Below are 57,671 nucleotides of genomic sequence, written 5' to 3'. Positions count from 1 at the left end.
GCAATAGGGCAATCGCGAGGCAGTTAATCGCTGCAAGTACGCGTGTTTCGCCTTTGACCGCACACGCGTGAACGCCTGTCCGTCACTACTGAGCACAATTTACTTTAATATCCCGATACAAATCCAAAAGGAAGCTCAAAGCCTGCGATCTTCGGCCGAAATGTGATCTCCGTCACTGAGGGCGAAGTCTCTTTGATGGTAAATCATTGATCATTTAACTGTCGGCTAACGGGACAGATGTAAAAGAGCATAGACCCGCTCGTGGGTATTTCCCCGCGCGCGTTCAGGAGAGACGGTATGGATGAACGAGGGGTCCTGGGGGGAGGTAAGGCCGAAGTGGACGGGGCCCTGATCGTGTTGAAGTATGAGCTGAGAAGAGTGCTGATGCGGCTTCTTTTTCCCACGTTGTTCGCGGGCCTGCTCTGGTTTATCGTCGTCTTTATCTGGGCGCCCGGCAGCATGCCGCGGTTTGTGACCGTCCTCTCCCGGGTTTTCGGGACCCTGTTCTTCCTTGTCATCCTCTGGTACGCTGTGGATATGATCTTTATGAAGCATTTCGGCCTTTATCATGATAGGGCGGTGAAGACTTATCGTCTTCTCGGGTGCCGGGAAGTCCTCCTCTCGGAGGCGAGGATGGAGATAAACCTTTCATCCATGGCGAAGACCATCACAGTCACTCCCCACGGAAATTGGGTGACACGGCTGGCGGGAAGTCTCTTTTTCGATTGCAGCCTCGGTCAGGACGAATCGCTCCGGCAGTTTACTGCTGAGTGCAGCCAATTAGGCATGGAATTCCAGAGGTGCCTTGGAGGATTCAGGGTCGTCCCGGCGGACTTCACGCGAAGAGAAACAGAATAGCGCCGACCCGATCTCTTTCGGTAACGATATTATTATATTTTTGGGATCTTTTCTGGATTTAAAGTTCGATTTGTGATATGAAAAATCCCAAGGTCCCCCATTGGACATTGCAGAAACACTCAGTCTGTATCGCGAGACAATTGTCGATAGGTGGGTTCGCCGGGTCCACAAAGAGATAAGCCCTTTCTACTCGGCGAGACCCCTCGAGGAGCTTTTCGCCACGGTCTCCGAAACTGCCGATGCCTATTTCAGCGCGCTGGTAAACCATGACTTTACTACGATCGACGGCGTGGTTCGAAAGATCGGAAGGATGCGGGCGGACCAGTCCTTCCCCTTGTCGGACGTGCAGAAGGCTTTTGACGTCTATAGGTCGGTAGTAACTCCTATCCTTTTGAAGGAGCTCGACTATCCCGTGACGATTCAAGTTTTAGAGAATCTCAATCTCTGCCTCAGCCGGACGGTATGCAGCTTCAGTGATTTTTATCAGGCCCTGCCCGAGAACCGTAAACGGGAAACAGGCAATAACGGGAATATTGGGTCCTCTTCCGTCAGTTACCGGAATGGAGAGATGGAGAAAGATCCTGAGGTGAGAGACGGGCAATCGGAGGAGCGCTACCGTATTGCGATCGAACGTTCCAATGACGGGGTCTCGCTCGTGAGAGACGGCCGCCATATCTATGTAAACCAGAAATTTATGGACATTTTCGGATATTCGCGGCCCGAAGATATCATAGGAAAATCGATAGAAAGAACCCTTCATCCCGACGACCGGGGGATGGTGGTAAAATTCCACGGGGACAGGCAGAGAGGCTCCTATGCGCCGTCACGCTACGAGTTTAAGGGCATCCGTCAGGACGGAGCTGCTATTTACCTGGAGGCATCGGTGTCGGAGACGGCGTACCTCGGGGAGCCTACCACTCTCGCCTATTTGAGGGATATTACAGACAGGAAGAAATCGGAGCTTCAATTGGACCAGGAGCGGGAAACCTTTTTCTCCGTCCTCCAGAACGCACCCTATGGAATATTCCTCCATGGAAGCAAAGGGGCCACGCTTTTCGTAAACCCTCAGGCGACGGCGATTACCGGATATACGATGGCCGACATCCCCACGGGCACGGACTGGTTTACTTTGGCATACCCCGATGAAGCATACAGGAACGAGATCCTCGAGAAGTGGCACAGAAGCGTGAAGGAGAACACCTTCGACGGCACCTTCAATGCATGCTGCAAAGACGGTGAGACAAGGGAGCTCGAATTCAGGAGCTTTAGGCTTCCCGACGGCAAGACGGTCAGTATGTTCCAGGACAATACCCTGCGCAGGCAAGCGGAAGAAGACAGGGCGAGACTTGAAGCCGAGCTCCGCCAATCCCAGAAGATGGAGGCGGTGGGCCAGCTCGCCGGCGGCATTGCCCATGATTTCAATAACATCCTCACCGTACTGATCGGATTCAGCAATCTCCTGCAGATGAAGATGAAAGAGGATGACCCCCTGAGGCGGTATGTAGATCAGATACGGGTAACCTCGGAGAGGGCGGTGAACCTCACCCAAAGCCTTCTCGTTTTCAGCAGAAAACAAACAATCGAGCTTAAACCACAAAAGATAAATACCCTGATATCGGGTGTTCAGGACCTGCTCCTCAGGCTGCTTCGGGAGGATGTGGAGCTTGTGGTCCGACTTCCCGAAAAATCCGTATCCGTCCTCGCCGATACCACCCAGATCGAGCAGGTGCTCCTCAACCTCACCACCAATGCCCAGGACGCGATGCCGGAGGGAGGAAAACTGAGGATTGAGGTGAAAGAGACTGAAGTGAACCGGAAAACCGCGAATGCCCTCGGCCTCAGGAAACCGGGTAGGTATGGGGTGATATCGCTGACGGATACCGGCATCGGCATGGACGGAAAGACGAAAGAGAAGATCTTCGAGCCCTTTTTTACCACCAAAGCAGCGGGCAGGGGAACGGGCCTCGGTCTCTCGATCGTATACGGAATTGTGAAGCAGCATAACGGATATATCACAGTTTCGAGTAAACCCGCAAAAGGATCGACTTTTTATATTTACCTTCCCGTGGTCGAGACCCAGGCCGAGGAGGGGCAACAGGGATTGCGCCAAATTGCGGCGGGAAACGAAACCGTGCTTGTGGCGGAGGACGACAGGGAGGTCCGATACCTGACCAGAGAAATCCTCAAGCAGGCAGGCTATGGGGTCATAGAGGCGGTGGATGGGGAAGATGCAGTCAGGAAATTCGCGGAGAACCGGGAGGCCATAGCGCTTATCATTCTCGACGTGGTTATGCCTAAAAAGAACGGCAAACAGGTATATGAGGAGATTGCGGAGATCAGGCCGGATATCAAAGCCCTTTTTGTGAGTGGGTATACGGGCGACGTGGTCCTCGAGAAAGGGGTCCCCGGAAGGACCGCCGATTTCATTTCAAAACCCGTGGCGCCCGACGAGCTTTTGCTCCGGGTGCGGAACGTCCTCGACCGTGTTCCTTACGGGGCGGAGACAGTGTAAAGGCTTCCCCCTCTTCAAGGGGGCCATGCCGGGAGCCTTGCAAGGGTACGGCGTGCCCTACGATCGACGAGGCGGGCCCTTTCGGCCTTGACCTCTTCTCCACAAATGATAAAAATAAAAGTGATGAGTGTAAAATGAGCCCGGTCCACACAACGCCTAAAGGAGGCACATTATGAATTTGAGCGAGTATTTTGAGAACGCGACGGGAAGGGGCGTTCTCGCCACCTCGGGGCCTGAGGGCAGGGTGGATGTGGCGGTCTATTCCCGACCCCATTTTATCGATGAGGAGACGGTTGCTTATATCATGACCGACCGGCTCACCCACGAAAATCTCCAGTCGAACCCTTACGGAGCCTACATCTTTATTGAATCGGGAGCGAAATTCGAGGGCAAACGGCTTTATCTCAAGAAACTAAAGGAGGAGACCGATCCGGAAATTATAGACAAGATGAGATGGAGGAAGACCTATGTGATTCCCGAAGAACAAAAGGGAGAGAAGAGGTTCGTCGTCTTCTTCAAGATCGAGAAGGTGCTCAACCTTATCGGTGCGGGCCAATAGCGTGCACGACCACCCTCACCCCCATAACCGTCCTGATATGGCGAAATTTCTTACGAACCTCCACGTGGAGATGCCGCTCACGCGAAAGATATGGCTCCTCGTGAGAAACAACATGAAGAAGATCCTCTTCCTGAGGAGTTGCTGCGGCCACCATGGCGAGCCCGGATGCTGACAGAGCGACGAAGGACCTGCCGGTCGGCGGGACTGAATTCGGGATCATAAGAAGGCATAAAGGAAGAGACAGTAAAGAAGGTAAAACACTATGTGGAGGAGGAGTTGCTCGAGCCATGAAAATTTGCCCGATCTCCTTCCGAGAATGCCTTCCCCTGCAAGGGGAAGGGCAATGAAGAGCATGGAGAGCCAGAGAAGGGCAACATAGACGCTTATCCAGCCAAACCGTATGGCTTCCCCGCCGGGCACGCCGAAAAAGGCGGTTGCAATGAAATAGAGGGCCCCGAAGATCCCGCTCGTCAGCAGATGAACGACGAGGCCCGCACAAAAGAGAAATCCAAAGCCGGACTTGAGCTTGAGACTTTTTACGAGAAAAGAGCCGTCCACGAGAATGAGGCTTGATTTGAATATTCTCAGGGTAAAGAGGATATGGGAGAGAAACCCCATGATAACCCCCGCGAGGGCGCCTGAGGTAAAGCCGGCGGCGACTGGATGCATGACTCCTCCTTTCAATCACCCGGGTGCAAGATAATGGGCGGCATGGAGACGACAAAATGGGCTTTCGCCACGACGATCGCGTTGAAGGGCGTGGTCAGATCGTCCTCGGACAGGAGCCCCAGGCGAAGGGACAAAGGAAACTCCATATGAGAAATTCTTGCAAAGAACGGCTCGGCCTCGGGGTGTTTCACTTCGATGCGGGCAAGGCCGGAAGGAATGATGAAGAAACCTGTTTGGGGACCCATGAGTGACCGGGCGGCTTCATGGGAGCTCACAAACGGGCCTTTCACCACCGGTTCCGCCCCTGCCTCCAAATTCACGCGGAAATCCCTTTCCCAGCGGCCTTCCGCATTGTAGCGGGTGAGTCCGTTTCCGTCATATCCGGCAACGATGGCCAGGGAGACAAAATGCCAGGGAATGCCGAGAATATTCGTTGCCATGGAGACGAAGCGGGAAGTGATGCCGCTTTTCAGGAAGAGGACTGCGGGCGTTCCTGTGAGGGGGTCGATCACATAGGTGCGAATATTCACCTGATCGTAGGCGAAACGGGCAATGGGGAGGAAGGAGATGCCCACATTCCTGCAATGAAAAATGACGAAGGAGAGGACCGTCCTGCCCTCGCCGGTGAAGGCGAAGGCGATTTGGCGAGGGACATAGGGCCTGAGCCGTTCCTCCGGCACCAGATAGGAGAGGTAAAGGAGGTCGTGCAACTCCATCTTTACGTTGAAGGGAGGGATAATATTCATAGTCACTCGATTATAATACATATCGGGCTTTCCGGCAGGATCCTTCATAAGAGAGTAAGAGGATGAAGATATTTATGGCGGGAGGGACGGGTTTCATCGGGAGCCGTCTTATCCCCGCCTTCATACGTGGGGGCCATGAAATCACCCTCCTGGTCCGGCCGGGGGAAGAGAAGGGCTTCGCGCTTTCCGGTGTCCGTATCGTGGAGGGGGACCCGGCTGAATTGGGCCGATGGCAGGAAGACCTCGCAACGCACGAGGCGGTGGTCAATCTTGCCGGGGCCTCGATCTTTCAGAGGTGGACAAAAAAAGCGAGGAGAGAGATAAGGCAGAGCAGGATCAGCTCTACCCGGAATATCGCGGAGGCCGTGAAAGGCTCTTCCGGTCGCACCGCTCACCTCTTCAATGCCTCAGGAGTTGGATATTACGGGTTTAGCGGAGATGCGTCAGTGGATGAAAAGAGTCCGAAGGGAAATACCTTTCTCGCGGACCTTGCGAAACAGTGGGAGACCGAGGCCATGAGGGCTACGGAAGGGGGCGCACGGGTCGTTCTCTGCCGCCTCGGAATCGTGCTCGGCAGGAATGGCGGCGCGTTCACGAGGATCCATCCCCTCGTAAAACTCCATCTCGGCTCTCCCTGGGGCAAGGGCACGCAATGGTTCTCCTGGATCCATGAAGAAGACTGCGTCCGAATTCTCTTGTTTCTCTTCGAGCGTACGGATCTGAAGGGCCCCGTGAATTTCACGTCGCCCTTTCCTGTCACCAACCGGGAATTGATGGGTTTCATGAATGAAGTGGTCGGAAAAAAGCCTTATGTGCCGTCCATACCGGGCCCGCTCATCAGGTTGTCTTTCGGAGAATTTTCGACGGTCTTTCTGAAAGGCCAGAGAGCCGTTCCGGGGGTGCTTCAAAAGGAAGGTTTTTCCTTCCGTTTTCCCGCATTGAAAGAGGCGCTCGCGGATCTGGTCAATACTCAAAAGCAGAGTCCCGTTCACGGTCGGAAGCGGCGCTTTTCCTCGAGGAACACCTTCTCTTTATAAAGGCGGTGGATGAGGTCCCGGTCGAACGCATGCTCTTCGTTGAGCATGGCGTCCTTCTCGTCGGGACTCAAATAGGACATGGAGGGCATGAAGAAGTGCCGGTCCTCTCTTTCTATGTGGTTGGGATAAAAATCGATAAAAAATCTGAGCTCTTCCAGGATAACCGCCACTTCGTCCCTGGCTCCCTTGATATACCGGTCCTTCGAGGCAGTGAGCCTCACCACGTTCTCCCGGCCCTTCCTGTGATCTTCCAGAAGCTCCTCCATTATCAGCCTGTCGAAGGAAGAGAGCTCTTTCTTGTCGAGCGTCCGGAAGAGAATGTCCTCTTCCTTGCCGTGGTGGCAGCGGTCCGCGTAAGTGCGAATGAAATCGACCGCCTCGTCGATGAATGCGGGATCGGGCTCTCCGCCTCCGGAAATCCTCTCCGTCTCCTTCGATATGAGGGCGATCATCCTCTCGATAAGCCTGTGCTCTATCATTAAAGGGGCTATGGGCAGCATGATCGATCACCTCGCGGAAATGATGTGAGCGGAGGAGGTATTTCCCTCCTCCGCCATTTCAATAACCCGTAAAACCCTTAGCTCTTACTTAACCGAGGATGGCTCTTATATCCTCGTCCGGTGTGGTAATCGGTTTGATGTCATAATTTTTCACCAGCACGTCAAGCACCGCGGGGGTCAGAAACGCGGGCAGGGACGGGCCCAGACGCATGTTCTTGATTCCGAGATAAAGCAGGGTAAGGAGAATGGCAACCGCCTTCTGCTCGTACCATGAGAGGACGAGGGAGAGGGGGAGCTCGTTTACACCCACCCCGAACGCATTGGCCAGGGCAACGGCAACCTGGATCGCCGAATAGGCATCGTTACACTGCCCCACGTCGAGCAGGCGGGGGATGCCGCCGATGTCGCCCAGTTTCTTATCGAAGAAGCGGAACTTGCCGCAGGCGAGGGTGAGCACAATCGTATCGGAGGGGAGCTTCTCCACAAATTCGGTATAGTAGTTCCTCCCCGGTTTCGCACCGTCGCAGCCGGCAACGAGGAAGAAGTGGCGGATCTGTTTGTTCTTCACCGCTTCCACGACCTTACCCGCCACGCCCAGAATGGCGTCTCTCGCAAAACCCGTCATGACCGAGCCCCGGTCGAGGTCTTCGGTGTAACCGGGCATGGCAAGGGCCTTCTCGATCACGGGTCCGAAATTGTGGTCTTTCACGTGGGCGACGCCCGGAAAACCAACGGTGCCGGTAGTAAAGATATTTTCCTTGTATACATCCTGGGGTCGCTGAATACAGTTGGTAGTCATGAGAATGGGTCCCGGAAAGAGGGGGAATTCCTTGTGCTGGTTCTGCCAGGCCGTACCGAAATGACCGTAGAAATGGGGATATTTCTTCAGTTCGGGGTAGCCGTGGGTCGGAAGCATCTCGCCATGGGTATAGACGTAAATACCTTTCCCTTCGGTCTGCTTGAGCAGCTCTTCGAGGTCCTTAAGGTCGTGGCCCGAAACGGCGATGGCCTTTCCCTTCTTCCAGCCGAGGGGCACTTCCGTAGGCGCGGGATGACCGTAGGTCCCGGTATTGCCCGCATCGAGGAGCTCCATGGCCCTCAGGTTTATCTCCCCGCACTTGAGCACGAGGGCGAGCCATTCACCGAGATCGAGGCGGTTCAAGAGAAGCTCCACGAGTGCTTCGTGCACAAAGGCGTACACCTTTTCGTCTTCCTGACCCAGGATCTGGGCATGGAATGCATAGGCGGAAACGCCTTTCAGACCGAAGAGCGCCGTATGCTGGAGGGAGAGGATATCGGGATTGATCCCCGTATTCGATTTGAGTCCCACGGGCCATGACTGCCTCTGAAGGCCTTCCACCGTTGCCTCGGGAATGAGGAGGGCGCCGGGAAAGTCCGTATTGCCTCCTTTCGCCTTCACCTCGTCCTTGAGGGCGTCCCTCATCTTCACGCACTGATGGATTAAATCGACAAACCTTTGAGGATCGAAATCCACATTGGTGAGGGTGGAGAAAAGGGCCTCAACGGTAAATACGTTTACCCTCCGGTCGTTTACCCCCACCTTCCTTCCTTCCTTTGCGAAAAAGGCCAGCTCCTTAAGTGCGTAGGCGAGAAGGTCCTGCATGTCCGACACTTCCGGCTGTTTGCCGCATACCCCTATCTTGGTGCATCCTTCGCCTTTTGCCGTTTGCTCACATTGATAACAAAACATAGTCTCCTCCTTGGGATAGGTTGTGGTCTTTCAATCAGTTGCTATGAAGATAATATAACCATGGTACGTACGTGTTTCTTTGACTTAGATCAAAAAAAGCGGAATAAAAACATGTTCCGTCCCGCCAATCCGTCACCCATGGGCTTCCAAAGGGCCTTTCCTCTCGGTTGACACCTTGAAAGGCTGTTCCTATATATAATTCATGGGCCCCGCATAAGCACGGAATTCATGAATCGGAGCCGCGAAACCGGCCATGGGAGACTTTCGGTGTGGCATACGTGATCCTCATCCTTCTGACCTTTATTACGGGTATGACCTTGGGATGCGCGAAAGTGGGCCCCGATTTCGTGCGGCCCGAGGTTCAGCTGTCAACGGGCTGGATCGAGTCGGGCGATACGCGCGTGACGACCGGCGACCAAGGCTTCCTCATGTGGTGGCGCGGGTTTAACGACCCCGTCCTTGAGCGGCTGATTGAAGCCGCATACCGGCAGAACCCTTCTCTCGCGATTGCGGGGGTCAGGGTGCTGGAGGCGCGCGCCCGGTTGGGTATCGCGGTGGGGGGCCTTTATCCTCAGAGCCAAACGATCTCAGGCTATGTCCAGCATAACCGGGTAAGTGAGAATTCCATAGCCGGGGGGATCGTGAATACCCTGAGGTACGATCAGGCGGAGAGCACTCTCGCGGTGAGCTGGGAGCTCGATTTCTGGGGGAGGCTCAGGAGGTACATAGAATCGGCCGACGCGGCGTGGATCGCGACCGTCGCCGATTATGACAATGCCCTGGTGAGCCTTACTGCCGACGTGGCGAATAGCTACATCCTTATCCGCACCCTGGAAAAAAGAATTCTCATCGCACGGCAGAATGTGGAAGCCCAGGCTGAAATTCTAAAAATTGCGGAGGCCCGCTTCAGGCTGGGCACCGCCTCCGCGAGAGACGTGGAGCAGGCGAGGGCATTTCTCACCGACACGAAGGCGACCGTACCTCCTCTCGAAAGCCTGCTCAGGCAGACCAAGAATGGCCTGAGCGTGCTCCTGGGGATTCCTCCGAACCCCCTTAGGGAGATGCTTTCCGGTGAGTCCGGGATTCCCGCGCCTCCTGCCAGGGTGGCGGTGGGCATACCTGCCGACCTCCTTCGCCGCCGCCCCGACATAAGAAGCGCGGAGTTTCAGGCGAGATCGCAATCTGCATTAATCGGCGCAGCAAAGGGGGACCTCTATCCCTCCTTTTCCCTGACCGGCTTCTTCGGGTTTCTTTCAACGGATGTCGGAGATTCGCAGCTAAGGAATATATTCAGGTTGGGAAGCCGGGAATACACGGCAGGTCCCGCCTTCTCCTGGAACGTACTCAATTACGGCAGGATCAGCAACCAGGTGCGGGTACAGGATGCGAGACTCCAACAGCTTCTGATCTCGTATCAGGCAGCGGTCCTTAAAGCCCAGCAGGAAGTCGAGGACGGACTGGCAGTCTTTCTCCGGTCTCAGGACAGGGCCGTCCTTTTATCCGAGAGCGTCCAGGCAGGAAAACGGTCCTTTCAGCTTGCAAAGGCACAGTACGTCGCCGGTACCGTCGATTTTACCGTGGTGCTGGTGGCGGAGCAGAACCTTCTCACGGAGCAGGATAACCTTGCCGTCACCGTAGGCAACATCGCCACCGGCCTGGTGTCTGTCTATCGGGCACTGGGGGGAGGCTGGGAGATAAGGGAAGAGCGGGACCTTGTCCCGGACGAAATAAAGAGGGCTATGGCGCAGCGTACGAACTGGGGTAATCTCCTCGACCCCCCGGCCCATATTCCCGGGACGGGGGAAGAGAAGCGGCGCCTCATCCGCGCACCTGACTGGTAAAAAGACAACCGGCTGGAAAAGAGAGAGAGCGGATATATGACCATGACATACCCAAAGTCCCCCTGGTCCCACGCAAGATTGACCCTCATCTGGATTATTGCATCTATTCTTTTCATACCTTCCCTCCCCGGGTGTCGGAAGAAGGCGCCACCGCCGCCTCCCCCGCCCAGCGTGAGCGTGGCCCTCCCCGAAAAGAGGCGGGTCACCGATTATCTGGAGCTTACGGGCACCACCCAGGCGGTGATGACCGTACAACTTCAGGCGCGGGTGGCCGGATATCTGGAGAAGGTATTCTTCCAGGACGGGCAACCGGTGAAGAAGAATCAGCTCCTCTTCCTTATCCAGCAGAATACGTACCGGGCGAACCTGGAACAGGCAGAGGCCGCGATCCTCCAGTACAGGGCCCAGCTTGAATACGGGGAGAGCCAGTTTCTCCGCTATTCCGCATTGTTTTTGGAAAAAGGCGCTTCCCAGCAGGACGTGGACAACTGGCGTTACCAACGGGACCTGGCCAGGGCAAATCTTATCGCAGCCGAGGCAAAACGGGACCTGGCGAGGCTCGATCTCGCATACACGGAGGTGAGGGCCCCCTTTGACGGGCGCGTCGACAGGAGGCTCAAAGACCCGGGCAACCTTGTAGGCGCCGGAGAAAATACCGTGCTTGCCGCCCTTAATCAGACAGACCCCATGTATGCCTACTTTACCATTAGCGATGGGAACCTTGCGAAGCTTATGAGGGAGGCCCGCTGGTCTCCGGGGCAGACCCGCTCAAGAACGTGGCCCGTATACCTGGGCCTTCCGGAGGAGACGGGCTATCCCCACGAGGGGAGGCTTGACTTTGCGTCGATCAGCCTTACGCCTACGAGCGGGACCTTATTGCTGCGGGCCGTTTTCGGAAACAAGAGCGCGCAAATACTACCCGGTCTCTATGGCCGTCTCAAAATACCGGTCAGGGAGATCGACGCCTTGCTCGTGCCCGAAGAAGCAATGGGGAATGACCAGCAGGGCGCCTTTGTGCTTGTGGTGGGGGCCCGGAACGTGGTGAATCGCGTGGCAGTCAAAAGAGGTCCTGCCGTGGGCACAATGCGGGTGGTGGAACAGGGCCTCTCCGGGAAAGAATGGGTGGTGGTGAGAGGCACTCAAAAGGCGATCCCCGGAAGGCATGTGACCCCCGAGCAGACGGATTCCGGGCAAAAGGCTTCTTCATGATCTCCACTTTCTTTATCGAGCGTCCGATTCTTGCGAATGTCCTCGCCGCGGTGACGGTGATCGTGGGTCTGGTGAGCTATTATTACCTGGCCGTGGAACAGTATCCCCCCATCGTGCCTCCCACCATCCAGGTAATCTCCCGATATCCCGGGGCTGCTGCCTCGGTGGTGGCCGATACGATAGGCGTACCCATAGAACAGGCGGTAAACGGCGTCGAGCGATCCATTTACATGTCTTCCACCAGCGGGAGCGACGGCTCTTATGCCCTGACCATTACATTCGACGTGGGCACCGATCTCGATAAATCCCTTGCCCTGGTTCAGAACCAGGTGAACGGGGCCCTGGCGCAGCTTCCCGGCGACGCTACTACCCAGGGGGTCACGGTGAGGAAAGTTTCGACCAATATTCTCCTTGTGGTAAGCCTCTATTCAGATGATAACCGTTTTGACGAAGCCTTTCTCTCGAATTACGGGATCATCAATATGCAATATCCCCTCGCCCGGCTACCCGGAGTGGGCCAGGCGCGGGTCTTCGGCGCGGGTCCCTACAGTATGCGCGTATGGCTTGACCCGAACAGGCTTAAAGAGTTCGGCCTTACCACCACTGACGTGCTGGCAGTGATCAGGGATCAGAACGTGCAGGTCGTGACGGGACAGCTCGGCGCGCCTCCCGTACCCCAGGGTCAGGCCCACCAGTTCACGATCAACAGCTTGGGACGCCTTTCCGATGTGACTCAATTCGAGAATATCGTGCTGAAAAGCGACGCCGATCAGGCGGCTCGCGTAGTGAGGCTCAAGGACGTATCCCGTATTGACCTCAGCCAGCAGTCTTTCTCGAATTTTGCGAACATAGGGCCGCTGCGCTCCGCCCAGGTAGTCGTATTTGCCCTGCCCGATGCGAATTCCATTGCAGTGGCCGACCAGGTATACAAGGCGGTGGCGGAAATGAGCAAGGAATTCCCGGAGGGCCTCAAGTACACGATCCGCTACGACACCACCACATTCGTGCGGGAGTCCATCTCCAAGGTTTATGAAACCCTGTTCATCGCAGCCGTTCTCGTGCTCCTGGTCATCATGGTCTTTCTCCAGAGCTTCCGCGCCCTCCTCGTTCCCGCCACCACGGTTCCCGTCACGATCATTGGGGCCTTCGGGGCCATGGTCGCCCTCGGTTTCACCATCAACCTCATGACCCTTTTTGCCCTGGTCCTCTCCATAGGCATCGTGGTCGACGATGCCATCGTAATCGTCGAGAACAGCGCCTATTATATCGACAAAGGATTGACGCCCAAGGAGGCTGCGATAAAGGCGATGAGCGAACTGACGGGGCCGGTCATGGGCATCACCGCGGCCCTTACCGCGGTCTTCCTGCCCGCGGCATTTCTGCCCGGCATTACGGGTCTCATCTTCCGCCAATTTGCCCTGGTGATCGCCGCCACTTCGATAATCAGCGCAATGAATGCCCTCACCTTGAAACCGACCCAGTGCGCCCTGTGGCTCAAACCCCGGACGAAGGAGCCGAACAGGTTTTACCGGGGGTTTAACAGGATCTATGACAAAGCGAAGCAACCGTATATGAGTCTCGTCCGGTGGATGGTAATGAGGAGCAATATCATGGTCATCGTCTTCTTCATTATCATTGCGATCGCAGGATGGCAGTTCGTCTCGCGGCCCACGGGTTTTTTACCGTCCGAAGACCAGGGGTACGCCATCCTCTTCGCCCGCCTCCCTGACGGCGCGTCTCAGCCGAGATCCCGTGAGGTCGCGGAAAAGATAGGCAAAGTACTTGGGAATACGCCCGGCATAAAAAGCTGGGTTACAATTGGAGGGTACTCTTTTCTGGATGCGGCCAATGTCTCAACCATCAACAGCACCTTCATTATTTATGACGACTGGTCCAAGCGGGGCCGGGCGCTCAGTCAGGAGAAGCTGATCGCGGGCCTTAACCGTGACCTCTCGAAAATTCAGGAGGCGGACGTGTTTGTGGTCGTCCCTCCTCCGATCCGCGGGCTCGGACAATCGGGAGGTTTCCAGATGATGCTGGAGGACAGAAAAAACCTGGGACTCGAAGAGCTGCAGAAGGCGGTGGACGCCGTGGTCCAAAGGGCGAACTCCGAGGCGAGCCTGCAGGGTATCGCCTCCACCTTCAATACCAGGAGTCCTCAACTTTTTCTCGACATAGACCGCGTAAAGACACGGTCCCTTCAGGTCCCCCTGACCAATGTCTTTGAAACCCTGCGGGGCTACCTCGGCTCATCTTTTGCCAACCTTTTCAATAAATTTAATCAGGTATACCAGGTCTATATTCAGGCGAGCGACGTGCATCGCATCAGGTCCGAGGACATCAAGGGTCTCTACACGAGAAACAGCCAGGGCGATATGGTCCCTCTCGGAAGCCTCCTCGATGTAAAGTTTACCACAGGACCCGAGCTCATCACCCGATATAACCTCTATCCCGCGGCTCCCATATTCGGAAATGCGGCGCCCGGCGTCAGCTCCGGCGAGGCCCTCGGCCTCATGGAGCGCAGGCTCTCCGAGACCGTGGCCCGGGGCATCGGATTCGATTGGACCGCCACCAGTTACCAGGAGAAGAGGGTGGGAAACCAGGCGTACTTCATCTATGCCTTGTCGGTCACTCTCGTGTTTATGGTGCTTGCCGCACTCTACGAAAGCTGGACTTCGCCCGCTGCGGTGATCCTCGTCGTGCCCATGGCCCTCGTGGGCGTCCTGATAGCGCTCATGGTCCGTGGGTTTGACAACAATCTCTATACCCAGATCGGGCTCGTGCTCATGATCGCCCTTGCCAGCAAGAATGCTATTCTGATCGTGGAATTTGCACGGGACCTGCATAAAGAGGGCATGTCGGCAGCGGAAGCCGCCATAGAAGCGACGAGCCGGAGGTTCCGTCCTATTGTGATGACCTCCATTGCATTTATCCTGGGGGTTGTGCCTCTCCTGTTCGCAAGCGGTGCAGGAGCCGCGGGGCAGCAGGCGATAGGCACTGTAGTCTTTGGGGGTATGATTGCATCTACGGTATTGGCGATCCCCTTTGTCCCGGTATTTTACGTGGCGACACAAAGGTTGAGCGAAAGGGTGGGCAGAAAGAAAAAAGAGGCCTAGGTCTTCTCTTCCTCTTCGGGGAAGCCGGCAAGCTCCCTCATGACGGCCCTCGCGGTCGTCCTCTTCTTTACCCTCCACGCGATCGCGCCGGCGGTGTAGAGAGGCTCCTCGGTATCCGTATTGTATCCGCCGGATGAAAGAAGGCCGTTGCAGATGCAGAAGGAGAGCTCATTGTCCTCTTTTGCGGTACATTGGTTGTAGACGCCCTGTGCGTCCTTGAAAAGCACGTATCCCTTATCGCATTTCGGTTTTCTGCTTCGTGCGAGGGAGGATACGAACATGGGTGAAGCCTTGAGGACCCTGAAGGGCAGTCCGCATGGCGACCCGGGCTGGTTTGCCACCAGGATATCCCCCTCTTCCGAATCGATGACCGCCTGTTTATACTCGTCGGTCGCGCTCGACTCCTCGGTGGTGAGAAATTTGGTCCCCATCTGTACCCCGTCCGCGCCCAGACGGAGGAATCTCACGATGTCTGCATGGGTGAATATGCCTCCTGCCACGATCACGGGAAAATCACCATGTTTTAAGGCAATTTCCTTTACAGGGGGCAGCAGGTTCTCGAGCTTGTTCGATTCCAGGTCTATCTGCTCGAATTTGAAACCCAGGTGGCCGCCCGCAAGAGGTCCTTCCAGGACCACTGCATCAGGCCTGTACGACGCCTTTTCCCATTTCCGGATAATCAACTCCAGGGCCCTGGGCGAGGAGACGATGGGAATAAGGGCGGTGCCGTTCGGCTCTTTGATGGCGGGCAGGTTCATGGGCAATCCACCGCCCGATATGATTACATCCGCCTTGGCATCGATCGCCGCGATTACGGTGTCTTTATAGTCTCTTCCGAGGGCTACCATGATATTGATGCCCGTCACGCCTCCTTCGGCCTGGGCAAGGGACATCTCTTCCATGACGGCGTCATAAACGGATAGTTTCTTACCGGTTCTTTTTGAGACGATCCGGTCGAGGGCTGCACTGGAGACGATGCCCACTCCGCCTTCACGTGCTACGGCTGACGCGAGAGGGTGCAGGGATACACCGACCCCCATCCCTCCTTGAATGATAGGTAAGTTAATACGTTTCCCCTTTATTATAAGGGGCGGCAACAGGTTCTTGGATTCGGACAGCGGGAACACTCCTTAAATTGACTCTTCTATAAAACGACCAGTGATGGGTAGTTCTCTGATCAGGTTTACGAGAATAGCGTTAATATTAATCACCATATTATCCTCTATAACGTGAAGCATTACAAGAGAAAACTTTTTACCCCGCGACTGGGGCCGATCGACGCCGTTTTCGTTCTCGCCGAAGGGGACCGCATGGTATACAGTTGCTCAAGGGGTAAAGTTGGAAAGCTGATAAGGTATTTCTTTCGTCTCGAGAGACTCTTTCTTCTCGAAGTAGACCGCGTGGTCGGCAATCTCCCTTAAGGCAGTCACTATTTCTTTGTTTGAAGATTTTGCCAGTGGCGTGGCGCCCTTCAGCAGTTGTTTCGCCCGTCTCGCAGACAGGTGGACCAGCTCGAACCTGTTCTCCACCGTTTCCATGCAATCTTCAACCGTTATCCTCGCCATTACATCCTCCTCATTGCATCCACGATGGCCACGAAATCTTCGTAAGCCTTCTCCAGGGTATCATTAACAATAGTATATTGGAAGAATCGCTTTTGTGCAAGCTCTTCTTCGACCCTCTTCATCCTGAGTTCCAGTTCCTTCTCTCCCCGCAGGGATAAACGCTTGACCAGCTCTTCTTTTGACGGGGGCTCCACAAAGACGAGGCATGCTTCAGGACATTTCTCTTTGATCCGGAGAGCGCCTTTTACGTCTATATCGAGAATCATGTCGAGCCCCTGCCGGAGCGTATCGCCCACCTCTTTTGCCGGGGTGCCGTAGGAATGGCTATGCACCTGCTCCCATTCAAGAAAAGACTCTTCTTCAACCATCTTCCGGAAAAGGGCCTGATCGATAAAGTAGTAATCTTTTCCGTCCTCCTCGCGGGGCCTCTTCTGCCTCGTCGTATAGGAGATGGAGAAGTGGGAACGTGCGTCTTCTTTCAGGAAACGTTCTATAATCGAGCTCTTTCCCGCCCCGGACGGCCCGGACACGACAAAAAGCCGTCCTTTTTTCCCTTTATTCGACATTCTGAGCCTGCTCCCTCAGTTTCTCTATCTCAACTTTTATCTGGATAACCCGTTCGTTCACATAGAGGTCGTTCGACTTGCTCCCGATGGTGTTGGCCTCTCTCACCATCTCCTGAATAATGAAATCGAGCTTTCTTCCTATCGATTCATCGGACGCGACCGTATCCTGGAAATTACCTATGTGGCCCCTGAGCCTCACGAGTTCCTCGGCGATATCGAGACGCTCCATGTAGATCGCAAGCTCCTGCAATATCCTCCCCTCGTCGACAGGGATTCCTTTTGTCGCCTCCGTCACCCTCTCGCGCAGCTTTTCTCCATGGGCCTCGATAACCGAAGGCCATCGCTCCTCGATCTCTTTGAGATAGCCGGATATCGACTCCAGCCGACCGAAGAGGTCGCTCAGTATAAGGGCCCCTTCCCGGGCCTTCTCTTCATTCAGTTTCGTAAGAAGGGAGTGGAACGCGGGAAGGAGGATCTCTTCCGGTATCCCGTTACTCTCCTCAAAGGTGATGATCTCCCGCTGGTTGAACAAGGTTTCCAGGGTGAGATCCCCTTTGATCCCGTATTCTTCCTTCAGGCTCCGTGCCATCTCCACATACTGCTTTACCGTACCCTCGTTCACTTTAAATGGGGCCGGTTGTCCCGACGAGCGCTCCCACCTGACCACGAGGTCAAGTTTACCCCGTTTCACGCTTTGTTTTGCCATCTCTCTCAGCTTCTGTTCGTAGCCGGAATCGGCCCGCGAGAGCTTTATGCTGACTTCAAGGTAGCGACTGTTTAAGGACCTCGCTTCACCGTAAAGCTTCCCTTCGGCGCTTTCTACCTCCACTTTGGCAAATCCTGTCATACTCTTCATGGTTTCAGCATCCCCTTATAGATCTCTCTCCATTGGTTCATGATAAATATGGTCTCTTTTTCGCGGTAATCGGGATAGGTCCATTCGAGGGGCCGGTATGTCCCGTTCTGGAACATGAGGGTCAGGTCGGCGTAGATGCCCTTACTGAGGTAAACCCTGTGGGAATACCCTTTTGTGGTGGCGAGTATAATGTGCTCAAGGGCGATATAGCCGGGATCGATGTTGACGGTTCTCTTTCCCTGTACCTTGAGCTGCCTCTCTATCTCGTTGGTCTGGAGCTTTATCTCCGGCAGGAGGTCTCTGTGGAGCAAGGGCTCGAAAAGGAGGAAGACCCTCATGATATTTCCTCCCATCTCCTTATCGTAGTAGGTGCTGTGGATAAACGGGATAAGCCCCGTGGTCTGCTCTATCTTCCCGATGTAGCTCACCAGTTCCCCCTCCGCTTTATGAAGGGATATCTCGGTGGCGAACATCAGGCTCGCGAAGTACTTCACTGATTTGGGGATGTGCGGATTTCCCATAATATGAAATATTCCTTGTTTTTTTTCTTCCTGTCCCGGGGGACCTCTATCGAATCTTTTGCCTCTACCCCGATCGAGAGACCGAAGGCCTTTATCTCCTCCATCACTCGGGAGATCTTCTCCTGGTCCTTCACAATCCCGCCTTTGCCTACTTCAAACCGACCCACCTCGAACTGAGGCTTAAAAAGAGACATAATACATCCCCCGGGCTTGATCAAGGAGACCACGGGCGGCAGTATCTTCCTCAGGGAGATGAAGGATACGTCTATAGTCACCACGTCCACCAGCTCGCCTATGTCTTCAAGCGTGAGGGTCCGGGCGTTCAGGTTTTCCCGGAGGACGACCCTCTCGTCCTTTCTCAGCTTCTCGTGGAGTTGATGGGTGCCTACGTCGATGGCGTGGACTTTCCGCACTCCATGGGCGAGAAGACAGTCTACAAAGCCCCCCGTGGACGAACCCACATCCAGGGCCGTAAACCCCGTGACGTCGATGCCGAATCTATCGAGCGCCGCTTCGAGCTTGATCCCCCCGTAGCTCACGTATGGGATGGGGTCTCCCCTTACCTCGATGGGGGCGTCGCCGGCTACTTTCATGTCGGGTTTTGTCACCCGCTCGCTTCCGATATATACCTCACCCGCCATGATCAGGACCCTTGCCTTCTCTCTGGAGGGGGCAAGGCCCAGTCTGGCCAGGATGGTATCTATGCGCTCTTTAGCCAATCCTTCACTGCCTTTACGATCCCTTCCCGATCGAGTCCTATTTTGCGCCTCAGACTCGACTGGGACCCGTGGGGCAGGAATGCGTCCGGCAGGCCGATATTTCTGACAGGCACCAGGATGCCCTGTTCAGCCAGCATTTCCGAGACCCCGCTTCCGAAGCCTCCCATGAGGGTATTTTCTTCGACGGTCAGGATTCGTGCGGAATTGGCTGCCACACGGGAAAGCATCTCGCAGTCCATGGGCTTTACGAACCGCCCGTTTATCACAGCGCAATGAATGCCGGCCTCCGCGAGATCGGCGGCGGCCAGAAGGGCAGGGTGGACAGGGCTCCCGCAGGCGATAATCGCCACGTCGGTGCCGGTCCTCAAAAGCTCCCATGAGCCCAGCGGAATTTCCTCGAATTCGGGGGCCATGGCAACCCCCAGCGCTTCACCCCGGGGATACCTGACGGCAACGGGTTTTCCATAGCAGTACGCGGAATAGAGCATCTGCCTCAGCTCATTTTCGTCCTTAGGGGTCATGAGGATGAGGTTCGGGATGGAGCGGAAATAGGTGAGATCGAAGGCGCCGTGATGGGTAGGTCCGTCCTGTCCCACGATGCCGCCTCGATCGACGGCGAAGACCACCGGGAGGTCCTGGAGACAGACGTCAAGGATGATCTGATCGTAGGCCCTTTGGAGGAACGTAGAATAAATGGCGATGAAAGGCCTCAATCCCCCGAGGGCGAGGGCGCCGGCGAAGGTGACGCCATGCTGCTCCGCAATACCGATATCATAAAACCGTTCGGGAAAAAGCTGGGAAAACCGGTCGAGTCCTGTGCCCAGGCCCATGGCCGCGGTGATCGCCACAATCCTCTCATCTTTTTCGGCAAGCTCGATCATTGTCTGACCGAATATGTCGGTATAAGTCTTTACCCCTTTGGAGGTGGAGGCGCCTGTTTCGAGCTCGAAGGTGGAGATGCCGTGAAACCTCTCGGGATCGTCCTCCGCATGGACATAACCCTTCCCCTTTTTCGTGATCACGTGGAGGAGCACAGGACCCCTCAGGCGCTTCACGTTCTGGAGGTTATCGAGGAGATGGCCGAGATTGTGACCGTCTACAGGCCCCACATACTGGAAACCGAGGGCTTCGAAGAGCATGCCCGGCGTAACCAGGGCCTTTATGGTCTCTTCCACGTGGCGCGCCACCTTGTACACGGTATCGCCTACCGGTTGGGGCAGCTTCCTGAGCCTTGACTTGACCTCTTCGCGCAAGTTGCTCATGAACTCCCCTGTCATGATCTTATTGAGATATGACGAAAGGGCGCCGATGTTTTTGGAGATGGACATCTCATTGTCATTGAGAATGACGATAATATCGCTTCTTAAGTGGCCGGCGTGGTTGAGTGCCTCGAAAGACATGCCTCCCGTAAGCGAGCCGTCGCCGATAACCGCAACTATCTTATGGTTCTTGCCCGTTTTATTGCGCGCTTCGGCGAGGCCCACCGCCACAGAGATGGAATTGCTCGCATGACCGGTGTCAAAGACGTCGTAGACGCTTTCTTTGCGTGAGGGAAAGCCGCTTATGCCGCCATTCTGACGCAAGGTGGCGAACCGGCCTTTTCTGCCGGTTACCAGTTTATGGGTATAGCTCTGATGGCCCACATCCCAAATAATCTTATCCTGCGGTGAGTCGAAGACGCAATGGAGGGCGAGGGTCAACTCCACCACGCCCAGGTTGGAGGAAAGGTGCCCTCCCGTGTGAGAGACCGTGTCGATGATGCACCGGCGCACTTCTTCGGCGAGCTGGGAGAGCTCACCCGCGTCCAGCTTCTTTAAGTCTCCGGGGCCCTCTATTCTCTCGAGAAACATTAAGAGACCCGACTGCCGATAAACTGAGCCAATTCGGCGAGGATGGCGGAATTATCGCCTAAAAACTGGACGGATTTTACCGCTTCTTCGGTGAGCTGTTCCAGCTTGATCTTGGACGCAACCACGCCGTAATGTCTTACGTAGGTCTGTTTATTCGTATCCTTCTTCAGGCGCTTGCCCACTATTTCCTCGTCTCCCTCCACATCGAGAAGATCGTCCATGATCTGAAAAGCGAGACCGAGCGCCTCTCCGTAGCGGGTGAATTTTGCAAGGGCCCGCGTCTTTGCTCCTCCCATAATCGCTCCTACCCGTACTGAAGCCCTGATAAGGGCCGTGGTCTTTCGGGAGTGGATGTAATGAAGGATATTCTTGGTGCCTTCCTTCCCGTCATAGAGGACATCCATCACCTGACCGGCGACCATGCCCTCGGCCCCTGCCGCGGAGGCTACTTCAAAGATGACATCCCGCACGATCCTGGGGTTTATACGCTCTCCATGCCGGTTATCCGCCATTAACCTGAAGGCTTCGGTAAGGAGCCCGTCGCCCGCCAGAAGGGCGATCGCCTCGCCGTACACTTTGTGGCACGTAGGTTTTCCCCTTCTCAGGTCATCGTTGTCGAGGCTCGGGAGGTCGTCGTGGATCAGGGAATATGTATGGATCATCTCGATGGCACAGGCAAAAGGCAGCAGATCGTCCGAGCTTTTCCCCTGGGCCTCGCATGCAGCTATTGCCAGAATCGGCCTTATTCTCTTCCCATGAGAAAAAAGCATATATCCCATGGAATCTCTAAGAACGGAAGGAGGCGTCTTCAGTGAAGAGAACAGGTCTTTAAGACTGTTCTCGACGATTATCTGTTTCTCTCGCAAATAGCTTGCCAGATCGGTCACGTATCTTCCCTGTCGAAGGCCCCTTTATCTATCGAGCCGTCCTCTTTTTTGATCAGCACCTCGACCTTTTTCTCTATCTCATCAAGTCTTTTGGAGAGTTCTTTGGTGAGGGAGAGTCCTTCCTTGAACAGGCCGAGGGCCTCGTCAAGAGGGATATTGCCGTTGTCAAGGCTTTTCACTATGTTTTCGAGCTTCTTGAGCCCATCTTCAAATTTCATGGACATTTTTATTATAGAATTTAAAATCTTACATGGCAAGTATTTCGTGATTGCCGGCCGTGGAAGGGTGCTCTTTTACTTCCCGCCTCCGGGAATTCGTTGACGGGACCCGGCTATTCGGGATATAAATTCTTTGGGTATCGGTCCTTCGAAAATGGGGGAGGAACCGACTGATAAGATTCCCTGACCCGCAATTAAAGGAATTTTTCAAGGAGAGAGCATATATGAAAAAGCCGATAATGAGCGTTATTCTGGCATCCTTTGTTTTTGCCTTATGTGCGGTATCGCCCGGCCACGGGGCGGAGAAGGAGTTCTCCGGATTTCTGAATGACTACAGTCAGCTTGGTCCCGGTCCCAAAGAAGGGGCCAAATATCGTTACGTCAAACCCGGTGTCGATTTTACAAAGTATAAGAAGGTTATGCTCGACGGCGTGGTCTTCTTTTTTGCCGAAGATTCCAAATATAAAGGAATCGACCCCACAGAGCTTAAGGACCTTTCCGACCAGTTCAATCAGGCCGCGGCGAAGGCCCTGGGCGACGCCTATCCCTTAGTGGCCGAGGCCGGTCCCGATGTGCTCCGGTTAAGAGTGGCGATTACCAAACTCGAATCTTCGAGCCCCGGAAGAAGCGTAATCTCTTCGGTAATTCCCGTGGGCATTGCCATCAGCGTGGTGAAGAAAGCCGCCACAGGCTCATGGACGGGCGCCGGTAAAACGGGCATGGAAATGGAGGCGCTCGATTCCCTGTCAAATGAGCGGATCGCCGCCGCGGTCGATGAGAGGCCCGGAGGTAAAACGTCAAGTTTCACCAAATGGGGCTCCGCCAAAGAGGCCTTCGAGTTTTGGGCACAACGCCTAAGGACGGTTCTCGATAAGGTCAATGGGATAGAACCGAAGGAATAATATCGGGAATGGAGGAAGAAAGAGAAATGAAGAAATTATGGAGCGCTGTACTGGCGTCTGCTTTGTTGGTGATGTGGCTCGGCCTCGCGCCGGCCGTTGCCGAGGGTCCGAAGAAGAAAGAGAACGGGAAACCGGGCGCGGTGCTCGCGGAAGTAATGAGCGTGACGGCATCGGTCGAAGCAATAGACCAGGCGAAGCGCACCCTGACATTGAAGCTCCCTGACGGGACGAAAAAAACCGTAAAGGTAGGCAAGGAAGTAATAAATTTCGATCGCATAAAGGCGGGCGACCAGCTGAAGACCACATATTACGAGTCGGTTGCCGTGTTCGTCAGGAAATCTGATGAACCGCCCGTGGAGACGGAGGTTGGGACCGTGAGAGTGGCTCCGAAAGGCGCCAAGCCCGGAATAATGGTCGCCGACATCTCCGAGATCACCGCGAAGGTGGAGGCGATCGATTATAAGAACCGGATGGTGACCCTCAAGGGGCCTGAAGGGCAATCGGGAACCTTTACGGTCGACAGGAGGGTGAAGAGGTTTATGGCGATAAAGCCCGGGGACGAGCTGGTGGTAAGGATCACGGACGCCCTGGCAGTGGCCGTCGAAACGCCGTAACGGGACCGGCGCTTTCAGCCGGGAGGAGTGGAGACCGGTAACTCTTTCGACGTGAGGCCTTCCATAAGGGCACGGGGCACAGGCACGGCCTTGCGTGACCTGTAATCGAAGGTCACCATGCCCGTTTCAGCAAGGGCGATCAGGGTCTGCTCCTTTGAGACGCGATAAAAGAGGCGAAAGGCGGTCCGGGTAAATTCATCCGCGTGTATGGCAATGATGAGACGATCGAGCATAAAGGCCTCCGCCCTGTAATTTACCACAAGGTCGGACATGATGAGCCCGGAGCGTGTGTCGCCGAGGTCGAGTTCGGTCAATCCCAGCCGGGAAAGCATATGGACCCGCGCGGCGCCCAAAAGCGATATGAGAGAATCGTGGCCCAGGTGACCGCCATAATTGATGTCCCGCGGCTCAAGCGTAAGGGGATGTTGAAATTCATATGCCTTCTGTTCGACCAATCTTATTCGGGTCATGACGGTCACCTCCGGAGTTTCTGGCGTGGCTTCCCATTTTCTCTATCACTTCGGCGGGAGCTGTGTCAAACATAGGCATGGTTTTATTTTATTTGACCGGCCGCACCGGGGATGATACTTTTCCCTACGGGCGCGGGTCGCGGCATCCCTGATATTTATCCCATAATATTCCTTCTCCCTGCGTGAAGCGGGAAAGGCAAAAAGTTGACGGCTATTGATGGAACCTTTTTTCGAAGATAATTTTTTTCCTCTCCCGGAGGAGATACCCCGCGAATTTGCCGGAGTGCTTCCCCTTTCCCTCGATCATTACCTGAGCGGAGGAGTGCTCCATAAATGGGACGGGCCGTTTCGGGAGGTCCGTTCCCCCGTATGCGTCCGTACCTCGTCCGGCCTCTCGGGCATGCCGGTCGGCAGGTATCCCCTCATGACGGGAAAAGAGTCTCTCCATATACTTCGCTCGGCGCGGGAAGCCTTCGACCATGGAAGGGGAGAGTGGCCGTCAATGGCCCTTACCCGGAGAATAGAAAAGGTGGAAGGCTTCATCTCAAAGATGATGCCCTCGAAGGACCTTATAAGCCGTATTCTCATGTGGGAGATAGGTAAGACCTATAAAGATTCGCAGCTCGAATTCGACCGTACCGTCGATTATGCGAAAGGTGTGATAGAGGCATTCAGGAAGGTCTGCACCTCGACCCGGGAACCCATAACCGGGCACGGCATAGTAGGACGGATAGAACGGATGCCCCTTGGCGTGGTGCTCTGCATGGGACCCTTCAATTACCCTCTTTTTGAGACCTTCACCGGCCTTATCCCTGCGTTGATCTCCGGTAATACCGTAATTTTCAAGACTCCAAGGTTCGGGACACTCCTTTATCAGCCCCTTCTCGAGATCTTTCGCGACTCTTTTCCTGCCGGGGTGGTGAATGAGATTTCTGGCGAGGGAAAAGAAGTGATTCCCCCCCTTCTTTCCTCCGGAATGATCGACGGTCTCGCTTTTATCGGCACGAGCACCGTAGCCGCGTACCTGAGGGGTCTCCATCCGAGGACCCAGAGGCTTCGATGCGTGCTGGGACTGGAGGCCAAGAACCCCGCCATCATTCTTCCCGACGCGGACCTGGATTTGACGGTCAAGGAGTGCATTACCGGCGCCCTTTCCTTTAACGGCCAACGGTGCGCGGCCCTGAAACTCTTCTTTGTACCGAAACACAGGGCGGAACTCTTTCTCGCAAAATTCTCGGCAGCCCTTGCCGCAGTGCGGTCCGGTATGCCCTGGCAAGAAAATATCCTCGTGACGCCCCTCGTGGAACCCGGAAAGCCGGCCTATCTCGCCGGTCTCATGGGAGACGCCATCTCTCGCGGAGCGGAAATCATGAACTCCGGCGGCGGTAGTTCTTCGGGTACCTTTTTCTCGCCCGCCCTTCTTTACCCGGTGAGTCCCTCCATGAGGCTCTATCATGAAGAGCAATTCGGCCCTCTTATTCCGGTGGTGCCTTATAATGACCTGGAAGAGGTGTTGAGGTATGGGGCTCAATCAAATTACGGACAGCAAGCATCCCTTTTCGGCGCCGATCCGGAGGTACTTTCGCGCCTCGCCGGCCATCTTATGCACCACGTCTCCAGAGTCAATATTAATTGTCAGTGCCAGAGGAGCCCGGATGTGATGCCCTTTACCGGAAGAAAGGACTCCGGGGAGGGAAGTCTCTCCATTGAGGACGCGCCTTTTGCCTTTACTCTTCCCTCCATTATCGCCGCCAGAGATACCCTCGCCCATAGGAAGATCATCGGAGATTTCGGAGAGGGGGCAGAGGGGTAAAGGTCTCTTTGGGAAAACTCCCGGCAGATGACCCTCGGATTGTATCCACTTAGGCCATTTGTGTGGAAAGGGGTACCTCGAAAGTTGTGGATACAGAACAGCCTTGCCTTCCCTCCCCTTAACCTTACTGTTTTGATATTGAACCATTTGAAAGAGAAGGAATTTTCCACTTACGCGACAGACTTGTAATGGGCAGGGAAATTAATGTACTTGATTAAATACAAACCGATAGATGGTGGATGTGAAATATTTCATATGGCAACAAGTTCGGCAAATTTAACCCTTTCGACAAGAACGTGATTTTTTAGTTGATTTCTATATTTGCCTGTATTATATTCTATACAATGATATGTCAACGGTTAACAGGTGGTTTCGTATTCTTATCATTTATCTCCTCCCGGTGATCCCGGGTTGAGAGGCCGGCAGTAGTCGTCGGCGCCGGAGTCCCCGGTGGGAAAAATTCCGGGCGAAGACCGATAGCCGTAGCGCTATGAACTAACATAAACCTGTTGCGTGTCGCTCCCATGTCGTTCTTTTGAAGGGGCGGACATGTAAGAGAGATCAAAAGGAGGAACATATGATTCACGGGGCATCAGCAGAATTTTTTAACGCAGCGGATTACTTCATTGACAGAAATATACGCCAGGGGCGGGGACACAAGGTTGCCGTATATACCGAAAAACGTAATTATACTTACAATGACATTCAGAAGATGGTCAACAAGACCGCGAACGCCTTACGCGAGCTGGGTGTGCGCGTAGACGACCGGGTCGTCCTTCTCATGCTGGACGTTCCCCAGTTCTACGCCATATTCTGGGGCGCCATCAAGATAGGCGCGGTGCCCATTCCCGTGAATACCATGCTTACCCCCGAAGATTACGAGTATTACCTGAATGACAGCCGCGCAAGGGTGCTGGTCGTCTCCGATCAGCTCGTCCCCACGGTAGTAAAAATTCAGGGTGATTTAAGATATCTCCGCGACCTCATCATCATCTCCGAGACCGAGGGCGCGAGAATTCCTTTCAAGCAGAAGTTCAGACATGCACCGGAGACAATAAAAACCGAGTTCACCACGAAAGACGATGTCGGGTTCTGGCTTTACAGCTCAGGCTCAACGGGTGCGCCTAAGGGTGCGATCCATTCCCAGTATGACATGGTGGCAGCGGCTGAAGCGTTTGGTCAGGGCGTGTTGGGACTTACCGAGGACGACATTCTATTTTCCGCAGCAAGACTTTTCTTTGCATACGGGCTCGGGAACGCATGTTACTTCCCTCTGTCCGTTGGCGCATCGGTAGTACTCAACCCAGGGGCGCCCAATCCGGAGAGTATATTTCACTATCTGGAGCGTTTCCGACCTACTGTCTTCTTCGGTATACCCACGCTTTACGGCCAATTGCTCGAGTTTCTCGAGAAGCGCGACAAAGATGCGGGGATCAAGACTCCCGACCCCAACGCAAATCATGAGTTCTCGTCAGTCCGTATTTGCACGTCCGCAGGCGAAGCGCTGCCGCCCGACATCTATCTTCGCTGGAAACAGCGGTTCGGCATCGAAATACTCGATGGCATAGGCTCGACCGAAATGCTCCACATTTTTATCTCCAACCGTTCGGGCGAAGTAAAACCGGGCTCAACCGGAAAACCTGTTCCCGGTTACGAATGCAGACTTGTCGATGACGAAGGGCGCGACGTGCCCACGGGCGAGATCGGGACGCTGCTCGTCAAGGGTGCAAGTGCGGCACAGCAGTACTGGAGAAAGAGGGAGAAGACCCGTCTTACCATGCAGGGCGAATGGATCAACACGGGCGATAAGTATTATATGGACGAAGAAGGATATTACTGGTGCGCGGGAAGAGGCGACGATATGCTGAAAGTCGGCGGCATCTGGGTCTCACCGGTCGAAGTGGAGAATTGCATCATCGAACACCCGTCCGTACTCGAAGCCGCGGTAGTGGGACACATGGACCCGAAAGGCCTCGTAAAGCCGAAGGCATTCGTAGTGCTGAAGGAGAGTGTCGCACCGAGCAACGAGCTCGAAAAAGAAGTGAAGCAGTGGGTGCTCGACCGCATGGCAAAATACAAGTACCCGAGATGGGTAGAATTCGTAAAAGAGCTTCCGAAAAGCACCACCGGAAAGATCCAGAGATATAAACTACGCTAAGATTGGCGATATAGAATTGCGGGGCTTGTGAGGGCCCTACAAGGGGCGCCCCTGGAAAGGGGCGCCCCTTGTGCATTCACGAGCTTTTACCTCACCCGGCGAGTTTGTGAAAAAAGGCGCTTAAGTCATTGCCCGCGTCTCCGATAAAAAGAGCGATCCACAAAAGATCTTAGACTAAATATGATAGACATGGGAGGCTTATTGTGAAAAGATCTGTTCTTGGAATGCTCACGGCAATAGTGGTAATGGCTCTGTTCTGTCTGTTTTCGTACGTCCAGGCAGCTCCTCAGGACGATGCGAAGGCCCTGGCGGAGAAAGCGGCAGCCTACGTGAAAGCGAACGGGAAGGAGAAGGCCATGGCGGAGTTCAATAACCCAAAAGGCCAGTTCAGTAAGGGGGACCTTTACATTTTTGCGAATGATTTTAACGGAGTATGTCAGGCAAACGGCGGAAATCCGAAGCTCACAGGTCAAAATCACCTTGGGCTCAAAGATGCGACCGATAAATACTTTATGAAAGAAATGGTAGAGACTGCAAAGACCAAGGGCAGCGGATGGATCAACTATAGCTGGACGAATCCGGCGACCAAGAAGGTACAGGCGAAGGTCGCCTGGGTCCAAAGGGTAGAAGGCGCCGACTGCTTCGTGGGATGCGGCGTATATAAATAATATCTTTATTATCTGCGTTCTTATTAAGCGAGGGGGCTCGCGGACATGGAGATCTTTGTGGATCGTCCCCTCGCTTAAGAAAATAACCGACCTTCCGATATACCCAGTAGTTCGACATCCCTGTTATCCCATCATGCAAATAGATATCGATCATGCAAGGGAGAGACGCTTTTACGTGAAGAAGAATAGAGACATAAAAAATCGACACAACAGCCGGAGTGGGTGCGGGCGGGTCAAAATAATGAGCAACGCCCATCTGAAGGCCGGTTGCGCATCGGATGAACAGGTCGATTATAATCATTTTCATAAAGCCGATTTAAGTAAAATTTATTCATGCCGATATACTGTTAGCTTCACATATTCCTAATGCTCGCGCAACAAAGGAGGCTTTACAATGAAAAAGGCAGTATGGAGCATGGTAGTAGTCTTGGCGGTTGTTTTCGGAGCGGCATATGTGGTTCAGGCAGCGCCCTTAGATGACGCGAAAACACTCGCGGAGAAGTCGGCGGCGTACGTAAAGGCAAACGGTAAAGAAAAAGGCATTGCAGAGATAGCTAACCCCAAGGGGCAGTTCGTGAAGGGCGACCTTTACGTGACCCTCCAGGATTTCAACGGCATCGCACTCGCCAATCCGATGAACCCGAAGCTGCACGGCCAGAACCATCTGGAATTGAAAGACGCCACGGGCAAGACGTTCATCAAGGAAAATATCGAAGTTGCCAAAACAAAAGGCAGCGGCTGGGTAACCTACTCGTGGACGAACCCTGCAACCAAGAAGATCCAGGCCAAAAAGGCGTGGGTTCAGAGGGTTGAGGGAACGGATATGTACACGATGTCGGGAGTATTTCAGTAAGTCGTGAATCGAACGTGCTGCCGGCAAGGCGGATGCCTCCGGCGGCACGTGAGAAAACCATATATCAAAGGGGGATTTTAAAGATGAAAGCATGGCTCAGCAACCTGAAAATGACGAAGAAACTTCTGGTTTCTCCATTCACGGCAATTCTCTTTCTCCTTATATTCGGCTTGGTCTCTTATGCCGGCTTCTTCAGGCAGAAGGCTGCCCTTGAAGACATCTTTAATACCCGGTTCAAGGTATATCAATCCACTGCGGGCGTAATCATAGGCCTTAAAGAGGTACATGGGAACATCTATAAGCTCCTCTCATGGATAGGCTCGAATTACGAGAAGTCCCGCATCGATTCCTTCGCGGAAGAGCAGTTTGCGACCCTCAAGAAGGTCGGGGCGGAGGTAAGCGAAAAGACTAAGGCCGCCAATCTGACGAAGGCCGAAAAAGATCTCTTTCAGAAGACATTCGATCAATTAGGAAAATATCAGGAAGCGCTACGCCAGATCGCGGGACTCGATGCGGCCACGGCATCCATGCTTATGACCCAGGCTGATGATATTTTTCAAACGATCAGTAAAAACCTCGATGAGCTCCTGGTCCTCGAGAATAAGTTGAGTAAAACTCAATACGAGTCATCGACCGTAACCTTCCGTCTCGTGCTCATTGTTTCCGCGATCGTGCTGCTTGCGGCAGTGATCCTGCCCTTTGGGCTTACCATGCTCATGCGGGCAATCATCCTCGCCCCCATTACGAAGACCGTTGAAGCAATAGAGAGCGTAGCCCAGGGCGACCTCACCAAGCGCATCGATGTATCGTCCGAGGATGAGATAGGAGAGATGGCAAAACACTTCAACTCCTTTGTCGAAAAACTCCACGATACCATCAGGCAGGTGGCGAAGAGCAGCGACGAAGTCTCCTCCGCGGCCAACACCCTTGATGCCGCGACCGAGCATATGGCCACGGGCGTGGAAGAAGCGGCCATGCAGGTAAATTCGGTGGCTACTGCCAGCGAGGAGATGTCGAAAACCTCGTCCGAGATCGCGCAGAATTGTATGACCGCCGCAAAAAGCTCCGAGAGGGCGAATGAATCGGCAGGCACGGGCGAAACCATCATACAGGAAACCATAAAGGTCATGAACCGCATAAGCGAGAGAGTTAAAGAGTCGTCCGACGTGATCAAGAGCCTCGGCACCCGTTCCGATCAGATCGGACAGATAGTCGGCCTCATTAACGACGTGGCCGACCAGACCAACCTTCTGGCCCTGAATGCGGCAATCGAAGCCGCAAGAGCGGGCGAGCACGGCAGAGGTTTTGCAGTGGTTGCAGATGAGGTCCGTAAGCTTGCCGAAAGAACGAGCGAAGCCACGAAAGAGATCGGCGATACCATAAGGGCGATGCAGACAGAGACGAAGAAGGCCGTAACTTCCATGGAAGACGGGGTGAACGAGGTGGGTCACGGTACCCTGGAAGCAGGCAAATCAGGGGAAGCCCTGCAGGAGATCCTGCGCCAGATCAACAAGGTGACCTCGGAGATAAACCAGATCGCCGTAGCCTCCGAGCAGGAGACGGCAACGACAAACGAGATCGCCGTGAGTATCCAGCAGATCTCGATGGTGATGCAGGAGACGGCCCAGAGAATTCAGGACAACGCCGGCGCCTCAGCCCAGCTCGCCAACCTCTCAAGAGACCTCCAGCACATGGTAGGCCAGTTCAAGATATAAAAGAGATCCATATAAAGGGTTACCAAACGGACCACGGCCGAAACGGCCGTGGTCTTTCCTTATATTCCAAACTCCTTCCCCCCCTCAGTGGGCAATCCCTTTTATCTCTCCATATCCTGGCTCCTTCCGTCGCCCTCACTCCCGTAGCTGACGGTTGCCCCCTTTTTCCTTGCTTTATTGCCCCTAAGCCTGTTAATTTTAAAGAGTTGGTGGAATAGATGAAGCCCCTGTTCATAAATGTGCCGTACAGGAGGGTTGAGGAAAACCTGGCCAGGATTCTCAGTCTCGGCACCGGCATAGAAATCTATATCGATAATCACCTCGTTGAAGAGGCAGGTGACCGGGAAGTTCGGGAACTGGGAAACCGGCTTGCGGGCCACGGCATTGCCGTGACCGTTCATGCACCTTACATGGATCTGAGTCCCGGCGGCTTTGACAGGAGCGTGCGGAGAATCACGAAAGAAAAACTGAAGAAGGCGGCGGGCCTGGCCGGGCTACTCCACGCGAAAGGCCTGGTCTGCCACCCGGGCTATGACAAATGGCGGTTCGGGGGGAATGAGGAACTCTGGCTGGAAGGGAGCGTCGATACGTGGACAGAAGTAATCGCCGAGGCGAAAGGGGGACCAATCGTCATGGTGGAGAATATCTTCGAAGAGGAGCCTTCCACGCTGATTGCCCTTTTCGACCGTTTCAGGGAAGAGGACCTCTTCTTCTGTTTCGACTCCGGCCATTTCAATCTCTTCTCCACGGTTCCCGTGGATAAATGGCTTACTCCCATAAGAAGCCTGGTGAGGGAGATGCACCTTCATGACAACCACGGCAGGTCCGACGAACATCTTCCCGTGGGGGAGGGTACCTTTCCTTTCCGCGAGCTGAAGACCTTTCTGTCCGCACAAGAGTCGATGATTTTCACCGCCGAGGTGCACGGGGAGAGCCGCGCAAATGAAAGTATAAAAAAATTAAAGGAGTTTCTATCATAAATGGCCCACAGAATCGAAGTAGCTTATAAGGAAAAGATCAAAGATGCGCCAGGGGAAAAGCTGAAGAGAAGAATCAAGGGAGATTTCGGATTGAACGTGACCGTCCGCGTGGTGGACGTATACACCGTCGATTCAAAAGTGGACGAGGGGACCATCCGTATCCTTGCCGCCGATGCCTTTATCGATCCCGTGACCCAGGTCGCGTACGTGGGCACCCCTGTCCCTGCGGATGCGGATTGGATCGTCGAGGTGGGCTTTAAACCGGGGGTGACGGATAATGTGGGCAGGACCGGGCGCGAAGTGCTCGAGGCCCTTTCCGGCCGAAAGCTTAAAGAGGACGAAGGAGTATATACTTCGAGAATGTACCTCCTCAAGGGCAGGCTCGAGGAGAAGGATGTGATAAGGATTGCGGAGGGCATGCTCGCCAATACCCTTATCAACCGGTATGCGTATAAAACCGTGGAGGCATACCGGAAAGAAAGGGGCATGGGCGTCTATGTGCCGAAGGTCGCCTTTCATCATGAGCCGGTAGTGGAGACTTTTCCCCTCACCATGACCATTGAAGAGCTTATGAAGATGAACCGGGAGAGGACGTGGGCCCTTTCGAGGGATGAGCTGATCGCCATTCAGCACCATTTCCTGCGTAGCGAGGTGAGCGAAGAGAGATCGAAGGTGGGTCTCGGCCCGTCCCCCACGGACGTAGAAATTGAGGTGCTGGCCCAGACCTGGTCTGAGCACTGCAAGCATAAAATCTTCAACGCCACCATAGAGTATGAAGAAGACGGCGTGAGCCGCACTATCGAAAGCCTTTTTAAGACCTGCATCGTGGGCTCCACCGAAAAGATACGCAGCCAAAAAGGCAGAGCCGATTTCTGCCTCTCCGTGTTTAAGGATAATGCCGGTATTATCCGGTTCAATCGCACCCATAACCTCGCCTATAAGGTGGAAACCCACAATACTCCATCGGCCCTCGATCCGTACGGCGGGGCCCTTACCGGAATCGTCGGGGTAAACCGCGACCCCTTCGGCACAGGGAAAGGGGCAAAGCTCATATTCAATACCGACATCTTTTGTTTTGCCGACCCCGATTACAAAGGGGAGGTGCCTCCCCGCCTTCTCCATCCGAAACGGGTATTGAACGGGGTGAGGGAAGGGGTGGAGCATGGAGGCAACAAAAGCGGGATACCCACCGTGAACGGCTCCCTTGTATTCGACCGGGGTTATCTGGGTAAACCCCTCGTCTTCTGCGGCACCTGCGGCATCATGCCCCGCACGATAAAAGGCGTGCCCACCCATATTAAAGAAGCAGGAATAGGGGATGCGATCGTCATGGTGGGCGGCCGTATAGGCATCGACGGTATTCACGGCGCGACTTTTTCATCGGAGGAACTGTCGGAGGTTTCCCCCACGAGCGCCGTTCAGATAGGCGATCCGATCACCCAGAAGAGGATGACCGATTTCCTGCTCGTGGCACGGGACCGGGACCTCTACACATCGATTACGGATAACGGCGCAGGAGGCCTTTCTTCCTCCATAGGCGAGATGGCAACCGATACGAACGGATGCATCGTCCACATCGACAGGGCGCCCCTCAAATATCCGGGCCTCTCTCCCTGGGAGATACTCCTTTCGGAGGCGCAGGAACGGATGAACGTGGCGGTGAGGCCGGATAAACTCGATGAATTCATGGCCCTGTCCGAGAAAATGAACGTCACCTCCACCATCCTCGGCGAATTTACCGATACAGGAAAACTCCATGTCTTCTATAAAGGCAAGACGGTGGCCTATCTCGACATGGAGTTTCTCCATAACGGGCTCCCCAAAATGAAGCTGCCCGCAAAATGGGAGCGGAAGATCAAGGATGAGCCGCCCGTAAAGGAACCGAAGAACTACGTCCATACTTTAAAAGACCTACTCTCCCGTTGGAACGTGTGCAGCAAAGAATACGTGGTGCGCCAGTACGACCACGAGGTCCAGGGTGGAAGCGTAGTGAAGCCTTTAACCGGCAAGGCTAATAACGGCCCCAGCGATGCGGGGGTGGTGCGGCCCGACCTCTCCTCTAAAGAAGGGGTCGTGGTGAGCCACGGGATATGCCCGAAGTACAGTGAGATCGATACGTACCATATGGCGGCATGCGCCATAGATGAGGCCATAAGAAACAATATCGCTACAGGCGGGTCGCTCCGCAGAATGGCCCTTCTCGATAATTTCTGCTGGTCCGATCCGGTGGTTTCGGAGAGAAACCCTGAAGGCCCGTACAAGCTGGCCCAATTGGTGAGGGCGAACATGGCCCTTTACGATTACACGACCCTCTTCGGTACCCCCTGCATATCGGGCAAAGACAGCATGAAGAACGATTACATCTATGGGGATATCAAGATATCGGTGCCCCAGACCCTGCTCGTTTCCGCGATTTCGGTAATCGAGGATATCGAGAAGATAGTGACCATGGATTTCAAGGAGCCGGGAGATCTTATCGTCATAGTGGGGAAGACCTATCCCGAGCTGGGAGGCTCCGAATACCTCGCCGCCTCGGCTCTCTACGGAAATATCCCGCCGAAAGTAAGGGGCGCCATGGCGAAGAAAACATATAAGGCCATGGAGAAGGCAATCCATGCGGGAATCGTCAGGTCCTGTCACGACGTATCCGACGGCGGCCTCGCCTGTGCCCTGGCGGAAAGTGCATTTGCAGGCGGCCTGGGAATCGATGCGGACCTCAAGCTCGCGCCCTTCGCGGGCATTTTCAGGGATGACTTTCTCCTCTTTTCGGAATCCCAGAGCAGGTTCGTCCTCTCAGTCAGGGAAGCCGATTATCCGCTCCTGGCCACATTACTGAAAGGCGTGCCTTCGGCGGTAGTAGGCAAAGTGAGAAAGGACGAAAAATTTCTGATAAAAGGAATAAACGGCACCACCCTCATCGATACAGGAATAGAAGACCTGCGCGCGGCATGGGAGAAGCCGTTTAAGGTAAATTTTAGTTAACCACTGTCGTTTGTTTTTTATTGGACGGTAATTTACGCGTTTACGCCGTGCAGACAATTAGAGGGGCTCACGTCGCCCCCTCGGCCGGCAAAGCCGGCTGAGCCTCCCCCTCTCGCTCGCCGTGCGAGCTACATCACGCAGGACAATTACCGGGTAATTCTTCTGTCGTGATCGACGCCTGATTGGCCTCGGGACCAGCTCACTTTTTGTCTCTCCTTTGGCAGGTCACTGCATCAATATTTAAAACGATAATTCTTCGGTTGTGACCTGAACAATTTAACGGGCTCACGGCGTCCCTTTGTAACGCGCTGTTTAAGGCACCTACTTTTGACTGGTGTTGTCGACTATCGACTATCGACTATCGACTATCGACTATCGACTAGAGACTAGAGACTAGAGACTAGAGACTAGAGACTAGAGACTAGAGACTAGAGACTAGAGACTAGAGACTAGAGACTAGAGACTGCCTCTCTGCTTTCTGACTATCTTTCCGGGCGCAAAAAAAGGGCGTCCCCTGAAGAGACGCCCTGCTGGCTTCTGTCTGAATTCTGCTACTTCTTGGGTGCGGGCTTTGTCGTCTTCTCGCTCGTAGCCTCGGATACGCCTTCACCGATATCCTGGCTCACGTTCGGCTGTTTCGCGGATTTTTCCATTCTTGCCTTTGTCTTCGGGCCGCCCTTTACGGTCGTTTTCTCGGCGGTAGCCTCGGCTACGCCTTCACCGATGTCCTGGCTCGTGTTTTTCTTCTTTGCGGATTTTTCCATTCTTGCCTTTGTCTTCGGGCCGCCCTTTACGGTCGTCTTCTCGCCCGTAGCCTCGGCTACGCCTTCACCGATGTCCTGCTTGACATCCTTTCCACCAGGGACTGTCTTCTGAGCGATTGCCCCGGAGACTATGCAGAAGCTGAACATAAAAAATGCTGCCATTAAGAAAACCAAGACCTTTTTGTCCTTCTTCATCCTCGAACCCTCCTGTTAAATTTGTTAATTGTTTACCGCCTCTAAATTTCTCCTGCGAGTGCGGTCCACGTTAATATTACTGTGCGAAATGCCATTTGTCAAGGGCCTATTGCGTAAAACCACGGTTCTTTGACCGATCGCGTTTTTTTACCGGTCTGCTATCGCGTTTTTTCCTGATCTATTTCCTCTTCCTTTCTAGCGGTTCCGCCTCACGCGGTTTTCCGATGAAGCTGGTCGAGGGTCTCGAAATAAGCCTCGATTCTCGTCCTGATCTGGGTTTCCGAGTAGAAACGCTGGTCCCCCATATCGCTTTCGAATACCAATGCGGGGATGCCGGTCTTTTTTACCAGGATGTCCTTGAGGGTGGGGACCGCGAAAGAAACGGCCTTGCAGCTCCGGTTCATGAACATGATCATCCCGTTCATATCATAGCGCTTGAAGAGGTCCATGGCCATGGCCGCCCTGTCTTCAATGGTGGAGTTGGAGAAGCGGTCCACATAATTCTGTGCAAGGGTCTCGAGAGGGTCTTTTGTAAGATCGAAATCGAGGCTCCAGGCATGGACATAGAGGGAGGTGAGGATTACGGCTCCATAGGAAGCGAGGAGTTTCGCATGGTCGCTGAACTTGAACCATACGGGAAGGTTCTCCCAGTAGAGCCGGTACTTTTCGTTCTGCACCACCCCGATGCCTTTGGCGACCTTCTCCTCGATCTCATCGCAGAGGGTCTGGTAGTATTCGACACATTCGGGGGTGCCTCTCCGGTAGACGGCAATAGCCATGCCTATGAGGGCATCGAAAATGCTGATGGGCGATGGCTTGTACTGGGCCATGTCGAGAAACTTCTTGTAAAGAATGCTCGATTTGGCCGAATAGTAGAGGACCTCCTGCAACCGGTCGTAATTGAATTTCTTCTTCGTGATCTGCTCGAGCCAGGCAATAACCTCCTTGAGCTGGAGCACGCAATATTTGACGATCTCCTGCCTTGCCGTCTTATCCATCACGTATTCGGGCGTGTCAAAGACGAAGACGGGAAGGTCTCCCCTGCGGGCGAGGACCTGAAACCACTTGGTGAGGGTAAAACACTGGGCATTACAGGCCAGGAAGATATCGGGCTCGGGTATACCCTTGGTGATGGTCTTGCCCGACTCCCTGTAGCCGAGGTCGGTCCGGGCGTACGCACACAGGTGGCTCGTATATCCGAGGTTCTCCGTAATGGAGCATATCTCCGCGCCTTTCTTGGCGGTGAGGTTCGCCACCGCGTGGTTTTCCGGATAGATGGGAACGATGTCGTGGGCAACGAAAAGCTCCACAGGGGATATGGCGGTCGTGTACCCCACGAGCTTGCCCAGCTCATGGGCCCTGAAGGCCTCGTCCATATATTCATCGGTAATCTTCTTTGAAAGTGCTTTTGAGCTTAATTTTTCGCTCATAAGGAGCCTCCTGTAAGAGATTCAAAAAATGCCTGGAGCCGGGTGCGCACGTGGGAAAGTGAGAGGGTCTGGAACTCCGTGGAGAGGACGTGCATGGGGATGCCCTCCTTCCTCATCATGCTCTTGAGATCCGGAAGGTCGTATTCCTCCGATTCACAGAATTCGATATGGATATAGACCACCGCTCTCGGTTTATATTTATCGCAAAGGGCCTTCAGCTCATTGAAACCCTTATAGACATTATCGTGGATGGGAGAATAGAAGCCCCTTTTGAAGTGTCTCTCCGTAAGGGCATCGATGGGGCTCATGCCGTTGCCGATCGTACCCTGGAGGTACCGCGATCCCGTGACGAGCGTGTCGGCGACCACATTGAGCTTAATCTCGTCCAGGAGATCGAATATCTCGGGAGGGTCACAGGTGATCCCCGCCAGAATTACATCTATGTAACCTTCCACCTCTGTTTTGACGAGGCCGTCCTTCACTTTTTTCAGGGTCTCGTTGAATTCCGCCTTGTCGACCTGCATGGAAAGCTTGATAAGGGAGAAGAACTCCTTGTTCGTGATGGACGCGGGATATTTCCTTTTCACCTCATAAATGTCCTTCAGAAGCTCCTTGTTTTCATTATGAAGGGCGAATGACTTTCTGAGGTCGTCGTCGCTCACGGTTTTGCCGAACCGGGTGTGCAAGGAATTGATCATCCGCTCCGTCTCTTCCTTGACCCAATATTTCGCACTGGGCCTATCGACCTGACGGGGGGCGAGGAAACACTCCACATATCGTCCCGGAAAGTTTATCCTCCAAATGTCGGATAAGTGCTGCGTGGTGTCGCACACCTGGGGGAGCACGAATCCATCGAAGAGATCGCCTTCATAACTGAGAGCAAGCTCCAGATTACTCCGGGCGAGAGAGCAGGCATTGTCGGGCAGGAGGCTGGGCGCTTTCTTCAGAGGTTTGCTGGTCCCCAGCAACGCGACGGGAAGAAATCCAAAGGCATAGATTACCTCCTCGGGCACGTCGGCGATCGTACTTCCGATAACTGCCTTTTTTGTCTGCTCTTTCCAACGGCGAATCGAGGGATAAGGGTCTTTAGCGCATTCCGTCACTTCTTTGAGACTCAGGTTCTCCCACATAGTGCCTCCACTTTGAATGTATACAATCGATATGAGCTTAGGGCAATTATAAAAAGATGCTTTCTTTTTGTCAAGAAACTGTTTGAAAAGAGAGAGATTATTTTGAAAGGACAAAAATCTTGAATTCCGGCGTGAAAACATAGTATTTTTATAAGAGAAAGGTATAGGAGAAGAGATGAAAATTCCTATCACGAGAGAAGGATACGAAAACCTCAAGAAAGATCACGAGTTCCTGCTGAACAACAAGCGGCCGAAAATCCTGAAAGCCATCGAAGAGGCGAGAGCCCACGGCGACCTTTCGGAGAATGCCGAATATGACGCGGCAAGGGAGGAATACCAGTTCCTCCAGAAGAAAGTTGCGGAAATCGAAGAGATGATCAAGAATTCCGAAATAGTGGACGTGAAGCAGGGGGACGGGGAATCGGTCGAGTTCGGATGTCACGTGGCGCTCAAAAACCTCGATACCGAGGAGGAAGTGATCTACCGGATCGTCGGACCCTATGAGTCGGACATACAAAAAGGGATGATCTCCATGGCCTCGCCGCTGGGGCGGGCGCTCATGGGCAAATCAGTGGGCGATGAAGTGAATTTCTCCGCTCCGGGCGGACAAAGAACCTACGAAATAGTCAATATCACGTAGCCCTCCTTTCTCCAGGCGCACGGCCCGGACCAATCCCGCGGCACGAGTTGATACTTCCTGATAAGGTTCCCTATGAGCGGCTGCCGATAATTCTTGACAACCTCTTCGTATTTTGATTATATATACCGGTCGGTATATAAAAGCAATGCACCGAAAGGAGGTTTCCCTTGAAAACATTCTACCGCAGGCTCCCGAAGTTCGAGTACCTTCGGCCCGGAAGCATGGAAGAGGCCCTTGCCCTGATCTCCGGGAAAGAGGGTTCTGTAAAGCTTCTCGCAGGAGGCACGGACCTTATCCCCCAAGTGAAAAAGCGAGAGGTCCCGGTTCCCGCCTTTGTCCTGGATATGAAAAGTATCCCCGGTCTCGGCAACATAACCCATCACCACAATGGCCTCTCCATAGGCGCCCTCGCCACGATCCAGGCGGTTGGTGCCGATCCTGTGATCAACGAAAGATTTGCCCCCCTCTCCCAGGCAGCCCTCCAGATGGCATCGCCCCAGGTGAGAAACAGGGGTACGATTGCAGGCAACATCTGTAACGCCGTTCCTTCCGCGGACAGCGCACCCGCCCTTCTCGCACTGGGCGCCGAAGTGAAACTCGAAAGCCGGCGCGGCGCCCGAAGAGTTCCCCTGGACCAGTTTTTCACAGGACCCCGCACCACGGTCATTAAGGAAGACGAGCTCTTAACGGAGATCATCGTCCCTGCCCAGGAGCCCGGCAGCCGGGGAGTCTACCTGAAGCTCTCGCCCCGCCATTCCATGGATTTGGCAGTGGTCGGCGTCGCGGTAATGGGGACCATGGAGAATGGCATCTGCAAAGAGGTAAAGATCGCCCTCGGCGCAGTCGCCCCGACTCCCATACGGGCCCCCATGGCGGAAGCGCTCCTCAGGGGCAACAGGCCGACCCCGGAGCTCATAGACGAGGCAGCGCGAAACGCTCTCACCCAGTGCAATCCCATAGACGATCACCGGGCCTCACGGGAATACCGGTGCGACATGGTCTACGCCATGACCCGGAGAGCCCTCACCCGGATATTCGGAGGTACGCGATGAATTTACATTGTAGAGTAAATGAAAAAGAGTATGACCTTGAAATAAAGCCCCACATGACACTTCTCGATCTCCTGCGGGAAGAGCTCGGTCTCACCGGCGCAAAGGAAGGGTGCGGTGAAGGGGAATGCGGTGCCTGTACCGTCATCATGGACGGGAAAGCGGTAAATGCCTGCATTGTCCTCGCTGCCGAGGCAGAGGGAAAAGAGATCCTCACCATCGAAGGTCTCGCCCGTGAAGGAACACTCCACCCCATCCAGGAGGCCTTCGTCGAGATAGGCGGCCTCCAGTGCGGTTTCTGCACCCCCGGGATGGTCCTCTCCACCAAGGTGCTCCTCGACGATAACCCCAATCCCACGGAAGAGGAGATCAAGAAAGGTCTCGAGGGTAATTTCTGCCGCTGCACGGGGTACACCAAAATCATAGAGTCGGTGAAGGTCGCGGCCGACAAGGTCAGGGGGTGACGAGATGGAAGAATATAGCGTTATTGGAAAACGGGTACCCCGCATCGACGCAAAAGAGAAGGTCATGGGCGAGGCGAAGTATGCCGCGGACTATTCACTGCCCGGCATGCTCTGGGCCAAGGTGGCGCGATCGCCCTATGCCCACGCAAAGATACTCAATATAGATACGAGTAAAGCGGAAAAACTCCCCGGCGTAAAAGCGGTCATAACGGGGAAGGACTTCAACGGCTGGACGTGGGGCTTTATGGCCACCACCCGGGACGAGTCGCCTCTGGCCGTCGATAAGGTACGGTACATGTATGAAGGGGTCGCCGCAGTTGCTGCCGTCGATGAAGAGACCGCTGAAGAGGCCTGCAGCCTTATCAAAGTCGATTATGAAGAGCTCCCCGGCGTCTTCGATCCCGAAGAGGCGATAAAAGAAGGGGCCCCGGTCATCCACGCCTACAGGGCGAACAACGTGAGCGTCGAGTACCACTGGGATTTCGGGGACGTGGACAAGGCCTTCGCCGACTCCTACATCGTCCGGGAAGACAGGTTCGAGACGGGAAAGGTGGTCACCGGATTTTTGGAGCCCCCCGCATCGCTCGCCTATTACGATCCCTCAGGTAATATCACGGTCTGGGCGGCGAAGCAGAGCCCTTATTTCCATTACCGGCACCTCGCAGGTTGTTTCGGTCTTCCCCTGTCGAAGATACGCATTATCCAGCCTTTCATCGGCGGAGGCTTCGGGGGTACGAAGAACGACTCCGTGGCGGGAGATTTCTGCGTGGTCATGCTCTCCAAGAAGACGGGCAGACCCGTGAAATACGTCTATACCATGGAGGAGGTGCTCACCACCTGCCGCAGGCGTCACAACATGATCATCTACAACAAAATGGGCATGACCAAAGACGGCATACTCACCGCGATCGAGAGCCGGGTGATCGGCAATGGCGGAGGCTATACGGCCATCGGTCCCCTGACCATGTTCCTCACGGGCTACGCCACGACGCTCCCCTACAAGCTCCCCAATTACCGCTACGATGCGTGGCGGGTATTCACGAATAACCCCGTCTCCGCCGCCATGAGGGGCCACGGCTTCACCCACACGAGGTTCGCCTGCGATATCCAGATGCACATGATCGCCGAGGAGCTGGGCATCGACCCTGTGGAGATGAGGATACGGAATGCCATCGACAACCCGAAGCCCGCAGACGGCTACAGCACCATAAACGGCATTAAATTCAAGACCTGCGGTCTCATGGAGACCATAAAGGCGGCAACGGAGGATCCCCTCTGGGCTGACAGGGATAAAATGGTTAAGCAGGAAGGGCCGGTCTCCTATGGAGTCGGCATCACGGGCACCACGTACCAGGGAGGGGCGCGCCAGCTCGGGCACCAGTCCTGCGGCGCAATCGTAAGGATCTGTGAGGACGGGACGATAAACCTCATCACAGGCGCCACGGACTGCGGCCAGGGTTCGGATACGGTTCTCGCCATGATCGCCGCGGAAGTACTCGGCGCAAAGTATGAGGACATCTCCTTCAAGAGGGTCGACACGGCGTACACCCCGGTGGACCCGGGAAGCTACGGGAGCAGGGTCACGGTGTTCGCGGGCCAGGCAGTGGAGCGGGCATCGCGGGACGCAAAGAGGCAGCTCCTTGAGGCAGCGGGTAAGGCGTGGAACGTGAAGCCGGAGGAGATCGACATCAGGGAAGGGTTCGCATTCCTCAAAGATAAACCCGAGAAAAGAATGTCTTTCGAAAAACTCGCAAAGATCGCGAGCTATGAAGGGGCGGGAGCGGTTATCCTCGGTACGGGCTATTCCTCCTACGGGGTAGAGGAGCTCGACTTCAGTACAGGCACGGGGAATGGGGGGACCTCCTTCAGCTTCACCACCCAGACCACGCGTCTCGGGGTAGACATGGAGACAGGGAAGATCGACGTCACCGATTTCACCATCGCCCACGATGCGGGCGTGCCCCTCCACCCGGTGAGCGTGGAAGGCCAGAACGAAGGCGGCGCGGTGCAGGGCCTCAGCCAGGCGATCTACGAGGGCTTCATCATGGAAAACGGCAGGACTCACAACAGCACCTTCCTCGACTATAAAATGCCCCGGTCGACGGACGCGCCCAGGATCAAGGTGATAGACATCATCACCGATGACCCCGACGGTCCCTTCGGTGCAAAGGAAGCCTCGGAAGGCAGCCACGTAAGCGCACCTCCCTCGGTGGTGGACGCCCTCCACGACGCGACCGGCATTTGGTTCAAGGAGCTTCCCGTCACACCGGAGAAGATAGTGAAGGCGTTGAAAGATGCGGGGAAGTGGATGAAATAGAGACAAGTCGCTAGTCTCTAGTCGATAGTCGTTAGTATATGGTATATAGTGAAAAAGCTGCTCCGGGAGCGGGGTAACCTGCTTCCGGAGTGGTTGGGTGATTTATGAAGATACAGATCAAGACTACTATTCATATCCCTGAAGTGCCTGGTGAGGTGGAGATCGAAGGGGGGAGCTTGCGGGACCTTTTGGAGAGGCTGTTCCGTAACTCCTATTTTGTGAAGGAGATTGTGGACCCCGCGACAGGGGAGCTTTCCCTGGACGGGCTCTTTCTCGTATCCCTCAATGATACACCCTACCACGCCCTTCCCGACGGCCTCGAAACGATGCTGAAGGACCAAGACAAGCTCACCCTCGCCCTGATACTGATAGGCGGCGGCTGAGCAAGGCTGCAGTAGACGATTAAAAGAGCGAAATAGAGTAAGCTCGTCCCCGAGGTCGGTCAAGCGTCGGTCACGCTAAGTTAAAACCCCCAGCTTTGCCGCGTGATGTAGCTCGCACAGCGAGCGAGAGGGGGAGGCTCAGCCGGCTTTTGCCGGGTGAGGGGGCGACGTGAGCCCCGATAGTGTTGCGCGACGCGAGCCCCCATAGTTGCTCCCCACAATTGCCAATCCACCTTGCAACCCACCTCTATTCCGTGTATAATATTGATCTGATCGGAGTATTTCGGAAGACGCTCATTTCTTGACAATGATTTTGGATGTCATTAATTTATAAAGTTGAGAAGGATATATGGAAGTCCTGACAGATAGAGAAAGAAAAGTTCTCGAGCTCATAATGGACAGCTATATCAACTCGGCGGAGGCCATCGGCTCCACTACGTTGGCGAAGAGCATGCGGAACCGGCTCAGCTCTGCGACCATACGGAATATTATGGCAGACCTGGAGGAGCAGGGGTTTCTCTATAAGCCACATGTGGTGGCGGGACGGATCCCTACGTACAAGGCTTTCCGGTATTACGTCAACACCATGCTTATTTTCAAGAACCCGGGAAAAAAGGAGCTCCAGGTCCTCGACAGCCTTCTCAAGCCACGGTATGCCCAGGTGGAAGGGGTCATGGGAGACACCTCGAAAGTGCTCGCGTCGATCTCGAAGTTTACCAGCATCGTGGTAGAGCCGCGGGTCAATACCATGCTTTTTAAAGAGATCGAATTCGTGAAGCTGTCGAAGCGGACGATCCTGATTGTGTTCGTCACTTCGGCCGGCATCGTCCACACCCGCATCGTGGACGCGGATGAAAACCTCAGCATGGACCTCCTCAACCGCATGAAGCGTTATATGAACGAGCGGTTCAGCGGCGTCCCCTTTTACACCCTCAAAGAGGGTATGCTCGAAGACGTGGAAAAGGACAAGGAGAATTACCGCCTGCTCCTCTCGAAGATCAAGGATACGCTCGAAAACATAATGGAAGAGGAAGACCAGCGGGAGGTCTATATCGAAGGCACATCGAAAATGATCGATATGCCCGAATTCTCCGACCTTGCGCGGCTGAAGGAGCTTTTCCATACCCTTGAAAAAAAAGAAAAACTTCTCCGCCTCCTGGACGGTTGTCTCAAAGAGGAGGGGATTCACGTGATCATGGGTACGGAAAGCGATGTGAAGGAGATGAGAGATTTGAGCATCATTACCTCCACCTATCGTATCGGCGAGAAAAGCTATGGGGTCCTCGGTGTAATTGGTCCCATAAGAATGGATTATTCGAGGATCATACCGATCGTGAACTATACTGCAAAAACGCTGACAGACATCCTGTCGACTATGTAAGAGGGGAATATGGAAGAGAGAGAGGGAGAAGAACGGCAGAAAGAGGAGAACTCGAAAAATCAGGAGAAACGCGAGAAGGGCGATGCTCACGAGGAGCATAAGAAGAAGAATAAGAAGAAGGATGAGCAGTTAGAAGAGCTTCTCAAAGAGGTCGAGGAGAAAGAGGCGACAATAAAGGATCTGCAGGCGAAGATTCTCTACCTCCACGCCGAGTTCGAAAATTTCAAAAAGCTCAAGTTGAAGGAAAAGCAGGAGACCCTGAAATACGGCAACGAGCAATTGATCTTCGAGATGATCCCCGTCCTCGACAATCTGGAGATGGCCATAGAGCATGCATCACACTCCAACGATGCCAAGGTTATCGCGGAAGGCGTGAAGCTCACGGCCAACCAGTTCTTTAAAGTCCTCGAAAAATCAGGTGTCGAAAAGATCGAGGCAATGGGCAAAAAATTCGACCCCAATCTTCACGAAGCACTGTACCAGGAGGAGCGGGAGGATGTGGATGGCGATATGGTGGTATCGGAAGTGCAGAAAGGATATGTGCTGAATGGCAGGGTCGTGCGGCCTTCACGCGTCTCCGTTTCAAAAAAACCGGAAATTCAATAGGACCCAGTCGTTTATTATATGAGAAGAGATTATCATTCAATACTTAACGTGTCGCGGGATGCGACTAACGAGGAGATCAAGAAGGCGTACCGGAAGCTCGCCCTCCAGTTTCATCCCGACAGGAATCCCGGAAACAAGGAAGCAGAAGAGAAGTTCAAAGAGATCAGTGAAGCCTATGCGATCCTGAGCGATCATGAAAAGAGGACCAAGTACGAACGGTACGGCGAAGAAGGATCGGTTTTCGATTTCGGATTTCAGGGAAATTTCGATAACATCTTCAACGACCTTTTCAGCGATTTCTTCGGCGGTCAAAGGCAGAGGGAGACCAAGGGCGATGACCTGAGGTATAACCTCGATATAGAATTCGAAGAAGCCGTCTTCGGCGTGGAGAAGGAACTCGAGCTGCCGAGGGAGGAGAGATGTCCCACCTGTCACGGGTCCAGGACGGAGCCGGGCCATCAGCCCGTCACATGCCGTCATTGCGGCGGCCGCGGCCAGGTGAGGGATACCCACGGCTTTTTCACCATCAACCGGACCTGCGAAATGTGCGGCGGCGAAGGACAGGTGATAAGACATCCCTGCAAAGCCTGTAACGGCCGGGGTGTCGTGCGGGGCTCAAAAAAACTGAACATCAAGATCCCTCCCGGCGTTGATACGGGCGCTCGCCTGAAGGTGCGGGGAGAAGGGATGAAGAGGCCCGGAGACACGATCCCCGGCGACCTCTATATAGTGATCAATGTAAAAGAGCATGCCGTCTTCGAGCGGCAGGGTGATAATATCATCGTCCAGGTGGACGTGACGTTTCCCCTTCTCGCCCTCGGGGGCAGGATAAAAATCCCGACCCTCGATGGAGATGCGGACATAGATGTCCCGGCAGGCACCCAACCGGGAAAAATATTCAGGCTCAAGAACCTTGGCGTCGCGAAAACGAACGCCTATGGCAGGGGCGATGAGCTCGTCTATCTGAATATCGTCATACCTTCAACCCTCACCGAGAAACAGCGGGAGTTGATGGAAGAGCTTGCAACGGAGTTCGGGGCTTATACGGGGGCTACACGGAAGGGGTTTAAGGAGAAGTTCAAAAACCTCTTCGACCGCTAACCAAGGCGCTGCCTTCTTCCGCAGCTCTTCGTTGGCTCCTCGTCACTCTCCTTGACGTACTCAGATTACGCCTGCGTCGGTTCCTCGTCGCCGCCTCGATCTGCGAAAGAATTCAGCGCCTTGAATCCATTTTTTCTTCCGCCCAGCTTCGTTGCTGCTTGAAGCACCTACTTTTGGCTGCGTCGTCACTTTCCTTGACGTGCAATTAATGGGGCTCACGTCGCCCCCTCCACGGGCAAAGCCTGCGGAGCCTTCCCCTCTCGCTCGCGGTGCGAGCTACTCACTTAACTTTAACGATCATGCGCGTTTAGGATTAACTTTGTCAAAAATGACGGAGACGCCGACTTTTAGCACGCCTGCGTCGGTTCCTCGTCGCCGCCTCGATCTGCGAAAGAATTCAGCGCCTTGAAGTCCATTTCTTCTTCTGCCCAGCTTCGTTGCTGCTTGAAGCACCTACTTTTGGCTGCGTCGTCACTCTCCTTGACGTGCAATTAATGGGGCTCACGTCGCCCCCCGCTTCAGGCACCCACTTCTGGTCCACGGGCACAGCCCGCGTAGCCTTCCCCTCTCGCTCGCGGTGCGAGCTATTCCAATTCCCTCCACTGGATCCTTTCCCGTTTCCTGCATAAACCAATTACTTGAAAATTGGCAATCCGACGACTTAAAAAGCTTTTTTGTGCGCTTATTATCAAGTCGTACCTGTAAAAACAGAATATGACAAAATTTCACAGTATACCATTTTGAGTTTTTTAGCCCATTTTGAATCGGTAGGGGTCTATCCTCGCATCCGTATCATTCTTCCTGACGGCACTGCATCCCTGGGTTATCAACAACGGAGGTACGACATGAGAAGGATGTTTTTGTCACTATGTTTAATCGGGGTGCTTATCGGTTTTGTGGGACTCGCTCAGGGGGAGTACACGTACCGCATATTTGACGTACCTAATCCCGACTTCGGCTTCCCCACCGAGACCGACACATGGCCCACGGCAATTGAGGGGACAAAGATCGTGGGAACTCACTTTATTGATACCTTTAGTTTCTTCTACGACGGAACCGATTTCAAGAGGGCCATCCAGGCGCCGGGCGCTATGGATACCTGGTTTATGGGTGTGAGCGGGAAGAAGATAGTGGGTTCATGTGATGGAATAAACTGTTTAGGGGGTCATGAGGGAGGTTTCATTTATGATGGCGTCAATTATATCCCCTTCAGCGTTCCGGGGTATACATCATATCCTGTAGGCATCGAGGGCGAGAAGATTGTGGGATCGTACTACGACGCCGGGGTCTACCGTGGCTTTTTCTATAACGGAGCCACCTTCACCGCCCTCAATTACCCTGGCGCCCGCACCACTTCGCCCGAGGGCATAAGCGGGAACAAGATCGCGGGCACTTATGAAGATTCAAGTGGGGTGGACCATGGTTTCATTTATGACGGCGCCGCCTTTACCACCCTCGATTGCCCCGGCGCCACATCCACCGCATTGTACAGCATAAGCGGGAATAAGATCCTGGGAAAATGCGGGCAAAGTTTTGTCTATGACGGCGCTACTTTTACCACCCTCGCCTTTCCGGGCTCATCATACATGAATCCCACGGGGATAAGTGGAAGCACCATTGTGGGGTGGGTCAGCCTTCCATTCGCAGTTCGGGACGTGCATACCGCATGGGGCGGTACCCACGGCTTCATCGCCACCCCCGACACCTTCCCTTCTACCGCCCTCCTCGACGGCTTCAACCGCGCCGACACCCAGGGCCCTCCTTCCGATGACTGGACCCCGCAGTACGGCGGCCTTAAGATCGTAAATAACCAGTGCATGGGCACCGGCACCGGTCCCTGGAACGCTGCTTACTGGACGGGCGCCACCTTCGGTCCCGAATCGGAAGTCTATGCGACTATCGCCGCCTTGCCCGCAAGGGGCGAGGAGATTACCCTGGGACTGAGGCTCTCGCCTGACCTTACGGGATACCTCGTAGGGTTCCGTATGGGCACAGGTATTCGCATACAGCGCATGGACGAGAACGGGTTTGTCCAGCTGGGAAGGACTATCCGTATTACCCCTAAAGCAGGAGACAGGATCGGCGCACGGATGGTAGGGAACAAGCTCACCCTCTGGTATGACAATGGGACAGGATGGACGGACCTCCTCACCGTCACGGACAACAGGTATAAAGGGACAGGATATGTAGGCGCCGACGTGCAAGGCACGACCGGGGCTATCGATGACTTCGGCGGAGGGACTTATGTCGTACCTTTCCCCTCGACAGGTGTACTTGATACCTTCAACCGCAGGGACACCCAGGGGCCCCCTTCCCGGAAATGGACGAATAAATATGAAGGGGGGCTCAAGGTCTCCAATAACCAGTGCATGGGCACCGATGGAGGTCCTGCCAATATCGGGTTTTATACCGGCTCCTTCTTTGGTCCCGACGCTGAAGTATTTGCTACCATGACTTCCCTTCCTGCAGACGGGGAGCAGATCGCCTTAGGGCTTCGCCTCTCTCCCACCGGACTTTCCGGGTACCAGGTCGGCTTTAAAATCGGGACGGGCGTTCAGGTCTTCAGGATCGACAACTTCACGTGGACTCAGCTGGGAAAGGATATTACGGTTTTCATGCCTAACGCCGGCGATAAGATCGGCGCGAGGATGGTGGGGGATAAGCTGACCGTCTGGTATAACCCCCAGGGACAGGGATGGGTGAACCTTGCAACGGTGACTGACAGCACCTATACAGGGGCAGGATATTTGGGAGTCGACGTGCAGGGCACGGTTGCCGCCATCGATGACTTCGGCGGGGGGACCTATCTGAAGAGATAGCCGAGAGTGGGGGAGGAGGGTTTGTCGGCAGAATAAGGACCCTCCTCCGGCAACACATACCGGGAGAAGGAACAGAGAATTAACCGGACCCATCCAACCGGATTGGAACCGCTTTCTTCCCATATAGTATCGGATGTCATTCAAACGATTATGTAACAATTAGTGGTTCAGCGATGGAAAGGACCATTCACCCGGGGTATTATGGATATTGCCAAAGAGGGCACACGAAGAGAAGGACGGTCTAAAGGGCTTGAAATACAAAGGGAATCTTATCATGAGGTCGGTACTTTTTGCAATGCTTCTCCTGGTGGGAGCGATGGTTGCCTTTCCGGGAGGTGCGTGTGCCGGGTATACTTATACCATACTCGAAAATCCGGACAGCGTCGATACGCTGCCACAGGCAGTGGACGGCGCCAGGATCGTGGGATCCCACGGTGGAGCTACCTTCGGTTTTCTCTACGACGGCTCGCGCTTCAGCTCGTTCTACTATCCGGACGTCTTCCCCTGCACTTTTGTGGGAGGGATAAGCGGGAAAAAAATTGTGGGGTCGTCCCAGGGCCGTTACAACGGTGGATTCATATATGACGGCGTTAATTTCACCACCTTCAACTATCCCGATACGAAATACCTGACCACTCTTAGCGGCATCGATGGGGAGAAGATTGTGGGCTCTATCTACGATGGAAACGCCGGGACGGCCCGTGCGTTTCTCTATGACGGCGCCAAATTCACCGCCTTCGATTTCCCCGGCGCGATTTTTACCGAGGCCCATGGCATAAGCGGGAATAAGATCGTGGGTACCTACTGGGACGGCCGCTACGGGAAACACGGCTTTCTCTATGACGGCGCCACTTTCATGACCATCGATTTCCCCGGAGCCCTGTCAAGTGAGGCAAACGGCATAAGCGGCAACAATATCGTGGGAACCTATCGTGATGCCCGGAAGATCGACCATGGTTTCCTCTACGACGGGGTCTCGTTTACCGCCCTTGACTTCCCCGGTGCCCGCGCTACCTATGCCAATGGCGTAAGTGGAAAGACCATCGTGGGATACTTCGTGAGCACCAGGATGGTCCAGGGCACGGAATATCCCGTGGTCAAGGGCTTTATCGCCACCCCCGCCGGATCCACCTCCAGGCACACCGGCCTTCTTATATCCTGAATTCGGCCACCGAGTTCTCCAATGTCTCGGAGAGGCTGTGAAGATCGAGGGCAGCCCGGGTAACCTCGTCCGCGGTGTGGGAAGATTCCTTTGTCACGCCTGCAACTTCTTCCATGTCTTTTGCAATCTGCTCTGTCGAGGAATTCATCTCCTCTATGGCAGCCGCAATCTGCTGCACCAGGGCCTGCAGGCTCGACGCGCTCGACACGATCTCCGTCAATGCGGCCCCTGCTTCATTCGAAAGCTCGACGCCTGCCTTTACACTTTCGGCGGCCTCATCCATGGATTCTACCGCCTTCCCCACGCCGGATTTTATGCCGCCTATCATATCGCCTATTTCCCGGGTCGACGTGCTCGTCCTCTCGGCGAGTTTCTTCACCTCGTCGGCTACCACCGCAAATCCCCGTCCCGCTTCTCCGGCCCGCGCCGCCTCGATGGCGGCATTCAGGGCGAGCAGGTTCGTCTGATCGGCGATGTCGTTGATGACCTGCACTATTTCGCTTATCTTTTCCGATTGGCTTCCGAGACCCTTTACAAATTCGGAGGATTTCGTGACCGTCTCCGCGATCTGCCTTACCTCAGCCACCGATCTATTTACGATAGAGCTGCCGTTTTCCGCAATGTCCACCATGGCGTTCGCTGATTCCGAGATGCTGCCCGCATTCTTTGCGATATCCAGAGAGGCCTGGGACATCTCCTCTGACGCGGCGGAAACCTGGATTGTCCGTTCGAGTTGGGCTACCCCGCCCCTGGCCAACTGTTCGGCTCCGGCGCTTAACCCGTGACTCGCTGAAGTGACGCTCCTTGCCGACGTCTTCACCTCTGTGATCATTCTTCTCGTGCCCTCAACCATCTTTTTCATCGATGCAAGGAGCCGGCCGGTTTCATTCGTGCCCCCTTCCCGTATCTCGACCCTCAGGTTGCCGCCTGCCAGTTCTTCGGACACGGCGGTCGCTTCGCCAAGGGGCTTCGTAATGCTCCGGATAATGAAGAGGGTGGCCGTGACACCGGCTGCCAGAGTGAGGCAGACGATGACGATGAGGAGGGTGATCATCTTTGCAATTGTCGTGGAGGCAACGGCCTCGTCAGATTTGGTCCGCTCGTTCGCCTTTTTTACCAGTTCGTCGATCGCGAGGCGGTGGGTTTCGTAAACCTTTGACAGATCGGCCTTCACTGCCTTGACCTTTCCGGCATCTCCGGACAGGACTGCAGGAAAAAACTCTCTTTCCGCCTTTTCATAGAACTCCTTCGCAGGCTCGAAACTTTTCTTCACCAGTATCTCTTTCATGGGCCCTTCGGCAAGGACCTTCTTCCAAAACTGGTTCCTCTCCTCGTACTCCCCTTTTAGAGTTTTCAGTTTCTCCATCAAACTCTTCTGCTTCGCCTGCTCCTGCTCTTCCGCCAACTGTGTTATGGTAAGGTATGACTCGATAATATACCCGGGGGGCGGAAGGATGTCGGCGATGAGGTCCTTTCCTTCGACAATATGGGTGTACACCGGGCCGTTTACCTTTATTTCCTGAATGGTGTAGAAGGCGGTGGCCCCGAAGAGGACCAGTCCCGCGATCATTATGCCTCCCAGAAGGAAGAGCTGGGTCTTGATGCGAAGGTTTTCGAACATTGCGCGCATGAGGTATTTCTCCTGTCTTTCTATCATGCCCGCCTCTCAAGCGTAGCGGGTCTGTGCTAGGTATATCGTCAGATCAGGTAAATCTCTTAAGGGGAGGGCAACAGATAGATTGTCCGAAATTTAAAACGGGAAAATCACAAGTACTATGCCTTGCCTTTGCGGTCCCAATAGTCGGGATAGAGCTTTCGGGCACATTCAGGGCAGATGCCATGGCTGAAATCGGCTTCGGAACGCTCGCTGATATAGGCTTCGATCTGGTGCCATTTCCCCTTGTCGTCGCATATCTTCTTGCAGCTTGCGCAGATGGGGAGGAGACCGCCTAAGGCCTTGACCTCCGACATCGCCTTTTCCAGTTCCCCCACCTTTATCTTGAGGTCCTTATCTGCGGTAAAGAGCTCCTTTTCCAGGCGCTCGTTATTGAGCATGATAAATGAAAGGGTAACCGCGATGAGCATTACCAGGATCACGATAAAAAAGGCGTCCTGTACAGGGGATTCCATGTAAAAGATGAAACCGGGAACGGTCGTTACCCATGCGGCGCGGCCGAGTATGGCGATGTTCGCCAGGCCCATTTCGATCGCGATGATGGGATAAAAGAGAAGCTTCTCCTTATTCATGTGGCGCAGGACCAGCACGATTGTGGTGATGTGGGGGATCGCGAAGGCCGCTGAGAAAGCGACAATACGCAAAGCAGTCGAATCCTGAATAAAATAAAAGTAGGCGCAGAATGCGCCCTCTGCCGCCGGCAGGGCATACCAGATAAGGGGCAGGCGGGAAAGGTTCAGAAACCTGCGCATCCCGTCGAGATAGAGGACGAAGCCCAGGACGAAACTCATATTGCTTCCCAGGATGGACCAGCTCAACGGAATCAGGCCGCGCAGGGCAAGGGCGAGGTGAGCGACGGCTATTATTATGGTACCCGCGGTCCACTGCCCGAAGCCCGGGTATCTCCTGTACCTCATCCTGTAGAAGATCATGGTGACCGCCAGAAAAGAGGTCATTATCGTGGCGGTGACGATCAACAGACGCATGAAGGGCACCTCGAACAGCGGGGGAGAAAGGTTAATGCCTTATTCACTGAAATCATATCCTTTGTTTTTTAGAGGGCAGACACAGGACTGTAGAGAACACACTCGCCGTTGCCGCTCTACGGCGTCTTCGGAGACCACCCCACATGGAAAGGGAAACTAATCTCTCCTCATTTTAATGATATGCCCTGGGAATTACAAGAGGAAAACCCAAGAAATCAGTCGGTGAGGCGGGCGTTTCCGAGAAAGAGTATAAACTTGCGGAGCAGTCCCTCGTCGAAGCACCGTCTCATACCCAGGTCCTGGTTTTTCCTGTCGGGCCCGGACTCTTCCTTCTTTGTGTCGGGAGGGGTGCCTACCATAATCTTCACGGCTTTTCCGGGAGAAATCGGCGCCTTATAGGGGCGGCGGGATGTCATGGCATCGAAGACGTCGATAATCCGCAGTACCCGCGCGAGAATGCTGATATTGCTTCCTTCGAGCCCCATGGGGTATCCTCCGCCATGGAAATCCTCATGGTGGTGGAGGACCGCCCTCTTCACGAAAGAAGGAACATCGGTATCGAGGAGCATGGATACCCCGTTCACCGGGTGACGCTTGATGTCCTCCCACTCGCCCGAGCTTAAGGGATCTACCTTATTGAGAATCTCCGGCGCGATGGACGCCTTGCCGATGTCGTGGAGGAGCGCCGCCACACCGCATTGCTTCAGGATTTCCATCTTCCGGTCCTCATCCGCGGATTTGTAACTGGGCTCGATAGTCTCGAGGATATGGACGTTCTCCCTCAAAAACGCCACTGTGAGCCACAACACCTTTGTTGCATGGGTGTAGGTCTGGTAGTCGTGTCCGATCATCTTGGCCAGGGCCTGGAGGGACCCTGATTCCGCCACGTAACAGAGGGCATTTCTCACCATGACCTGGGTCCTCTCAAAGGCGTCTTCACTCATGATTCCGAGGCCGAAGGCATTTTCAAAGGCTTCTTTGAGGACATTGGTCGAGACCCTGCTGAAGATCTCCCCCTTCTGATCGTCCGATAATGCATGGTTTTCGAGAATCTTCCCAAGGTGCCCCTCGAGGTATTGCTCGTACTTGAACTCTTCCGCAAGGGAGATGAAGACCTCCCGCGGTCCGCTTTCGGTGAGCTTGCCAAGCTGCTCGGGAGTAACCTCCTTGCCTTTAAGCGCCCAGAGGACGAAATTCCCTTGAGTCGAAAGGACATAAATCTCAAATTGGGGCATACTCCCTGGTATGATGGCGCCGGGAGGGATGGGCATAAATTTTTCTTTATTCATGAAAAGTTCTCCTTAATACCGGGCACAGACAGGTCTTATATCGCGGCTGTTCCGGGGCAGGCCCTCGACAGCCGGTACATACCTGAATTAATTTACTAATCAAGACGCACAAGCATACATTATCTTTTTCGGTCACGCAAAAGATTTCTTAACGAGGAAGCCGGAAATGCGGGGAGCGGGCGCGGTGAGACTCAGACGGCTTTGCCGCCTGACCAGTAGCCAACAGCAGGTGCCTCACGCCGCGCTTTAAGCGGGGCGACGTGAGCCCTTATAATTAAAACGGTGGATGCATGTAAAGCGTTCGTGCGTTGATGCGGAAAGGACTAAGAGTAAGGCCCTTCCCGCGTCCCTTTAGCTCGCCCAGCGAGCGAGACCAAAAGTAGGCGCCTTAAGCGAGGGGAGGCTCACCCGGCTTCGCCGGGCGAGGGGGCGACGTGAGCCCTTATAATTAAAACGGTGGATGCATGTAAAGCGTTCGTGCGTTGATGCGGAAAGGACTAAGAGTAAGGCCCTTCCCGCGTCCCTTTAGCTCGCCCAGCGAGCGAGAAGGGGAGGCTCACCCGGCTTCGCCGGGCGAGGGGGCGACGTGAGCCCCCATAACAGTTGGCGACGTGAGCCCCTTCACTTGACAAGGGGCGCTCTTTTCTTAATAATAGTGGAACCGGTTTAGCAGTACGGAATACCCTCCGGGGGTAAAGGAGCCTATGCGGAAAATCGTGAAATCTAATAAAATGGATAATATATGTTACGAGATCAGGGGACCCCTTCTCAAAGAGGCGAAACGGCTCGAGGATGAAGGGTATACGATTATAAAGCTCAACAGCGGAAATCCCCCTGCCTTCGGGATCAATGCGCCGGATGAGATAATCCACGATCTGACGGTCAATATACGGTCTGCCCAGGCGTACGGGGACTCGAAGGGCCTTTTTGCGGCACGGAAGGCAATCATGCAGCAGTGCCAGGTGCGAGGGATTGAAGACGTGGGGATCGAGGACATTTTCGTGGGCAACGGGGTCTCGGAGATGATCATGATGGCCATGCAGGCCCTCCTCGATAATGGCGATGAAATGCTCGTGCCTTCTCCGGACTATCCCCTCTGGACCGCGGCAGTGACCCTGTCCGGCGGCACTGCGGTCCATTACGTGTGCGACGAATCGTCCGACTGGTATCCCGATATCAAGGATATGGAATCGAAGATTACCCCGAAAACCCGGGGCATCGTCATCATCAACCCGAATAACCCCACCGGCGCGGTCTATCCGCCCGAACTGCTGCTCAAGATCGTCGAGATGGCGGAAAGACATGACCTCATCATCTTTTCCGATGAAATATACGACCAGATCCTCTATGACGGGGCCGAGCACGTGCCCCTCGCCTCCCTTTCCAACGACGTCTTTTTCGTGACCTTCAACGGCTTGTCGAAATCCCATCGTATTCCGGGAGTGAGGGCAGGGTGGATGATCGTGAGCGGGAAGAAGACCCATGCCCAGGATTACATCACGGAGGGCCTCGACGTGCTCTCGAACATGAGGATGTGCGGCAATATGGCGGCCCAGCTTATTATCCAGACCGCCCTCGGCGGCTACCAAAGCTTAAAGCAGCTCATCTCCCCGGGAGGCAGGCTTTTCGAGCAGAGGAAGGCCGCGTACGAGTCTTTCAACTCCATACCCGGCATCACGTGTGTAAAACCGATGGGCGCCCTCTATATTTTCCCTAAAGTGGATGTGGAGAAGTTCGGCATTTACGACGATCAAAAATTTCTCCTCGATTTTCTCATCGAGAAGAAAGTGCTCATGGTACAGGGGACGGGATTCAACTGGCATGCCCCCGACCATTTCCGCGTGGTCTTTCTGCCTACCGTGGAGGAGATAAAGGCAGTGGCCGAGCGGATGGCCGATTTCCTGGAAGACTACAGGCAATAGGCCCAAAAACCCGGTGGCGAAGAGGGCGCGCCCTCCGCCGCCGGAAGGATCCGGTCCCACGGCCGCGTTCCCGGCGAAAGTATGTGCAGCCCATGGCCGGGCACCGCATCAGGAATCTCTTTTTCTTCCGATCCGGGTGAAAGCCCCATCAACATTCTAATTTTGGTTGTGCCCCTATATGGGGTATGATAAGAGTGTACGAAAGGATTCCTTTGAGGAGAAGGGTACGCCCCGATCATTGGGCGAGGCGGGATAGAGGACTTCCTCGCTCCCGGGATGGAAGGAATAAGAACCGGAGGGACAGGGTGAAGATACTTGTTGTGGAGGATGAAAAAAAGGTCGCCAATTTCGTGAAGAAAGGCCTTCAGGAAGAGGGGTACGTGGTGGATGCAGTCCATGACGGTGAGGAAGGCCTTGCGCGGGCCCTCGACGACACCTACGACCTCATTATTCTCGATATCTACCTGCCTAAAAAAGACGGTCTCGCGGTGCTGACTGCCCTTAGGCAGGAGAAATCGGCCGTCCCCGTCCTTCTCCTTACGGTGAGGGCCACAATTGAGGACAAGGTACTGGGTCTTGATTCCGGGGCGGACGATTACCTCACCAAGCCCTTTATCTTCCAGGAGCTTCTCGCCCGGGTGAGGGCCCTTCTCAGACGCCGCGGCAGCGAGAACTCCCCGGCCCTGCAGGTTGCCGATCTGCTCCTCGATCCGATGAGTCGCACCGTGACGAGAGGAGGCCGCGCCATAGAGCTTACAACGAAAGAGTTCGCCCTCCTCGAATTGCTCATGCGTAACCCCGGCAGGGTCCTCACGAGGACCTCGATCATCGATCGGGTCTGGAACTATGACTTCGATACGGAAACCAACGTGGTGGACGTATACGTAAATTACCTGAGGCGAAAAGTGGACACGGGCAGGGACGTGAAGCTCATCCATACGGTTCGGGGTGTGGGCTATGTGCTGAAGGAGGGGCAGGAGTGAGGATACGGTCCATCAGGACGAGGATCACCCTCTGGTACACGGCCCTTTTCGCGGTGACCTTTCTCATCCTCGGCTTTGCCGCGTGCACCATTGTCTTCTATACCCTCTATGAGGAGACCGATTCGGCCTTAAAGAGCGTGGCTGTCGCCCTTGCCGATCGGACCAGGAGCGATTCCGGAGCGAACCTGCCTCCCGAGGCGGCGGAGATATTCCGCCATTTCTTCGGCCCTTCCATGACGGAGCCCTATTTTGCATGGCTGGACCCCGAGGGGAAGGTGCG

At 54.5% G+C, this 57,671-nt stretch carries 51 protein-coding genes (1 of these 51 running past the window's edge); 31 read left to right on the top strand and 20 right to left on the bottom strand.

Features of this window, described 5'->3' with window-relative positions:
* The 5 genes from VGJ94_18210 to VGJ94_18190 all read left to right on the top strand — a co-directional run.
* Positions 1-27, top strand: partial view of a Tm-1-like ATP-binding domain-containing protein gene (locus tag VGJ94_18210; protein ID HEY3278557.1) — the final stretch only. The gene continues 1,302 nt to the left of window position 1, outside the view; the window shows 27 of its 1,329 coding nt (coding positions 1,303-1,329); its start codon lies beyond the left edge, outside the window; it ends in the stop codon at positions 25-27.
* Positions 28-297: 270 nt separating this feature from the next.
* Positions 298-858, top strand: coding sequence for a hypothetical protein (locus VGJ94_18205; GenBank protein HEY3278556.1), 561 nt, complete (start codon positions 298-300; stop codon positions 856-858).
* A 100-nt stretch (positions 859-958) separates the two neighbouring features.
* The gene (locus VGJ94_18200; protein ID HEY3278555.1) at positions 959-3,370 is read left to right on the top strand and encodes a PAS domain S-box protein; all 2,412 of its coding nucleotides are present in this window, start codon (positions 959-961) and stop codon (positions 3,368-3,370) included.
* Positions 3,371-3,542: 172 nt separating this feature from the next.
* Positions 3,543-3,929 carry a pyridoxamine 5'-phosphate oxidase family protein gene (locus tag VGJ94_18195; GenBank protein HEY3278554.1) on the top strand — a complete coding sequence of 129 codons (387 nt, stop codon included), beginning with the start codon at positions 3,543-3,545 and terminating at the stop codon, positions 3,927-3,929.
* A 37-nt stretch (positions 3,930-3,966) separates the two neighbouring features.
* Entirely contained in the window at positions 3,967-4,101 is a 135-nt protein-coding gene (locus VGJ94_18190) for a hypothetical protein (GenBank protein ID HEY3278553.1), read from the top strand.
* A 44-nt stretch (positions 4,102-4,145) separates the two neighbouring features.
* Here VGJ94_18190 and VGJ94_18185 read toward each other — a convergent pair whose 3' ends face one another.
* Together VGJ94_18185 and VGJ94_18180 are read right to left on the bottom strand one after the other, a co-directional pair.
* The gene (locus VGJ94_18185) at positions 4,146-4,598 is read right to left on the bottom strand and encodes a hypothetical protein (protein HEY3278552.1); all 453 of its coding nucleotides are present in this window, start codon (positions 4,596-4,598) and stop codon (positions 4,146-4,148) included.
* Positions 4,599-4,609: 11 nt separating this feature from the next.
* Complete coding sequence (locus VGJ94_18180) at positions 4,610-5,365, bottom strand: DUF2071 domain-containing protein (GenBank protein ID HEY3278551.1); 756 nt, start codon at positions 5,363-5,365, stop codon at positions 4,610-4,612.
* Between the two features lie 41 nt (positions 5,366-5,406).
* On the opposite strand from VGJ94_18180, the gene VGJ94_18175 reads away from it, so the two are divergent.
* Complete coding sequence (locus tag VGJ94_18175) at positions 5,407-6,381, top strand: TIGR01777 family oxidoreductase (protein ID HEY3278550.1); 975 nt, start codon at positions 5,407-5,409, stop codon at positions 6,379-6,381.
* Here the strand turns inward: VGJ94_18175 and VGJ94_18170 are convergent.
* Positions 6,333-6,881 carry a hemerythrin domain-containing protein gene (locus VGJ94_18170; GenBank protein HEY3278549.1) on the bottom strand — a complete coding sequence of 183 codons (549 nt, stop codon included), beginning with the start codon at positions 6,879-6,881 and terminating at the stop codon, positions 6,333-6,335. The genes VGJ94_18175 and VGJ94_18170 overlap by 49 nt on opposite strands.
* An 88-nt stretch (positions 6,882-6,969) precedes the next feature.
* The gene (gene hcp / locus VGJ94_18165; protein ID HEY3278548.1) at positions 6,970-8,592 is read right to left on the bottom strand and encodes a hydroxylamine reductase; all 1,623 of its coding nucleotides are present in this window, start codon (positions 8,590-8,592) and stop codon (positions 6,970-6,972) included.
* Between the two features lie 269 nt (positions 8,593-8,861).
* Here hcp and VGJ94_18160 point away from each other — a divergent pair, with 269 nt between their 5' ends.
* Genes VGJ94_18160 through VGJ94_18150 form a run of 3 tightly spaced genes read left to right on the top strand, consistent with a single transcriptional unit; the run spans position 8,862 to position 14,758 of the window.
* Positions 8,862-10,433, top strand: a complete 1,572-nt coding sequence (locus VGJ94_18160; GenBank protein ID HEY3278547.1) for an efflux transporter outer membrane subunit — start codon at positions 8,862-8,864, stop codon at positions 10,431-10,433.
* A 42-nt stretch (positions 10,434-10,475) separates the two neighbouring features.
* Positions 10,476-11,642: an efflux RND transporter periplasmic adaptor subunit gene (locus VGJ94_18155; protein HEY3278546.1), complete on the top strand. Its 1,167-nt coding sequence runs from the start codon at positions 10,476-10,478 to the stop codon at positions 11,640-11,642.
* A complete protein-coding gene (locus VGJ94_18150; protein ID HEY3278545.1) occupies positions 11,639-14,758 on the top strand; it encodes an efflux RND transporter permease subunit in 3,120 nt (1,039 codons plus the stop codon). The genes VGJ94_18155 and VGJ94_18150 overlap by 4 nt, the downstream gene beginning before the upstream one ends.
* Here the strand turns inward: VGJ94_18150 and VGJ94_18145 are convergent.
* From VGJ94_18145 to xseB, 9 genes are all read right to left on the bottom strand, one after another.
* On the bottom strand, positions 14,755-15,885 hold the full coding sequence (locus tag VGJ94_18145; GenBank protein HEY3278544.1) for a nitronate monooxygenase: 1,131 nt from the start codon (positions 15,883-15,885) through the stop codon (positions 14,755-14,757). The genes VGJ94_18150 and VGJ94_18145 overlap by 4 nt on opposite strands.
* 198 nt (positions 15,886-16,083) lie before the next feature.
* On the bottom strand, positions 16,084-16,323 hold the full coding sequence (rpoZ, locus tag VGJ94_18140) for a DNA-directed RNA polymerase subunit omega (protein HEY3278543.1): 240 nt from the start codon (positions 16,321-16,323) through the stop codon (positions 16,084-16,086).
* Positions 16,323-16,889 (bottom strand): guanylate kinase, encoded by a 567-nt coding sequence (gene gmk / locus VGJ94_18135; protein HEY3278542.1) that lies wholly within the window; start codon positions 16,887-16,889, stop codon positions 16,323-16,325. The genes rpoZ and gmk overlap by 1 nt, the downstream gene beginning before the upstream one ends.
* Positions 16,879-17,745: a YicC/YloC family endoribonuclease gene (locus tag VGJ94_18130; GenBank protein HEY3278541.1), complete on the bottom strand. Its 867-nt coding sequence runs from the start codon at positions 17,743-17,745 to the stop codon at positions 16,879-16,881. Before VGJ94_18130 ends, gmk begins: the two co-directional genes overlap by 11 nt.
* Complete coding sequence (locus VGJ94_18125) at positions 17,742-18,266, bottom strand: DUF4416 family protein (GenBank protein ID HEY3278540.1); 525 nt, start codon at positions 18,264-18,266, stop codon at positions 17,742-17,744. Before VGJ94_18125 ends, VGJ94_18130 begins: the two co-directional genes overlap by 4 nt.
* Positions 18,236-18,985: a TlyA family RNA methyltransferase gene (locus tag VGJ94_18120; GenBank protein ID HEY3278539.1), complete on the bottom strand. Its 750-nt coding sequence runs from the start codon at positions 18,983-18,985 to the stop codon at positions 18,236-18,238. The genes VGJ94_18125 and VGJ94_18120 overlap by 31 nt, the downstream gene beginning before the upstream one ends.
* On the bottom strand, positions 18,967-20,835 hold the full coding sequence (gene dxs, locus VGJ94_18115) for a 1-deoxy-D-xylulose-5-phosphate synthase (protein HEY3278538.1): 1,869 nt from the start codon (positions 20,833-20,835) through the stop codon (positions 18,967-18,969). The genes VGJ94_18120 and dxs overlap by 19 nt, the downstream gene beginning before the upstream one ends.
* Positions 20,835-21,722: a farnesyl diphosphate synthase gene (locus tag VGJ94_18110; GenBank protein HEY3278537.1), complete on the bottom strand. Its 888-nt coding sequence runs from the start codon at positions 21,720-21,722 to the stop codon at positions 20,835-20,837. The genes dxs and VGJ94_18110 overlap by 1 nt, the downstream gene beginning before the upstream one ends.
* A complete protein-coding gene (xseB, locus tag VGJ94_18105; GenBank protein ID HEY3278536.1) occupies positions 21,719-21,940 on the bottom strand; it encodes an exodeoxyribonuclease VII small subunit in 222 nt (73 codons plus the stop codon). The genes VGJ94_18110 and xseB overlap by 4 nt, the downstream gene beginning before the upstream one ends.
* Positions 21,941-22,164: 224 nt before the next feature.
* On the opposite strand from xseB, the gene VGJ94_18100 reads away from it, so the two are divergent.
* Positions 22,165-22,842 carry a DUF3313 domain-containing protein gene (locus VGJ94_18100; GenBank protein HEY3278535.1) on the top strand — a complete coding sequence of 226 codons (678 nt, stop codon included), beginning with the start codon at positions 22,165-22,167 and terminating at the stop codon, positions 22,840-22,842.
* 26 nt (positions 22,843-22,868) lie between these two features.
* Complete coding sequence (locus VGJ94_18095) at positions 22,869-23,456, top strand: hypothetical protein (GenBank protein ID HEY3278534.1); 588 nt, start codon at positions 22,869-22,871, stop codon at positions 23,454-23,456.
* 14 nt (positions 23,457-23,470) lie between these two features.
* Here VGJ94_18095 and VGJ94_18090 read toward each other — a convergent pair whose 3' ends face one another.
* Positions 23,471-23,926 (bottom strand): thioesterase family protein, encoded by a 456-nt coding sequence (locus VGJ94_18090; protein HEY3278533.1) that lies wholly within the window; start codon positions 23,924-23,926, stop codon positions 23,471-23,473.
* Positions 23,927-24,143: 217 nt separating this feature from the next.
* On the opposite strand from VGJ94_18090, the gene VGJ94_18085 reads away from it, so the two are divergent.
* From VGJ94_18085 to VGJ94_18055, 7 genes are all read left to right on the top strand, one after another.
* Complete coding sequence (locus tag VGJ94_18085) at positions 24,144-25,739, top strand: aldehyde dehydrogenase family protein (GenBank protein HEY3278532.1); 1,596 nt, start codon at positions 24,144-24,146, stop codon at positions 25,737-25,739.
* Between the two features lie 577 nt (positions 25,740-26,316).
* Entirely contained in the window at positions 26,317-27,897 is a 1,581-nt protein-coding gene (locus VGJ94_18080; GenBank protein ID HEY3278531.1) for a benzoate-CoA ligase family protein, read from the top strand.
* A gap of 203 nt (positions 27,898-28,100) precedes the next feature.
* The gene (locus VGJ94_18075) at positions 28,101-28,565 is read left to right on the top strand and encodes a cache domain-containing protein (GenBank protein HEY3278530.1); all 465 of its coding nucleotides are present in this window, start codon (positions 28,101-28,103) and stop codon (positions 28,563-28,565) included.
* 394 nt (positions 28,566-28,959) lie between these two features.
* Positions 28,960-29,418, top strand: a complete 459-nt coding sequence (locus tag VGJ94_18070) for a cache domain-containing protein (protein ID HEY3278529.1) — start codon at positions 28,960-28,962, stop codon at positions 29,416-29,418.
* Between the two features lie 83 nt (positions 29,419-29,501).
* Complete coding sequence (locus VGJ94_18065) at positions 29,502-31,133, top strand: methyl-accepting chemotaxis protein (protein HEY3278528.1); 1,632 nt, start codon at positions 29,502-29,504, stop codon at positions 31,131-31,133.
* A 218-nt stretch (positions 31,134-31,351) separates the two neighbouring features.
* Positions 31,352-32,113: a sugar phosphate isomerase/epimerase family protein gene (locus tag VGJ94_18060; GenBank protein ID HEY3278527.1), complete on the top strand. Its 762-nt coding sequence runs from the start codon at positions 31,352-31,354 to the stop codon at positions 32,111-32,113.
* The gene (locus VGJ94_18055; protein ID HEY3278526.1) at positions 32,114-35,095 is read left to right on the top strand and encodes an AIR synthase-related protein; all 2,982 of its coding nucleotides are present in this window, start codon (positions 32,114-32,116) and stop codon (positions 35,093-35,095) included. It begins immediately after the preceding gene.
* A 551-nt stretch (positions 35,096-35,646) separates the two neighbouring features.
* Here the strand turns inward: VGJ94_18055 and VGJ94_18050 are convergent.
* From VGJ94_18050 to VGJ94_18040, 3 genes are all read right to left on the bottom strand, one after another.
* Complete coding sequence (locus VGJ94_18050; protein ID HEY3278525.1) at positions 35,647-36,054, bottom strand: hypothetical protein; 408 nt, start codon at positions 36,052-36,054, stop codon at positions 35,647-35,649.
* 209 nt (positions 36,055-36,263) lie between these two features.
* Positions 36,264-37,484, bottom strand: a complete 1,221-nt coding sequence (locus VGJ94_18045) for a 2-hydroxyacyl-CoA dehydratase family protein (GenBank protein ID HEY3278524.1) — start codon at positions 37,482-37,484, stop codon at positions 36,264-36,266.
* Positions 37,481-38,614, bottom strand: a complete 1,134-nt coding sequence (locus VGJ94_18040; protein ID HEY3278523.1) for a 2-hydroxyacyl-CoA dehydratase family protein — start codon at positions 38,612-38,614, stop codon at positions 37,481-37,483. The genes VGJ94_18045 and VGJ94_18040 overlap by 4 nt, the downstream gene beginning before the upstream one ends.
* A gap of 175 nt (positions 38,615-38,789) precedes the next feature.
* Here VGJ94_18040 and greA point away from each other — a divergent pair, with 175 nt between their 5' ends.
* From greA to VGJ94_17990, 10 genes are all read left to right on the top strand, one after another.
* Positions 38,790-39,254: a transcription elongation factor GreA gene (gene greA / locus VGJ94_18035; GenBank protein HEY3278522.1), complete on the top strand. Its 465-nt coding sequence runs from the start codon at positions 38,790-38,792 to the stop codon at positions 39,252-39,254.
* Positions 39,255-39,421: 167 nt separating this feature from the next.
* Positions 39,422-40,306, top strand: coding sequence for a xanthine dehydrogenase family protein subunit M (locus VGJ94_18030; protein ID HEY3278521.1), 885 nt, complete (start codon positions 39,422-39,424; stop codon positions 40,304-40,306).
* Positions 40,303-40,767, top strand: coding sequence for a (2Fe-2S)-binding protein (locus VGJ94_18025; GenBank protein HEY3278520.1), 465 nt, complete (start codon positions 40,303-40,305; stop codon positions 40,765-40,767). Before VGJ94_18030 ends, VGJ94_18025 begins: the two co-directional genes overlap by 4 nt.
* Positions 40,768-40,771: 4 nt before the next feature.
* The gene (locus VGJ94_18020; GenBank protein HEY3278519.1) at positions 40,772-43,084 is read left to right on the top strand and encodes a xanthine dehydrogenase family protein molybdopterin-binding subunit; all 2,313 of its coding nucleotides are present in this window, start codon (positions 40,772-40,774) and stop codon (positions 43,082-43,084) included.
* Between the two features lie 104 nt (positions 43,085-43,188).
* On the top strand, positions 43,189-43,467 hold the full coding sequence (locus VGJ94_18015; protein HEY3278518.1) for a hypothetical protein: 279 nt from the start codon (positions 43,189-43,191) through the stop codon (positions 43,465-43,467).
* Positions 43,468-43,816: 349 nt separating this feature from the next.
* Entirely contained in the window at positions 43,817-44,848 is a 1,032-nt protein-coding gene (hrcA, locus tag VGJ94_18010) for a heat-inducible transcriptional repressor HrcA (protein ID HEY3278517.1), read from the top strand.
* 9 nt (positions 44,849-44,857) lie between these two features.
* Positions 44,858-45,454, top strand: a complete 597-nt coding sequence (gene grpE, locus VGJ94_18005; GenBank protein HEY3278516.1) for a nucleotide exchange factor GrpE — start codon at positions 44,858-44,860, stop codon at positions 45,452-45,454.
* Positions 45,455-45,472: 18 nt separating this feature from the next.
* Positions 45,473-46,555 (top strand): molecular chaperone DnaJ, encoded by a 1,083-nt coding sequence (gene dnaJ, locus VGJ94_18000; GenBank protein HEY3278515.1) that lies wholly within the window; start codon positions 45,473-45,475, stop codon positions 46,553-46,555.
* 860 nt (positions 46,556-47,415) lie between these two features.
* Positions 47,416-49,374 carry a hypothetical protein gene (locus VGJ94_17995; protein ID HEY3278514.1) on the top strand — a complete coding sequence of 653 codons (1,959 nt, stop codon included), beginning with the start codon at positions 47,416-47,418 and terminating at the stop codon, positions 49,372-49,374.
* A 250-nt stretch (positions 49,375-49,624) separates the two neighbouring features.
* Positions 49,625-50,536, top strand: coding sequence for a hypothetical protein (locus VGJ94_17990; protein ID HEY3278513.1), 912 nt, complete (start codon positions 49,625-49,627; stop codon positions 50,534-50,536).
* Here the strand turns inward: VGJ94_17990 and VGJ94_17985 are convergent.
* From VGJ94_17985 to VGJ94_17975, 3 genes are all read right to left on the bottom strand, one after another.
* Positions 50,526-52,193, bottom strand: coding sequence for a methyl-accepting chemotaxis protein (locus VGJ94_17985; protein ID HEY3278512.1), 1,668 nt, complete (start codon positions 52,191-52,193; stop codon positions 50,526-50,528). The genes VGJ94_17990 and VGJ94_17985 overlap by 11 nt on opposite strands.
* Positions 52,194-52,309: 116 nt before the next feature.
* The gene (locus tag VGJ94_17980; protein HEY3278511.1) at positions 52,310-53,197 is read right to left on the bottom strand and encodes a hypothetical protein; all 888 of its coding nucleotides are present in this window, start codon (positions 53,195-53,197) and stop codon (positions 52,310-52,312) included.
* A 215-nt stretch (positions 53,198-53,412) separates the two neighbouring features.
* Positions 53,413-54,486, bottom strand: coding sequence for an HD domain-containing phosphohydrolase (locus VGJ94_17975; GenBank protein HEY3278510.1), 1,074 nt, complete (start codon positions 54,484-54,486; stop codon positions 53,413-53,415).
* 716 nt (positions 54,487-55,202) lie between these two features.
* Here VGJ94_17975 and VGJ94_17970 point away from each other — a divergent pair.
* The 3 genes from VGJ94_17970 to VGJ94_17960 all read left to right on the top strand — a co-directional run.
* Complete coding sequence (locus tag VGJ94_17970; GenBank protein ID HEY3278509.1) at positions 55,203-56,408, top strand: pyridoxal phosphate-dependent aminotransferase; 1,206 nt, start codon at positions 55,203-55,205, stop codon at positions 56,406-56,408.
* Positions 56,409-56,713: 305 nt separating this feature from the next.
* Positions 56,714-57,391: a heavy metal response regulator transcription factor gene (locus tag VGJ94_17965; GenBank protein HEY3278508.1), complete on the top strand. Its 678-nt coding sequence runs from the start codon at positions 56,714-56,716 to the stop codon at positions 57,389-57,391.
* The coding region (locus tag VGJ94_17960) for a hypothetical protein (protein HEY3278507.1) at positions 57,388-57,671 on the top strand (284 nt) is incomplete at its 3' end. The genes VGJ94_17965 and VGJ94_17960, both read left to right, overlap by 4 nt.

The organism is Syntrophorhabdaceae bacterium, from assembly GCA_036504895.1.
Taxonomy (GTDB): Bacteria; Desulfobacterota; Syntrophorhabdia; order Syntrophorhabdales; family Syntrophorhabdaceae; genus PNOM01.
The sequence above is the reverse complement of the archived record's forward strand: the minus strand, read 5'-3'. Positions and strand labels throughout refer to the sequence as shown.

What these genes read in the sequence shown, in the direction of transcription:
- VGJ94_18150 (HEY3278545.1), top strand. Translation starts at nt 11,639, where the DNA reads ATGATCTCCACTTTCTTTATCGAGCGTCCGATTCTTGCGAATGTCCTC.
- VGJ94_18170 (HEY3278549.1), bottom strand. Translation starts at nt 6,881, where the DNA reads ATGCTGCCCATAGCCCCTTTAATGATAGAGCACAGGCTTATCGAGAGG.
- dnaJ (HEY3278515.1), top strand. Translation starts at nt 45,473, where the DNA reads ATGAGAAGAGATTATCATTCAATACTTAACGTGTCGCGGGATGCGACT.
- VGJ94_17975 (HEY3278510.1), bottom strand. Translation starts at nt 54,486, where the DNA reads ATGAATAAAGAAAAATTTATGCCCATCCCTCCCGGCGCCATCATACCA.
- VGJ94_18155 (HEY3278546.1), top strand. Translation starts at nt 10,476, where the DNA reads ATGACATACCCAAAGTCCCCCTGGTCCCACGCAAGATTGACCCTCATC.
- VGJ94_18090 (HEY3278533.1), bottom strand. Translation starts at nt 23,926, where the DNA reads ATGACCCGAATAAGATTGGTCGAACAGAAGGCATATGAATTTCAACAT.
- VGJ94_18040 (HEY3278523.1), bottom strand. Translation starts at nt 38,614, where the DNA reads ATGTGGGAGAACCTGAGTCTCAAAGAAGTGACGGAATGCGCTAAAGAC.
- rpoZ (HEY3278543.1), bottom strand. Translation starts at nt 16,323, where the DNA reads ATGGCGAGGATAACGGTTGAAGATTGCATGGAAACGGTGGAGAACAGG.
- VGJ94_18045 (HEY3278524.1), bottom strand. Translation starts at nt 37,484, where the DNA reads ATGAGCGAAAAATTAAGCTCAAAAGCACTTTCAAAGAAGATTACCGAT.
- VGJ94_18180 (HEY3278551.1), bottom strand. Translation starts at nt 5,365, where the DNA reads ATGTATTATAATCGAGTGACTATGAATATTATCCCTCCCTTCAACGTA.
- VGJ94_18065 (HEY3278528.1), top strand. Translation starts at nt 29,502, where the DNA reads ATGAAAGCATGGCTCAGCAACCTGAAAATGACGAAGAAACTTCTGGTT.
- VGJ94_18095 (HEY3278534.1), top strand. Translation starts at nt 22,869, where the DNA reads ATGAAGAAATTATGGAGCGCTGTACTGGCGTCTGCTTTGTTGGTGATG.
- VGJ94_18175 (HEY3278550.1), top strand. Translation starts at nt 5,407, where the DNA reads ATGAAGATATTTATGGCGGGAGGGACGGGTTTCATCGGGAGCCGTCTT.
- VGJ94_18130 (HEY3278541.1), bottom strand. Translation starts at nt 17,745, where the DNA reads ATGAAGAGTATGACAGGATTTGCCAAAGTGGAGGTAGAAAGCGCCGAA.
- VGJ94_18055 (HEY3278526.1), top strand. Translation starts at nt 32,114, where the DNA reads ATGGCCCACAGAATCGAAGTAGCTTATAAGGAAAAGATCAAAGATGCG.
- gmk (HEY3278542.1), bottom strand. Translation starts at nt 16,889, where the DNA reads ATGTCGAATAAAGGGAAAAAAGGACGGCTTTTTGTCGTGTCCGGGCCG.
- VGJ94_17980 (HEY3278511.1), bottom strand. Translation starts at nt 53,197, where the DNA reads ATGCGTCTGTTGATCGTCACCGCCACGATAATGACCTCTTTTCTGGCG.
- VGJ94_18050 (HEY3278525.1), bottom strand. Translation starts at nt 36,054, where the DNA reads ATGAAGAAGGACAAAAAGGTCTTGGTTTTCTTAATGGCAGCATTTTTT.
- VGJ94_18020 (HEY3278519.1), top strand. Translation starts at nt 40,772, where the DNA reads ATGGAAGAATATAGCGTTATTGGAAAACGGGTACCCCGCATCGACGCA.
- hrcA (HEY3278517.1), top strand. Translation starts at nt 43,817, where the DNA reads ATGGAAGTCCTGACAGATAGAGAAAGAAAAGTTCTCGAGCTCATAATG.
- VGJ94_18025 (HEY3278520.1), top strand. Translation starts at nt 40,303, where the DNA reads ATGAATTTACATTGTAGAGTAAATGAAAAAGAGTATGACCTTGAAATA.
- VGJ94_18060 (HEY3278527.1), top strand. Translation starts at nt 31,352, where the DNA reads ATGAAGCCCCTGTTCATAAATGTGCCGTACAGGAGGGTTGAGGAAAAC.
- VGJ94_18190 (HEY3278553.1), top strand. Translation starts at nt 3,967, where the DNA reads ATGGCGAAATTTCTTACGAACCTCCACGTGGAGATGCCGCTCACGCGA.
- VGJ94_18100 (HEY3278535.1), top strand. Translation starts at nt 22,165, where the DNA reads ATGAAAAAGCCGATAATGAGCGTTATTCTGGCATCCTTTGTTTTTGCC.
- greA (HEY3278522.1), top strand. Translation starts at nt 38,790, where the DNA reads ATGAAAATTCCTATCACGAGAGAAGGATACGAAAACCTCAAGAAAGAT.
- VGJ94_18080 (HEY3278531.1), top strand. Translation starts at nt 26,317, where the DNA reads ATGATTCACGGGGCATCAGCAGAATTTTTTAACGCAGCGGATTACTTC.
- VGJ94_17985 (HEY3278512.1), bottom strand. Translation starts at nt 52,193, where the DNA reads ATGATAGAAAGACAGGAGAAATACCTCATGCGCGCAATGTTCGAAAAC.
- VGJ94_18085 (HEY3278532.1), top strand. Translation starts at nt 24,144, where the DNA reads ATGGAACCTTTTTTCGAAGATAATTTTTTTCCTCTCCCGGAGGAGATA.
- VGJ94_18195 (HEY3278554.1), top strand. Translation starts at nt 3,543, where the DNA reads ATGAATTTGAGCGAGTATTTTGAGAACGCGACGGGAAGGGGCGTTCTC.
- VGJ94_18185 (HEY3278552.1), bottom strand. Translation starts at nt 4,598, where the DNA reads ATGCATCCAGTCGCCGCCGGCTTTACCTCAGGCGCCCTCGCGGGGGTT.
- dxs (HEY3278538.1), bottom strand. Translation starts at nt 20,835, where the DNA reads ATGTTTCTCGAGAGAATAGAGGGCCCCGGAGACTTAAAGAAGCTGGAC.
- VGJ94_18015 (HEY3278518.1), top strand. Translation starts at nt 43,189, where the DNA reads ATGAAGATACAGATCAAGACTACTATTCATATCCCTGAAGTGCCTGGT.
- hcp (HEY3278548.1), bottom strand. Translation starts at nt 8,592, where the DNA reads ATGTTTTGTTATCAATGTGAGCAAACGGCAAAAGGCGAAGGATGCACC.
- VGJ94_18205 (HEY3278556.1), top strand. Translation starts at nt 298, where the DNA reads ATGGATGAACGAGGGGTCCTGGGGGGAGGTAAGGCCGAAGTGGACGGG.
- VGJ94_18070 (HEY3278529.1), top strand. Translation starts at nt 28,960, where the DNA reads ATGAAAAAGGCAGTATGGAGCATGGTAGTAGTCTTGGCGGTTGTTTTC.
- grpE (HEY3278516.1), top strand. Translation starts at nt 44,858, where the DNA reads ATGGAAGAGAGAGAGGGAGAAGAACGGCAGAAAGAGGAGAACTCGAAA.
- xseB (HEY3278536.1), bottom strand. Translation starts at nt 21,940, where the DNA reads ATGAAATTTGAAGATGGGCTCAAGAAGCTCGAAAACATAGTGAAAAGC.
- VGJ94_18125 (HEY3278540.1), bottom strand. Translation starts at nt 18,266, where the DNA reads ATGGGAAATCCGCACATCCCCAAATCAGTGAAGTACTTCGCGAGCCTG.